The sequence below is a fragment of the Streptomyces sp. NPDC040405 genome (assembly GCF_055595765.1).
This window is the reverse complement of the sequence record NZ_JBVIVI010000010.1, coordinates 1-57,671: the sequence shown is the minus strand read 5'-3', so window position 1 is coordinate 57,671 and position 57,671 is coordinate 1. Positions and strand designations below refer to the sequence as shown.

Sequence of the window (57,671 nt, the reverse complement as noted above, 5' to 3'; positions counted from 1 at the left end):
ACGCCAGGGACACCGCCGGACTGGGAATGTGAGCTAGATCACCGTATGGTTTACGCCATAAGGAGCGGGGCAGGCGCGCTGCCGGAGCGAAGCCATTGCGTAGTTCAACTATTGCGTAGGGCATGCGGTCCGGTGCCGTACTGTTCCACGACCTGCCGGCGGGGGTGGCGGGTCGTTTTTTGGTGCGATCTGAGAGGTATATGTGTCCAAACTGCGAGCCGAGCATCTGTACAAGGTGTTCGGCAGAAGACCCGATGAGGCGGTAGCCGATCTCGAGGGCGGTGCGGACCGCGAGAAATTGCGTGCGGAGGGTACGACGGCCGCGGTCATCGATGCCTCCTTCGCGGTCGAGGCGGGCCAGACATTCGTCGTCATGGGTCTGTCGGGGTCCGGTAAGTCCACGCTGCTGCGCATGCTGAACGGGCTGCTGGAGCCGACCGCCGGACGCGTCCTCTTCGACGACGACGACCTCACCGCGCTCAGCCCGCGCGATCTGCGCCAGGTGCGCTCCCACAAGATCAGCATGGTCTTCCAGCACTTCGCCCTCTTCCCGCACCGCACCGTGCTGGAGAACGCGGGGTACGGCCTGGAGGTCCAGGGCATACCGGCCGAGGAGCGCGTGAAGCGTGCCACCGAGGCCCTGGAGATGGTCGGCCTGGCCGGCTGGGAGAAGTCCTGGCCCGACGAGCTGTCCGGCGGTATGCAGCAGCGCGTGGGCCTCGCCCGCGCCCTGGCCACCGACGCCGATGTGCTCCTGATGGACGAGTCCTTCAGCGCGCTCGACCCGCTGATCCGCCGCGACATGCAGGACCAGCTGGTCCAGCTCCAGAAGCGGCTCAAGAAGACCATCGTCTTCATCACCCACGACCTCAACGAGGCCATGCGGCTCGGCGACCGGATCGCCGTCATGCGCGACGGCCAGATCGTCCAGATCGGCACCGCCGAGGACATCCTGGTCACCCCCGCCAACGACTACGTCGCCTCCTTCACCCAGGACGTCGACCGGTCCCGGGTGCTCACCGCCGGGGCGATCATGTCCGACCCCGCCGAGGTGCTGGGCACCACCACCGACGACGGCACGACGCTGCGCACCGAGCAGGATCTGCTGGACGCCGCCCCCGCCACCGTCGGCACCGGCACCCCGATCGTCGAGCTGTTCACCCCCTGCTCGCGCAGCGGTACCGCGGTCGCGGTGACCAACGGTGACGGTGCCCTCGTCGGCGTCGTCGCCCGCGCCCGGCTGCTCGCCGTCCTCGGCGACGGGGACACCGGAGGTGATGGCGCGACGCCGCCGTCGCCCGGTACCCCGGACGCGCCCGAGTCCGCGAAGAAGGTGATCACTGGTGCCTAGGCTCGAACTCGGCGACTGGATCAATTCCGGCGTCAACTGGCTCCGTGACAACCTGAGCTGGCTCTTCGACTTCATCTCCTCCGTCGTGCAGGGCATGTACGACGGGGTGAACGCGGTGCTCAGTGCGCCCGAGCCGCTGCTGTTCGCGGGCATCCTCGCGGTGCTCGCCTGGTGGCTGCGCGGGCTGCTGCCCGCCGTCCTCGCGTTCCTAGGCTTCGCGCTCATCGATTCGATCGAGCTGTGGGGCGAGGCGATGAACACCCTCGCGCTGGTGCTGGTCGCCGGTGTGATCACCATCGTGTTCGCGGTGCCGCTGGGCATCTGGGCGTCCCGCAACCGCGCGGTGAGCGCGTCGATCCGCCCGGTGCTGGACTTCATGCAGACGATGCCCGCCTTCGTCTACCTGATCCCCGGCATCTTCTTCTTCGGCCTCGGGGTGGTCCCCGGCGTCGTCGCGACCGTCATCTTCTCGATGCCCCCGGGCGTCCGCATGACGGAGCTGGGCATCCGGCAGGTCGACGCCGAGCTGGTCGAGGCGGCCGACGCCTTCGGCACCCACCCGCGCCGCACCCTGCTGCGCGTCCAGCTGCCGCTGGCCCTGCCCACCATCATGGCGGGCATCAACCAGGTGATCATGCTGGCGCTGTCCATGGTCGTCATCGCCGGTATGGTCGGCGCCGAGGGCCTGGGGTCCACGGTCTTCCAGGCGATCAGCTCCGTCGACGTGGCCATGGGCTTCGAAGGCGGTATCGCGGTCGTCATCCTGGCCATGTACCTGGACCGGATGACCAGCGCGCTCAATCAGCGCGTCTCCCCGCTCGCCCGCCGCGCGCTGGCCAAGGAGCGGGCCAAGGCGCTCAGCGGTTCGCGGGTGCTCCACTGGCGGCCCGCGACCTCGGTCGCCATGGTCGGCGTGGTCGTTCTGGCGCTGGTCGCGGGCGGCATGAAGATGTTCGCCAGCGACGACACCGGCCCCACCGTCTCCGCCAACGTCGGCAAGGGCCAGTCGGTCAACCTCGGCTACATCAACTGGGACGAGGGCGTCGCCTCCACCTTCCTGTGGAAGGAACTGCTGGAGGAGCGCGGCTTCAAGCCCAAGGTGCAGTCGTACGACGTCGGCGCCCTGTGGACCGGTATGGCCGCGGGCAACATCGACATGCAGACCGACGCCTGGCTCCCGGCCACCCACGCCTCGTACTGGGCGAAGTACAAGGACAAGCTGGAAGACCTCGGCTCCTGGTACGACAAGACCTCGCTGGAGGTCGCGGTGCCGTCGTACGTCAAGGGCGTGAAGTCCCTCGACGACCTCAAGTCCAAGTCCAGCACCTTCCAGAAGAAGATCATCGGCATCGAGCCCGGCGCCGGTGAGATGAAGCTGATGCAGGACAAGGTCATGCCGGGCTACGGCCTGAACAAGGACTACAGCCTGGTCAAGGGCTCCACCGCGGCGATGCTGTCCCAGCTGGACCGGTCGTACGCCAAGAAGGAGCCGATCGCGGTCACCCTGTGGTCTCCGCACTGGGCGTACGACAAGTACAAGCTCACCAAGCTGAAGGACCCCAAGGGCGCCTTCGGCTCGGGCGACCACATCGACACGATCGCGCGCAAGGGCTTCTCCAAGAAGAACCCGCAGATCGCCAAGTGGATGAAGAACTTCAAGCTGAGCGAGAAGCAGCTCACCAGCCTGGAGTCGGCCATCCAGGACGCGGGCAAGGGCAAGGAGCAGCAGGGCGTGCGCGCCTGGCTGAAGGACAACCCGGGGATCGCCAACAAGCTCGCCCCGGTGCCCGGCGGCGCCGACCAGAAGGGCAAGGACGCGGGCGCCGCGCCGCAGATCGGCTACTTCCCGTGGGACGAGGACATCGCCACCACGTACCTGTGGAAGAACGTCCTGGAGAAGCGCGGCTACAAGCCGGAGATCAAGCAGTACGACGTCGGCTCCATGTTCACCGGGATGAGCACCGGGCAGGTGGACGTCGAGTTCGACGGCTGGCTACCGGTCGCGCAGAAACAGTACTGGGACAGATACAAGAAGAATCTGGTCGACGTCGGCTCCTGGTACGACAAGACCTCTCTTGAGATCGCCGTGCCGTCGTACGTCAAGGACGTGAAGTCCCTGGCCGACCTCAAGGGCAAGGCCGATCTCTTCAAGGGGAAGATCGTCGGCATCGAACCGGGCACCGGTGAGATGAAGCTCCTCAAGGGCAATGTCCTGAAGGATTACGGCCTGGACAAGGAGTACAAGGTCTCCGACGGTTCCTCCCCGGCGATGCTCGCGCAGCTCGAGCGCAGCTACGCCAAGAAGGAGCCGGTGGCCGTCGTGCTGTGGACCCCGCACTGGGCGTACAGCAAGTACAAGCTCACCAAGCTCGCGGACCCGAAGAAGGCTTTCGGGGCCAACAACCAGCTCCACACTCTCGCCAACAAGTCCTTCCCGAAGAAGTTCCCCGAGTTCAACGGGTGGCTGAAGAAGTGGCACATGACGGAGAAGGAGCTTGCGTCGCTGGAGCAGGCCGTGCAGGACGCGGGCAAGGGCAACGAGGCGGAGGGCGTCCAGAAGTGGATCGACGCCAACCCCGGCATCGTCGACAAGATGGCGCCGGTCAACCCCTGACCCCCGCACCCCCGCTGTAACACCCGCCGCCGCGGTCCGGAGCCCCGGACCGCGGCGGCGGCCGTTCGCGCTCCGCCGCGCGAACGTACGGTGGGGCGATGAGCCCTCGTACCCCTGTACGGAGCGTGGTGTCCCTGGTGCCCTCGCTCACCGAGTCCGTCGCCGCCACCGCGCCCGGCCTGCTGACCGGGGTGACCGACTGGTGCAGCCATCCGCCCGGTCTGCGCGCGGAGCGCGTCGGCGGCACCAAGAACCCCGACACCGCCCGGATCGCGGCCCTCGCCCCGGACCTCGTCCTCGCCAACGAGGAGGAGAACCGCGCCCCCGACCTGGCCGCGCTGCGCGCCGCCGGACTGGAGGTGATGGTGACCGAGATCCGGACGCTGGAGCAGGCGTTCGCCGAGCTGGAACGGGTCCTGGTGCGCGGCTGCGGGCTGCCGCGGCCCGGCTGGCTGGCGGAGGCCGAGGACGCCTGGGCGGACGTCCGGGACGGCCGGGCGGCCGGGGCGGAGCGACGGGCCGTGGTGCCCGTATGGCGGCGGCCGTGGATGGTGCTGGGCCGGGACACCTTCGCCGGTGATCTGCTGGCCCGGCTGGGCGTACGGCAGCTGTACGCGGAGCACCCCGAGCGCTACCCCCGGATCCCGCTCGACGAGCTGACCGGGTGCGGCGCGGAGCTGGTGGTGCTGCCGGACGAGCCGTACCGCTTCACGGCCGACGACGGGCCCGAGGCGTTCCCCGGGCTGCCCGCCGCGCTCGTCAGCGGCCGCCATCTGACCTGGTACGGCCCCTCGCTGGCGGAGGCGCCCGCCGTCCTGGGCGCGGCGCTGGCGGCGGCCCGCTGACGACTCCGCTCAGCGACGGGGCTTCTACGGCGCGAGCAGCGTGCCGCGCGCCAGCCCGAGCGCCGTGCGCGCCGCGACCAGCCCCCACGCCGCCGCCAGGGCGCCGTACAGCACCACCGCCAGCCAGCCGAACGCGTGCAGACCGGTGTGCCGGGACAGCGCCGCCGCCCCCGTGACGCAGGTGCCGACCGGAAAGGTGAACCCCCACCACGTCATCGCGAACGGCAGCCCGCGCCGCGCCGCCCGCACCACCAGCGCCCCCGCCGACGCCAGCCACAGCAGCGCGAACCCCATCACCGGCACCCCGTACACCACCGAGGCGAACCGGGCGGCGGCCATCCCGCCCGCGCCCGCCGTGTACGCCGCGGCGTCGGCCATTCCGCCCGCCGCCGTCGTGGACTGCCCGAGCGGGCCCAGCACGAGGAAGAGCGCGGGCGTCAGCACCAGCGGGAGCGGGCCGTGGCGTACCAGCCGGTCGAAGATCAGCGGCAGCATCAGGAACGTCCCCAGCAGGCTCGCCCCGGCCAGCGCCACGCACCCCAGCAGCAGGGCCTCCCGCCCCTGCCCGGGCGGCAGATGCGGCACCAGCGCCGGACCGGTCGCCGCCGATACCATCGGCGCCACGACCGGCAGCAGCCACACCGGGGACGCGTCCCCGGAGCCGATCCGGTGCCGCAGGACCATCAGACCGGGGATCCCGGCCGCCGTCACCAGGGCGGCGAGCGTTCCGGCCGTCCACAGGGCCGCGTCCACGGCCACCGCCGCCCGTACGCCGATCACCTCCGCCCCCACCGACAGCGTCGCCGCGCCGACCGCCGTCAGCGCCATGGGGAAGCAGCCGTGGAAGGGCGCGACCGCCGGGTCGAGGAGATCGGCGCGGGCCCGGTCGCGATGGCGCGCCCAGTGCGCGGCGCGGGCGGCCAGCACGGCGCCGAGCAGCAGCACCGACAGTCCCCACACCACCCGGCAGACGCCGCCCAGCCCCGGGACGCGCACCGGCAGCCCGGCGCCCGCGGTGGCCACGATCGCGGTGCCCATCACGGTGGCGTACCAGTTCGGGCCGAGGCCGCGTACGGACGGCCGGGGGCGGCCCGGGGCGGCGGGGAGGGGCGGGGCGGGGGCGACAGTGACCATGAACGCACCCTCGCCCGCCGCCGCGCCTCCCACCAGGCCCCTTTCTCCTATGGGGGCATAAGCTGGCTTTATGAGCGAGCAGGGCCGGAAGAGCCCCACCCCCGGCGGCGACGGCCCGACGCACACCCCGCTCGCCCATCGGGTCCCCGACCTCGGTGCGCTGGAGCTGCTGATCGCCGTCGCCCGGCTCGGCAGCCTCGGCCGTGCCGCCCGGGAGCTGGGCATCACCCAGCCCGCCGCGAGCAGCCGCATCCGGGCGATGGAGCGGCGGCTGGGCGTCGCGCTCGTGGACCGCTCACCGCGCGGCTCCCGGCTCACCGGCCCCGGGGCACTCGTCACGGACTGGGCGCGGCGCGTGGTGGAGGCGGCCGAGGCGTTCGACGCGGGCGTCCACGCGCTGCGCGACCGCCGCGACTCCCGGCTGCGGGTCGCCGCCAGCATGACGATCGCCGAGTATCTGCTGCCCGGCTGGCTGATCGCCCTGCGCGCCCTGCGCCCCGACACCGCCGTCTCGCTGCTCACCGGCAACACGGCGGCCGTCGCCGGGCAGCTGCTGGAGGGCGAGGCGGACATCGGCTTCGTCGAGGGCCTGGACACCCCGAGCGGGCTGGACGCCACGGTCATCGGCCACGACCGCCTCACCGTGGTCACCGCCCCCGGCCACCCCTGGGCCCGCCGCCGCACCCCACCGGCCGCCGCCGAGCTGGCCGCCACACCGCTCATCCTCCGCGAGCGCGGCTCCGGCACCCGGCAGGTGCTGGACGCCGCCCTCGCGGCCCACGGCGGCCTGGCCGCGCCGCTGCTGGAGCTGGCCTCCACGACCGCCGTCAAGGCGGCGGCGGTGAGCGGGGCGGGCCCCGCGGTGCTCAGCCGCCTGGCCGTCGGCGAGGAACTGGCCGCCCGCCGCCTGGTGGAGATCGCGGTCCCGGACATCCCGCTCCGCCGCGACCTGCGCGCCGTCTGGCGGTCCGGCCCCCAGCCCACCGGCCCGGCCCGCGACCTGCTCGGCCTGACCCGGCCGGGCCCGGCTCCCACCGTCTGAGCCGGACCGCGGCCGGGACCTACCGGAACGCGGGAAGCCGGGTGCGGCCGGGACCTACCGGAACGCGGGAAGCCGGGTGCGGCCGGGGCTCACCGGAACGCGGGAAGCCGGACCGCGGCCCGGGTCACCGGAGCGTAGGGCTTCAGATGTGCAGGTCGCAGCACCCGTCGCGGCGCAACTGCCGTCCCACCTCCAGCCAGTGGTCCGCCGACCGCCCGTGCGCCAGGGCACCGGCGGGCGCCGGGAACGCCTCGACCAGCTGCCGCTGCTCGTACGGCACCCCGCCCCGCAGCACCGAGACCGTCCGTACCATCGCGTCGAAGTCGGTGAAGGGATCGCCGTCCACGACCGTCAGGTCCGCCAGCTTGCCGACCTCCAGGGTGCCCAGATCCCGGTCGGCGCCGAACGCGCGCGCCGGGAGGACGGTCACCGTGCGCAGCGCCTCCGCGGGCGACATCCCGAACCGGTGCAACGCCCGCAGTCCCACGTGCAGATGGAGCCCCACCGGCGCCAGCGGCTGATCCGTCCCCAGGGCGACCACACCGCCACCGGCCAGGATCCGCCGGTATATGTCGATCTCGGTGCGCAGGGTGGCCAGCTGGGCGTCGGTCGGCGGCGTTCCGGCGAGCTGCCGCACCAGGGCGGTGTCCCACGGCGGCATCAGCCGGGTGACCCGCTCGTCCTCGGCCAGCGAGGGATCCGCGCCGACCAGCGGCTGGGCGGCGAACGGCGTGGCGATCAGCCGGAAGTCGGAGGCCGTGTAGATCTCCTCCACGTCCTGCAGAGCCTGTCCGGTCGCCGTCGTCACATGCCCGAACTCCAGCCGCTGGGTGGCCTGGAGATGGGTCGTCAGATCCTGTCCGAGCTGTATGCCGGGCGTGCACAGATGGCTGCCGGAGCGCACCCCGAGCCGCTCGTGCGCGAAGCGGGCCGCCTCCTCCATGATCCAGCCGGGCGCGCGGACGTACGTCTTGACGAAGTCCCAGTCCAGAGCCGCCGCGCGGTCCAGCGAGCGCCGCAGCCCTTCCCGGGTGCGGTGCGCCCGGCCCATGCTGTACGCCACCCGCGGCCCGTCCAGCAGCTCTCCGGTGGCCAGCAGCCGCGGCCCGGCCAGCGCGCCCGCCGCGACGGCCTCCCGCAGCCGCGCCTGCTCGTAGGCGAAGCCGCCGAACGAGACGGCGGTGGTGATGCCGTACGCGAGCTGCAGCGACGTCTGGCGGCCGCCGTACGTGTACTGCCACGGATGGGTGTGGGCGTCCCACAGGCCGGGGACGACGGTCCGGTCCGAGGCGTCGATACGGCGCTTCGCGGGCCGCCCGCCGCGATGCGCCTCGACGGAGGCGATACGCCCGCCGCGCACCACGATGTCGACGTCCTCGCGGACCGTGCCCCCGCCGCCCGTACCGTCCCAGAACTTCCCGGCGTGCACCACGGTGTCGGCCGGGCGCGGCCGCCGGTGGTCGAGCGGGATGCGCACCGTACGGGCGTCGCCGCTCGCGACGTCCAGCAGCCGCAGCCTGCCCGCCGACAGATACAGGATGCTGCCCGAGTCCGCGGACCAGGAGGGATGATCGGCCGCTTCGTCGGTCAGCCGTCGCGGGTCGCCGTCCGGGCTGCCGTCCGGCCGGACCGGCAGCAGCCACAGGGCGGACTCGGTGACGACCGCCATATGGCGGCCGTCCGGGGACCAGACGGGGCCGGAGTCATAGCGGTCGGTCAGGGAGGTGTGTGGCGCGACGGCGTGCAGTTTCGCGGTGCCGCTGGCCGTGTCGACGACCCGGATGAGGTTGTAGCCCTCGCGGAACCTCTGGTTCAGCCGGTTGCGGTCGCACAGGGCGACATACCGGCCGTCCGGCGACCAGGTCGGCCGTCCGGGCAGCCCGCCCGCGCCGAGCGGCGCGGCCAGCACCCGGTCCGTACCGGCGCCGAGGTCCCGCAGGACGAGGTTTCCCGACATGTCGATACTGGCGAGCCGCTTGCCGTCGGGGGAGAGCGCGGGGTGCACCCGGCCGCCGGAGGCGAGCACCGTCTCCTTGCCGGAGGCGAGGTCCCGGCGGCGTACCGCGAGCAGCCCGTCGCGGTCGTCGGCGTACACCAGCGCGCGCCCGTCTCGCGTCCAGGAGGGCGCGAGCAGATACCGGGTGGCGTCCGCCCGTACGACCCGGCGCGGCGCGCGGCCGCCCGAAACGTCCCCGATCCAGAGGGAGTTGAGGGCGGCGAAGGCCACCTTGCGGCCGTCGGGCGACAGCGCGGGCAGATGTACCCCGAGCACCGGACGCGCCCCGCCGCCCTCGAAGTCGTACCGCTTGACGGGGTACCGGGGTCGGTCGACCGGCAGGGTGGCGGCGAACGGGATGTCCTCACCCTTGGCCGGGGCGTCGGGGCGTACCAGCCGGAACCGGCCGTCCACCGTCAGCAGCAGCTCCTCGCGCGAGACCCACCGCGGCGGCACCGGCTGCACATCGCCCTCGACCTCGGCCGCCGCGCCGTCCACGACCAGCGTGCAGGACGCGTCGGGCGCGACGGTGGTGCGCAGATAGGCGAGCGTGCCGCCCGCCGACACGGACGGCGTCATCACCTGGGCGCCCGTGGTCGGGTCGGTGCGCTCGGTGGTCACCGGTCCGGTGCCGTCCGCCCGTACGGAGGCCACCGTACGGGCGTCCAGGGCGATCCCGGCGGGCACGCCGCGGACGAACAGCACGCGCTCGCCGTCCGGGGACCAGGTGGGGTCGAAGTCCTCCCAGGCGCCGTCCTGGAGCGGCCCGTCCTGGTTCGGCAGCCCGGTCAGCCGGGTCAGTTCGCCGCTGGCCACGTCCAGCACCCACACCCGGTACGGGCTGCCCGCCACCGGATCGCCGCCGCGCTCGGAGGCGAAGGCGATCCGGGTGCCGTCGGGCGACCAGGCCGGACCGCGGTCGTCCCACGGCCCGTCGGTGCGCTGCCGCAGACCGGAGCCGTCGGGGCGCAGTGTCCAGATGTGGAAGCCGCCGCCCCGGTACGCGCAGACCGCCAGCAGCTTCCCGTCGGGGGAGTGGACCGGACGGGTGGGCTCCAGATCGGGCGGGGTGAGCGCGACGGCATCGCCACCCTTTCGGGGGACGGACCACAGCACGTTCTGGACCTCGGCGATCAGCCGGTCGCCGGAGGGGGAGAGGGACGCGGCGCCGTTGGTGGCCGCCGTGAAGGAGAGCGAGACCCGCCGCGCCTCCGCCCGGGCGGCGGCCTGGGCGACCGCCTCGGCGGGCAGTGCGGTGCCCGCGGCGACGGCAGCCCCCGCGGCTGCCGCCTGCAGCAGGCGTCTGCGGGAGAGCGGGGACGGGGCGGGATTCTCCGGCGATGCGTCAGGTGCTTCGTAGGTAGCCAACGATCCTCCTGGTACAGGGAGTTGCACGGATCAGGAGTTGCGGGTGGTACGGAAAGCGGTTGATCGTTACACACCGCACGTGCTCCCGGTCAACACCTCGTCAACACCTGTCCGTACCTTCGCCGTACCTGTTCGTACTTGCCGACAACGCCCGTCCCTGGCCTTGGCTTGGCGGCCCGGCGAGGGGAGAGTGGGATTCCGCCCTCGTTCGAGGGCGACGCCATTCCCCCGGCCCAGGAGACGGATACGCATGCCAGCTGGCGGCATCACCCACCGCACGGATCACCTGACCGCCCCGGACGGCGTGCGCGTCGCGACGTACACCTGGCAGCCGGAGGCGGGCACCGCGCGCGCGATCGTCCAGATCGCCCACGGCGCCGCCGAACACGCCCGGCGCTACGACCGGTTCGCCCGCTTCCTGGCCGGACACGGCTATGTGGTCGTCGCCTCGGACCACCGCGGCCACGGGGCGACCGCCGAGTCCACCGGCGGTTTCGGGGCCGTCGGCGAGGCGGGCGACGGCTGGCGGGCGATCGTCGCTGACCTGCGCGCCATCGGCGACCGGGCCCGCGCCGACCACCCCGGACTGCCGCTGGTCCTGCTCGGCCACAGCATGGGCTCCATGCTGGCCCGCGACTGCGCCCAGGAGTACGGCGGGGAACTGGCCGGGCTGATCCTCTCCGGCACCTTCCGCTCACTGCCCGGGGCGGAGATCGAGGGCGCGATGGCGGACATCGAACGGGAGATCGCGGACCGCGGCCGTACCGCCCTGTCCACCTTCACCCCCACGCTCTTCGCCTCGTTCAACGACCCGTACGAGTTCGGTACCGGCTTCGAATGGCTCTCCCGGGACCAGGCCGAGGTCGCCGCCTACGCCGCCGACGAGCGGTGCGGCTTCCCCTTCAGCACCGGACTCTCGCTGGACTGGCTGCGCGCCGTCCGCAAGGTCAACGACCCGCGCCAGCAGGCCCGCGTCCCGGCCGCGCTCCCGGTCCATGTGGCGGTGGGCACCGAGGACCCCTGCCATCAGCGGATGACCCTGGTCTACGAACTCCTGGAGGACTTCCGCTACGGCGGCACCCGGGACCTGAGCTGGAAGGGCTACCACGGCGCCCGGCACGAGATCCTCAACGAGACAAACCGCGACGAGGTGCAGCAGGACCTGATGGAGTGGCTCGACAAGCACCTCTGAGCTACCGCAGGAAAGCGGCGATGCGTTCCCGCAACGACGCCGGATCGAGCCCCTGGCCCGCCAGATGTTCCTCGATCGTCCCGTAGCGCCGCAGCTCGCGCCGGGGGATGCCGAGCCCCAGCACCCGGTGCGGTACGTCGGCGAGGGCGTCGTTCGCGGCCGCCGTCGAGGTGCCCGCGAGATACGGCTCGACGAGCACGACGTCCGCGCCGGTGGTGCCCTTGCCGACAGCGCCCTCGCCGACGGCGGCCCGGAGCGCGCGGCCGTCGAAGGGGCGCACGGTCGTGGCGTACAGCACGGTCACGTCCAGCCCCTCGCCCTCCTCGACGGCCGCGAGCACGCCGTCGAGCATCGGCCCGACCGCGACCACCACCCCGTCGCGCCCCTCCCGCACGGTCAGGAACCGCCCCGGGGCGATGGCCCGCGGCGCCGCGTTGGCGTGCGCCGACAGCCGTACGTACACCGAGTCGTCCCCGGCCGCGGCCGCGTCCCGCAGCAGCGCCTCGGCCTCGTCGGGGTGGCCGGGGACGTGCACCGTCCAGCCGTCGAGCGTGTCCAGCAGGGCGACGTCACCGGGCGCCATGTGGGTGTAGCCGCCCGCGGGCCAGTCGTACGAACCCGCCGCGCTCACGAGCACCCCGCCCACCCCCTGATGCCCGAAGTCCAGCTTGACCTGCTCGAACGGCCGCTCGACCAGAAAGCTGGCGAAGGTGTGCAGGACCGGTCTCATCCCGGTCAGCGCCAGTCCGCCACCGACGCCGACGAGCAGCTGCTCCCGGATACCGACGTTGATCACCCGGTCGGGATGGGCGCGCCGGGCGTCGATGAAGCCGTCCTTGCCGATCTCCGCCAGGACGACGGCCAGCCGCGGGTCGTCGTCGAGGAGACGGGAGACGGTGGAGGCGAAGCGCTCACGCATGGTGTCCACGAGAAAATCCCCTTGATACGTCGATGCCGATGTCACTTCATGCCCTCTTGCCGTCCTGGCCTCCCGGCCTCATGTCCCCTTGGCCTCCACTCGGGCGACGACGGCGCGCGGCCGCCCCGGATGCGAGGCGATGAAGGCGTCGTACAGCGCGTCGTGGTCCTGCCCGTCGACCGTCGTCGCGGACCAGCCCGCGGCCTCGAACCGGGAGGCGATGCCGCCGGGCCAGCCGTGGGTGGCGGAGGCGTTGTCGACGACGAGCGTGTGCAGCCGATCCAGCCCTGCGGCGCCCGCGTACGCGATCGCCTCGTGGTTGCTCCCCTCGTCCAGCTCGGCGTCCCCGATCAGCACCCACACCGCGGGTCCACGGCCCCCGTCCAGCCCCTGAGCCCGCAGCCCCAGCGCCGTCCCCACCCCCAGCGGCAGCCCATGCCCGAGCGAACCGCTGCTGATCTCGGCCCCCGGCACCAGCACCCGGTCCGGATGGTGGCCGAGCGGCGAGTCGTACGAGCCGAACCCCGGCAGCAGCGAGTCGGCGAAGAACCCCTTGGCCGCGAGCACCGCGTAGTACGCCATCGGCCCGTGCCCCTTGGACAGCAGAAACCGGTCCCGCCCCGGATCGTCCGCGGTCTCCGGCGAGACGCGCAGCACACGGTCGTAGAGAACCCAGAGCGCATCGAGTGTCGAGGTGGCGGCGGGCCCGTGCTTCTCGTCGCCGGTCATCAGGCTCATCAGCCGCGGCAGGTCGCGGTAGGTCGAGGTCATACCGAGAGCGTGCAACTTCAAGTCCACTTGAAGTCAAGCGCTAGCATCGCCGTCCATGACCACGTCCTCCGACCGCCTCACCATCGGCGAGCTGGCCGCCCGCAGCGGCCTCGCCACCTCGGCCCTGCGCTACTACGAGGAGCTCGGCCTGATCCACTCCGAACGCACGGTCGGCCGCCAGCGCCGCTACCCCCGCGCCACCCTCCGCCGCGTCGCCTTCATCCGCGCCGCCCAGCACGTCGGCCTCACCCTCGAAGAGGCCGCCGAGGCCCTCTCCCGCCTCCCCACCGACCGCGCCCCCACCGCCCCCCAGTGGAACGCCGTCGCCCGCACCTGGACCCACCGCATCGACCAGCGCATCGCCGACCTGGAACGCCTGAAGCGCAAGCTCACCGGCTGCATCGGCTGCGGCTGCCTCTCCCTGCGCAAATGCGCCCTCTCCAACCCCTCCGACACCGCCGCCACCCACGGCCCCGGCGCCCGCTACCTCCTCGGCGACACCCCGCCACCCCCCGCCACCTCCCGCGAACACCCCGTAACCCCGGGTCGCCCGGAAGCCCCGCCAGGGGTGGAAGCGAGCACCCCCTGAAGTGCGGTATTGTTCTTCATGCGCGCCCGGCAAGGGGGAAACCCCGGGCCGGACAAGCACCGGGACGTGGCGCAGTTTGGTAGCGCACTTGACTGGGGGTCAAGGGGTCGCAGGTTCAAATCCTGTCGTCCCGACGGTGTTATTGCAGGTCGGAGGCCGTTTCCGCCGGAAGGCGGGGGCGGCCTTTTCCGTTGGTGGTCGTTGGGTGGTCGTAGATCGGCTCTGGACCCGCTTCTGGCGCTGATGCTGTTTCATGCCGCTTGCGTGTACTGGTCGCTGTGGGGCTGGCTTCGCGGGGCGGGTGGGCTGGTGGTCGTTGTGTGGTCGTAGCGCCTTTCCTCGCGGTCGAGCTGCTTGGCGATGGCATCGACGGCTTGGCGGGCTGCGGGTTTGGTGAGGTGGCCATAGATGTTGGCCGTGGTGGAGATCGTAGAGTGGCGCAGGGTCTTCGAGACGATGGTCAGCTCGACGCCGTGGGTAAGGGCCAGTGTTGCGGCGAGGTGGCGCAGGTCGTGGACGCTGGTGCGCGGAACGCCTGCCTGGCGGGCTAGGTAGTGGAAGTGGTTCAGGACGTACTCCGGGTGCAGCGGCCGCCCGTCTTCGCGGTGGAAGACGAACCCGCCGCCCGGGTCCCTGGGCGCGTAGCACTGGGTTTTGCGGTGGGTGAGGATGGTGTGGATGCGGGGTGAGAGGGCGACCCAGTCGCTGCTCTTACGGGTCTTTGGGCGGGTCAGGACGAGTTTGTTGTTGTCGATCGCCGAGAGGGTCCAGCGGACGTAGACGGTGTGCGCCTGGAGGTGGACGTCGTCCCAGTGGAGGCCAAGGGCTTCGCCTTTGCGGAGGCCGGTGCCGATGAGGAATTCGATCAGGTCGGCGAAGTCCGGATCGTTGGCGTGGCAGTGGCGCAGGAAGCGGATGGCCTGGGCCGGGGTCCAGATGGTGCGCTCTCCGGAGGCCGGGCGGGGGATCACCGTGGGCCGGACGACGTTCGTGGGGAGTCGGTGCTGGCGGACGGCGTCGCCGATGGCGCTGGAGAGGGTGGCGAGGATGTGCCACACGGTGGGTTGTCCGCGGCCGGCGGTGAGCTGGGCCTGTACGTAGTGGTTGATGTGTTCGTAGGCGAGTTCGTCCAGGCGGATCGGGCCGAGGGCCGGGATCAGGTCGTGGTGGACGTAGTCGCGGTAGCGGACCCAGGTGGTGGGCTTGAGCCGCAGTCGTTTGGCCGCGAGCCACTGGGTCAGGTAGTCGGCGACGGTCTGGTTCGGGTCGGCGCTGATGCCGATCCGGCGGCCTGCGCGGTAGCGGTGCAGGGCGGTGCGGGCGTCGTCCTGGGTGGGGAAGCCGCCGCGGCGCACGGTGCGGTTGTGCCCGCCGGGCTCGGTGGCGGGAAGGTCGACGGCGAAGGTCCAGGTCCCGTGGGCGGGATCGGACATCAGCTGGGGGCAGTGGGCGCCGAGCTGGCGGCGCTGCTCGTCGCGGCAGCCGCAGCGGCGGTAGACGCGCCCCACGGTCTCGTGGGCGCGCATGGTGATCACCTTCTACGGCGACGTGGAATTGTTGCGCATTTTCATTGTGAATCGCGGTTAAGGAGGAATGGAAATTCCTTACGACCACAATCCGACCACCACTGCCCTGCTCCGTTGCTTGACCAGCGGCGATCCCTTTACTTTCCCGTCAAGTGCACCGACAAGTGCGGTATCGGCACTTGTGCGAGATCGACGTGTTTTCAAAAAAGTATGCCAAGTGGGGAGGGAAATCGAACTCTCGGTCGAACCTGCCTCCGTGTAGTGATCAACGAGAGTCGATATACGACCTGACCAGCTGCGATGGATCACCATGACGCCGAGGATCGATCGCAGCCGGACTTGGGTCCGCCAGGGCACTCCGTCGTCGGCACTGATCGACCCGGACCTGCCGAGCAGCGACATCCACATCCTCTACGTCTACTGCGCGAGGCTGGGCTAGTGCTCTGACCGGGAAGGTTCGCCGGGGCGGTCGTCCGGGCGGTTGGATGTACGGTGACCTCCGGTCCGACTGCTGGGGGTGTGGTGGCAGCGCCTGTCCGTGTCCGCAGATGTGCGCCGGGGCAGCACCAGTTCGGTGCGATACCGGCGCGCGATGATGCTGCTGGCCTCGGCCGGCGGGACCCGGGTCCCGGTGATCGCGAAGTTGGTGCAGGCCGACGAGGACACCGTCCGGGATGTGATCCACCGGTTCAACGAGATCGGCCTGGCCTGCCTGGACCTTCGATGGGCGGGAGGCCGCCCCCGCCTGCTCAGCCTTGACGACGAGGACTTCGTCGTCCAGACGGCCACCACCCGCCCCGCCAAGCTCGGCCAGCCCTTCACCCGCTGGTCCATCCGCAAACTCGCAACCTACCTGCGCAAAGTGCCCGGCCGCGTCATCCGGATCGGCCGTGAGACGTTACGGTGCCTGCTCGCCCGCCGTGGCGTCACCTGCCAGCGGACCAAGACGTGGAAGGAATCGCCCGATCCGGAGCGCGACGCCAAGCTAGACCGCATCGAGGAGGTACTGGAGCGTTTCCCGGACCGTGTCTTCGCGTTCGACAAGTTCGGGCCGCTCGGCATCCGGCCCACTGCCGGGTCGTGCTGGGCCGAGCAAGGCCGGCCCGAGCGGCATCCCGCGACCTACCACCGCACCCACGGGGTGCGCTACTTCCACGGTGCTACTCGATCGGCGACGACACCCTCTGGGGCGTCAACCGCCGCAAGAAGAGTGCCGCGAACACCCTGGCCGCGCTGAAGTCGATCCGGGCCGCCCGCCCCGACGGCGCCCCGGTCTACCTCATGCTTGGACAACCTGTCCGCCCACAAAGGCGTCGACATCCGTCGCTGGGCGAAGAAGAACAAGGTCAACCTGTGCTTCACCCCGATCTACGCGTCCCGGGCCAACCCGATCCAGGCCCACTTCGGACGCGGGCCCTTTACGCCTACCTGCGCTGGCGCAACGCCAACGCCCGCCACTCAGACGTCCTCGCAGCTCAACGCCGTGAACGTGCCCGGATCCGCAGAGAGAAGGGCATCCGCTGGGGCGGCAGGCCCCCCCAAGTCGCAGCCTGACCCAGCCCGGCGAAACCCATGCGGTCACAGCACTGGCTTCAGCTGCGCATCATCGACATCAGCAGCCCGTGAGTCTCGTCGTCGGCGGCGACCACAAGCCCACGACCTGCCTCACCTATCGGGGCACCGTCGATGCCGGTGACCACGCAGCCAGCAGCCCGGCACACAGCTATGCCAGCCGCGAAATGCACGCTCCCGGAGAGGTCGCCGCCATCGGTGACATACGCGGCGCGCTTGCCGGCAGCCACCCAGGCCAGCGCCAGCGTCGTGGATACGACGCGCGGCCGGAAACGTTCGATGAACCCAGGGTGGGCCAGCAGATCCACGGACCGGAATCCCGGCGTACTCGGGAACGGCGGATCCAGGTTGACGTCCACCAATCGGGTAGCGGGCGTGGGCGTCAGCAGTGCCTCGTCGGCCCCGTCATGCCGCACCCAGGCGTCTCCCCGTCGGTGAAGAAAACCTGGCCGCTGAACGGGTCGGCCACCGCCGCCGCCCCATCGCGCAGCGCCACGTTGACAGCCACCAGCGTGGTGCCGACGGCGTAGTTCAGCGTGCCGCACAGGGGATCCACCAACCACTGGCGCACAGCGTCGGCGGCGCCCTGCTGCCCGCCTTCCTCGCCGAGCACCGCGTCATCGGGCCGTGCGGCACCGATGACGCCGAGGATCGTCTTCTCGGCCTCCACATCGGCGGCGGTGGCAAAGTCCCCGGCACCCTTGTCGATGCGGTTGAGCCGCTGGCCGTACATGGTGCGGACCACGTCCGCGCCAGCCCGCGCCCCGGCTATCGCGACTGCAGCATCGTCAGAACTCGCGTATGAGTCGATCACGTCGTGCAGACTATCGAGGCCAAGCTACCGCCCCGGCGAACCTTCCCGGTCACAGTACCTAGCGACCCGCCCGTTGACACCTAGGGAAGCTGACCTTCACGATGCCAGGCCCAGGCCCTGCAGCGCTCAGAAGACGACGGTCGGCAAGATCGATCTCAGTACCAACCACGGTTCCGCTAATCCTCGGGGGCGAGGTACAACACCACAGCCGCTTCAGAGGCGCAGCAAACAGGTATAAACGTCCTTGGAGCTTACAGGTAGGCGCAGCCGAGCGAGGAGTGGGTAGTTGAGCAGGGCTAGTTCCTCAATCGGCACAGGTGGGGGTGGCACGGTCTATGAGTATCGAGTCGCAACCCTAGATCTAGTGGCCCTCCTGTGCCGCGTCAGCGTGCCTGGGCTCGATGTGGTGCCGGACTCAATCTGTCTCCAGCACGGCAAGGATTTCCCCCTGGATGATGTAGTTGCCCGAAGCATCAGGGGCCCCTACGAGTTGGTCATAGAACGGCAGGTCAAACGCACCATGGAGATCTCGCCAAGTAGCGATCCATGGCGCAAGACGATGCGACAATGTTTGCAGAGTCTAAATTTCTTCGGTGCCGAGATCGACGCCGATCGGCATCGCCTCGGCATTACCGCCTCCAGCCCGCTGCACGGCTTGGAGGTGCTGCGGAGCTTGGCAGAATATTGCGAGGCCCAGAAGAGCGTTGATGACTTCCTGAAACGAATTTCGAACCTGGGGCAAGACCATCGGCGAATTTGGAGACACCTAACAGACACTATCCATGCTCTTATCGCAGAGAGCGATAACGTTTCCCCTGCTCGGGAATTAGTGGATTTGACTTCTTTCCGCATCGCGCGACGCCTCATCATTCAGGTAGAGCCCACTGAACAGATCAGTCCGCGGTATCCCTATCTATGCTCCCTCCTTGAGGACCGCGTAATCCATCCAAGTTCTCAGCATGATTCCGCTGTCGTGTATCGGATGGTTGAGGAAATGGCTCAGGAGTGGGGGCCAAGGGCTGGCGCAATTGACACTGCAATGCTACGAAACCGACTGCAGGCGCAAGGTGTCGTGCTGCGCGGTAAACCTCCGGCTCAGTCAGATCAGACTGCCGCTCCACACCGAGTGAGGCTGGTTGAGGAACTGCAGCCCGTCGATGCATTGCATCTGGAGGTACACCCAACCTCCGAAAGCAGCATCGAATCTGGTGCGCTGGATGTGCTCCCTCCTTATATCGCCCGGCCGGATGGCATTGATGACGAACTGCGCCACCACGTGGCTCAGGCGGCGAAGGGCAGCCAACTCGTGATGGTGGTTGGCAGCTCGTCAACCGGCAAGACTCGGGCGTGCTGGGAAGCAGTGTTGGCTGAACTCCCCACCTGGCGCGTAGTGCATCCGCTAGCCCCTGACCGGCCGGCAGCACTCCTGCTTGCCTTACAGGAAGCTGCGCTAGAGCCACGAACCGTGCTGTGGCTGAACGAAGCGAATCTGTACTTGTTGGTGAAGGACTACGCTGCCCAGGTCGCAGCCAGCCTGCAGGCCCTATTGACAGATGATCGACGCGGGCCGGTCCTTGTCCTGGGCACTATGTGGCCTGAGTTCTGGCACAAACTGACAGAACGCACCGGAGACGACTCCCTAGAGGCCGGGGTGGACGCAGTCCATCAGCTTGCCGACCTAGCGGTCGTAATCAGGATGCCTCCTGTCTTCACCTCGCGGGAACTGGCTCACGCTACAGCTCTCATTGAATCCGATCCGCGCCTGAAACTTGCCCGAAGTCGGGCTGCCGGTGGACGTATCACTCAGTTCCTGGCCGGTTCTCCACACCTATGGCGTCGATATGAACAGGCCGATGGAGCAGCCCGCGCCATCCTTCATGCCGCCATGGACGCACGCCGTTGCGGACACGGTCCGCTGCTCTCTGAGAATTTTCTGCGAATGGCTGCAGAAGGCTACGTGGACGAGGCCACTTGGCACACCTTGGACGAGGACTGGTTCGAATTCAACCTAGCGGAACTCCTCAAGCCTCACCGTCGCCTGCCTGGGCCGCTGACGCGGTACCGACCACGTTCTGACCAGCCACCTCCTGCCAGCCCGTTGTACCAGCTGGCCGACTTCCTCCATGAGAAGAGCCGGATAACCAGAGAAAAGGTGCTCCCCTCCTCCTCACTGTGGGCGGCAGCAGTAGCTCATTCCCGCACGGATACAGATATGCGGGAACTCGCGCAAGCTGCGCGCCGTCTGGGTACGGTGGAATGTGAGCAGCTCTATATGAGAGCAGGGGCATGCGGCGATATAAGCGTGTTGCGGTGGTTCGCCCGTCGCCTGATCGCCCTCAACCACTTGGAACGGGCCGAAAATATCATCGAGAACCACTGCCTCGACGGCTATCTTCTGGGCGAGCTCTCCGCAGCGTTCGGACGTGCAGGAAACCTTAGGGGTTCTGAGCGCCTGGCCCGACGGGCGTACGCGGTCAGCGGCGACCGTCACGGTGCTCGCAGTCTGGCCCACCATCTGCTGACGCTCGACATGCGCCGCCCAGCCGAACGCATCTACACGTGGGCTGCCGAGACCGGAGATGCGGTGGCGGCACAGTGGCTCACTGCACACCACGAAGCCCGCGGCAACCGGACTACAGCAGAGCAGCTAGCACTCAGGTTCCTCACACAGCATGGGAATCCGTCCGTCGCCCTCGTACTGGCTCAATTGCTTGCCACGGCCGGGGAATCCGACAATGCGGAACAGCTGTGTCGTCTTATTGCCGGTCACGGCCACGTCAACCTGCTTGTCAGCTTTGCGCGCGAGCGATCAGACCGCCGCGATCACCTCACCGCGTTGTGCTGCTTCCGCGCAGCGGCTGCCGCGCAGCATCCACAGGCGTTGGAATGGATGTCGTGGCAAAGCGAGGGACAGGGCGATCACACACGCGCCGAGGACCTGGCACACAGTGCGGCCGCGGCCGGCAATAGCCACGCCTTGCACAGCCTCGCCCATCTCAGACTCTTTAAAGGCCGCCTCCACGACGCCGAGCGTTTGAACCGCGCCGCCGCAGAGGCAGGGTCTCAGTTGGCTCGTGAGTGGCTGGTACGTGGAGGCTTCCTCACCTGATTCGCGTAAGCGGAACTGGGGCCCCACGGCCTCATACGCCCGGTAGCTCGCCTACTGTTCGGAGCGGCGCGCGCGGGACGCAGCGAGCTAGTTCTGTGACCGGATTGCTTCTCCGGGCTGAGGGTTGGAGCAGTTGGATGGGCGGCGACGTCCGTTCCGACGGCTGGAGGTGTGATGGCCGAGCCTGTGCGGGTTCCACGAGCAGGTCGATCCAGGCTTGCGTCTGCTCGGTGGTGACGCCTGAGGAAGGTGAGCGGCTTGGCTGCTTATGGAGGTCATGAGGCCCTTGGGGGCGGGTTGCCCTGTGTACGCATGGGCCGGAAGGACCGCGAGCGGGATGGCACGTTGAGCCCGAGGCATGGCGAGGCAGGTGACAGCTGGCGGAAACGCTGCTGCTGGTTAGTTCTCGCTGGTCAGCGCCCCTACTCGAGCCGGGTGCTTTGCGTGTGGCTCGCAAGCGAACGACATCTGAACCTGTCATCTTCGTCTCGAATGAGGTTCGGGCACCGATCGGACCTGCATGGATGACGTTTGTGCTGGTCAGAGGTTTGGCCCTGACGGGTGTGCCGTGGTGACGCGGGGCCTCCGGGAGCGGGTCGGCTCCCAGGTACCTCAGGTCAGTACACGCATGGCTAGCACAGACCCATCAGAGTCCATCGACACGGGACCTTGCCACTTGTCGTCCCACCCGTCGACGGGCCAACTGGTTCGTCGGGCATGGACCTCACGGCGGTAGTGCTCCACCCGGCCTTCTTCGAGGTGGCGAAAGAGGTCCTCCGCGACCCCGGAGAACGCCTCCACACGTGTTCTGTTCAAGCGGAAGACGTGGTCTGTGCCGACGAATCGGACACCCAGGAGCTTCTGACGTGCGTCTTGGACACTGCCTGTGGCCGCGTGGGCGAAGCCGGTGAAGTGACGCACACCCTGCCGCTTGGTCAGGTATTGGACGGTGGCCTCGCCGTCGCCGGCGAAGGCGGTCAGCCCAGCGGCGGCTGTGCGGGCAAGAACGTGCCGGAACCACTCGTAGCGTTCTGGCGTGATGTGGAAGCCAGGCTCAGGTTGAGGTTGCCTGTCTCCCTCGGCTGGCGGCTGGATACCCGGATAGAAGTTCTCGTCCTCGATGAAGTGGTCCAGATTCCTGGTGGCGGGGCCTGCAGAGCTGCTTAACCAGCCGTCACTTCCATCGAAATGCAGGGCGTGGATGGTGAGAGGACCCTCCACGGGCAGCTCGGTACTGAATACCAGGCTCGGCGTCTCGTTCCACGATCCGATGTGCACCGCCTCTACATGAGCTGAGGCAGACGCGAGCTGATCGTGCGAGGCCGCGGCGTTGCTGTGGTTGCCCTTGGACTCGATCGTGAAGACCCGCGACGGCTCTCCAGGCTTCCAGACCTCGGCGAAGAACCTCGGACGGTACCGGTAGCCCGATCGAGGTCCCTTGTCTCTGCTGGTCAGGGCCCAGCCCGCCCGTAGGGCCGTGTCGGCCGGGACGATTGAAACGACGTGACGCGGGTAGCGGCGACTCAGGACCTGCTTGGCGAGGGCCAGAGAAAAGCCGATCCCGAGTTCCCCTGACTGGAGTGCCTTGTAGTAGTCCGCCGTTTCGCGGCCCTCGGCCGAGAGCTTCATGTAGGTGTCCGAGCTACCGGTCAGGGCTTGGCTGTATTTCAGGCTTCCCCAGTGCTCGGCGAGTCCGCGACCTGCACCTCGCCGAGCGAGAGCGATTGCCCGACCGAGCGTGTGAAGCACATCCCAGGGAGCCAGACGAAGTGAGCCGACTTCCGCGGCGGGTATGACCTGGAGCTTCGGCTTGCGCCGCAGGGCGTCGAGCTCCTTCTCCTTCCTTTTCTCGTCATCCTCGGCGCCTGCCGCGTCCACACTGCCGACCAGTGCCATGGTTGAGTGGGTTGCGACGTTCGATGGCTGCGAAAGCTCTGTCAGTACATCTGCTGCGGGCTTCAACTTGCTTCCCCCTTACGAATCGCACGAGTGGTACAGGTCGACGCGGTGCTTCAGCGGGAATGAGTTGCTAGGTCTGGGAGTCAGCGAGGTCGTTCAGGACCGCATTGACTACCGGCCAGCACATGTCCAGCGTGTCGCGGTCCGGAGTATGGGCTTGGCGTATTTCTGCGCGCGGGTGGACGAAGTTGCGGTATTTGCGAAGCTCGTGGCAAAACCGCTGGACGTCGGCACCGATCCAGCCGGCGTCATGACAGGTTTTGATCAAGGTGTCGAGGTTCACGTTGTCCGGGGAGGTCCTGCCGAGCAGCGACGCGTTGCGCTCCTGGACCACGTGGACCAGGACGCCTTCGAGGAGGCTGCCGAGCATGATGATGGCGGCCACGTGAGCGCCGTTCGCGTAGCAGGTGCGCGCCTCGTCCAGTCGGTGCTGAAGGAGGTCGGCCATCTTCCGATCTCCGATGAGGTCGGTCATGGCTGCTTTGAGCTCGACGGGGCCTTGGCTGCCTGGGTGGGCAAGAGACGGATCGCAGGCGACGATGCGGGGGCGGCCGCCGGGGTTCTCCAGACGTGCGCCCTCGTGGACGAGGAAGGCGTTGACCGCAGAGATGACAGCCGGAAGCTGGTCGGGTTCGTCGAAGTATTCTCGTGGGTCGGCGAGCCGGAGCAGTACCTTTTCCAGCTCAGTGGGCTCCTCTCGGCGCTCGGTCAGCCGGGCAAGCGTCCACTCCCTGCGATACCCACCGTCGTATTCCGGCACCTGCTGCCAGCCGGCATGTTCCAGGAATCGCGCGATCTCGAACCCCTTGCGGTAGTAGAGGTGCTCATCGCCGCAGATGACGCGGGCCAACTCCTCCAGGGTGTTGGCGTCCAAAATGCCGAGTGGGGACTGCAGGGTCATACCGGTCCTTTCGTCCTGTCGTCTTCGGTGTCGTCGTCTGCCATGCCGAGGGCAGCGAGCGGATCGGTCGTGTCCGGGCCATCGGGGGATTCCGTTGGGTCCTCGGCCAGCTCCTCGTCGGCGGAGAGGTCGAGCGGAGTCCACTGCATGCGGGAGGATGTGGAGTTCGAGTGCGACGGGCCGTCAGCGTCGGCGAACGTTGCTGGACGGATGCCCAGCCGGTTCAGCTCATCCCACAGCCCATCCAGTGCTTCGTCAGGGTCGAATCGGAACTCGCTCTCGCGGACACGCCAGAAGGTCCAGCCCACCCTCTGGAGTTCGCGCTCACGCCGCTGGTCATGCTGGATCTGTTCGGGTGTCGAGTGATACCGGTCGCCGTCGCACTCCACGGCCAGGCGCCCGCGTGCGCCTACGACGACGAGGTCAATGCGTTTGTTCCCTGCGGGGTACTGCGGGATGACGTGATATCCGCGATCCTTCAGACGCAGGTATACGTGCTGCTCGAAGAGTGATTCGAACGGCTTCTGCGGGACGTCAGTCGATACTTCCCCGATGTCGTCGGCCTCGGCCAGCGCGGCAGGGGGGTTTTCCATGTAGGCAAGGAGGTTGAGACGCAGGTCTTCCTTCTTGAGGCGGCCCGGCGGAACCGAGTAGAAGAGTCGCATCTGGTCCTGGGCTCGGGAGGCAGCGACGTTGTACGCCTGCCGTTCGCTGCGTGCGCCCCCCGCGATGCGCGGTGGGTCGGCGGCGACCATCGACAGCAGGATGACGTGCCGTTCGTCTCCCTGGAACGACGCGGGGTTCCCCACACGGATCTGGTGGCGCTCGCGCAGCGGAGCCGGAATACGTTCGTTGATCAGATGTTCCAGGAGTTTGACCTGGCCGACTGGTCCTTGGAGGGTGATGACCCCCATGGTCTTGTCCCGGTAGGCGGGATCGTCCACGAGCTGGGCCAGGCAGTCGACGATTGCCTCGGCTTCCTTCGGGTTGCGGAGTCGGCTGTCGCGTCCCTGGGTGACGGCTCCCTCGACGAAGTGCGTCACGAGGGGATCGAGGCGCTCACCGCCGTACTGGCGCAGCGGCTGTAGCTTGTTGTTGTAGAAGGTCTGGGAGGACCAGCCGATGATCTCGGGCATGCACCGGAAGTGTTCCTCCAGCCGGATCACCTTCGGGAAGAAGGTGGACAACAGCTCGTAGAGGTTGGTGGCTGGGGTATAGAGCTGGCGCAGCATGGGTGGCATGTCCGGCAGATGGGAGATGAGCTGGTCCTGGATGGCCTGCAGACGGCCCATGCCGCTGACCGGGGGTGCGCACTGCTTGTCGTCCCCGACGACAATCACACGGGGAGCGAGCCACAGCAGGAACAGCGCGTCCATGCCTGCCTGGCTGGCTTCGTCCACGATGACCACGTCGAATGCGTCTCGCTTGGGCAGCACCGTCTCGGCGACCTGCGAGATGGGCATGACCCATGCAGGTACCGCTCCTTGCGCCACCCTCATGGAGTCGTTGGCCGCGGAACGGAAGCGGCCTGCATTGCGGCCTTTGCCCTTACCGTACGAGGCCATGTGGTTGCGGTACGCCTGGAGTGCGGAACGCTGCTCCTGCGTCATGCGCTGCAGACAGTGCAGTCGGCCCCAGGTGGCGGCGAGCTCACCTGTCAAACTCTCCAGATTCCGTTCGCACTGGGCTAGTTCGCCTTCAAGCTGACGCTCGCGTCCCGGTGTGCGCTGGCGACGCACGAACGCGGAAGCCCGTGCCCAGGCCCACGCCTCGGCCAGCGAACCGAGCCGCACCTCCCATGCGGGATCGTCGGGGTCCTCCGTCAGCCGGTCGGCGAGCAAGGGGTGCGCCCTGTGCACGCTGTCCAGAAGTACGCCGCACCGGCGTCGGCGGTGCTCACGCCGATGAGCCTCCCGCAATGCCTCGAGTTCCTTGGCGTAGCGGTCGATGTCCTGCTCCCGGACGGCCTGGGCAGCCGCCAGCGCTTCGGCCGCGGGATGGGAACTCTCCACCGGCGCGCGGAGTTGCTCCTCCCATGCCGCCAGCCGAGCCGTGGCCTCGTCCGCCGCCCGCCGACCGGAGAGAGCAGTCAGCGCGCTGGTGAAGTCTTGCCACGCGGACCGAGAGGTGAGAGCGATGTGCAGGCCGTGGCGTACGAGCAGTTCATCGATGCGTTCGCGTACGGCTCCAAACGCATTGATGTGCTCCAGGCGCGCGTATGCCTCGCTCAGGGAAGCCAGACGGAGGTCCACCGGACCTTCGGCTATTGGGACTCCCGCCTGTGCCCATCGCTCCGCGAGCGTGGCAACCACCGAGTGAGCGCGCAGGTGGACGAGGACAGTGTCGAGATCCTCCAACGTTTGCGGAGGATGACCGTTCACGGTGCACGCGTCGAGGATCTCCTGAGCGGCCTTCTGTACCTTCGGGGCACGGAAGCTGCCGCGGAAACGCAACTTGCCACCGGAGGCGAGATGATCGCGCAGCGCAGAGCCCGTCGTGAGCATCGCATCGGCCCGCTCGGCGGAGAGCTGCTCGGGCATGATGACACGGTTCATCTCCTGCTCGTCCACCTGCTGAGAGACGGCAGCGAGCTGACCGGCGAGCCCGGAAACGCGACGCCACAGGGTGAGGTTGTCGCGGGAGAGCCGGTCTGTAAGGGCCTTGGTGGTCCACTTGTCGGCGTCCCACTGCCTGGCCGACGGTGGCAGACCCAGGTGGTGCAGAGTCGTCCGGCACTCACCTGCGAGCACGGACAGCTCATCAGTTACGGAAGCGTCGAGTCGGGCAAGGCCGTCGCGTATGGCAGCCGCTTCGCGAGACAGGCCGTCATCGGCGACGCGGCCGACTGCGAGCGCCTCGGCCAGCTCCTCGGGGGAGGGGAGGGTGTCCGGATTCGGCAGAGTGCCACCTGCGCGTGGCTCAGCCGCGCCGTCGCGTAGCAGGCTCAACAGCTCCGCCGCCTGTGCGGGGGACAGCGGGGGAACGGAGGAGTCCGGCCCATCTGGAATCAGGCCGATCCAGGAATGACGCCCGGCGTGTTCTCGGACGCGCTGCACTATGGCCGCGAGGACACCGCCATATCCGGGGGCGATCTCCCGGTGCTGGCGGACCTCCGCTTCTCGTAGCGCGATGACCTGCTCAGTGAGCGTGGCGATCCTCCCCCGCACCTCTTCCCGGCGTGCGGAAAGCCGACGGATATCGTCCGTCAGCTGCTCGGGGTCACTAGTGGCGACCTGATCGGTCAAAGCGTTGATCGTGCGTTCCCGTTCGTCCGCCCCGTCCTGCCGCGCGGAGCTGAGAAGGAGAACGCACAGGTCCCGCACTGCAGGCGGAAGCTTGTCTCGCAGGACCGTCAGGGCTTGGTCGCGGGCGCTGGTCACCAGGACCCTCTGCCCCTGGGCGAGTAGCGCGGAGACCAGGTTGGCGATGGTGTGTGTCTTGCCGGTACCGGGCGGACCTTGCACCACCACGCCCGTGTCATGCTCCAGCCGCCGCAGCACACTCCGCTGCCGCTCGTTGGTCTTCCCCGGGAAGAGCGGATCGTCTCCGAACAGGGGCGGGATATCGTGACCGTCCCAATTCGTGCGCTCCTCAGGATTCAGAGGTAGCACGAGTTGTGCGAGCCCCAGCGGCGCGTGCGCCTCGGAGGCCACGCTGTCCGCGATTCGGTCGTAGAAGCTCAGCAAGGCGTTGCGGTCCCGTGGGCGCAACACCAGGGCCGGGGCGTAGGTGAGCCGCGTGCCTACCTCCGGCTCGCGCGGCGGCTGCCACTCGGCGCTGAACGCCACCGGACGCTGCAGTACCCGCTCCTGCCACTGGGCCAACTGCTCCAGGGCTTCCGAGCCGAGCAGGTGGAGCGACTGGGCCGCGATCTCCTCCGCGAGCGCGGCCGAGCGCTCGGGAGCCCAGCCATCGTCGGTATCGAGGAACGCCTGGTCCTCCAGCCGTACTGCTCCGCCGGCCACGAGCCGGACCGTGACCCGGGCGGTCTTGCGGTCCACCGAGGTCTCTACCCGGTGAGTGAGCAGATGACGGTGGATGGTGTCACCGCGCGGATCGCCCCACGTCAAGAGACCAGTCGCCAGGACGAGTTCAAGCTGGTCATCCTGCTGCGCCAGCTTCTGGTGCCAGTGATAGACCTGTTCGTACAGCTCCCGAAGCGCTCGCTCTGCGCGCTCCCGCTCCGCCCAGCGACGCCAGCGATCGAGCCATGGGCCGTAGGCCCGGAGCACTTCGGCCGCGTCTTCTCGGCGGACAGTGTGGTCCTCCGCCTCCTCCCACCACTGACGCTCGTCCGCGGCCCGCACCAGCTCTCGCCCTGGTCCCTCGACCGCGAGTGGCGGATCACCACTATCCGCATCCTGGCAATCCTCCGCGGCCACCCATCCATCGAGCACGTCCGGTAGGGGCGGCGGTGCTGCTTGCGGCACATGGTCGAGCGCGAGCAGCAGACCACCCTCGTCCTGGTCCGACGGGCGGCGTACGGAGGCAGGCAAGTTAGCCAGCCACAGACGCTCCCGTGATCGTCGGTCGTCGCGCAGGCGGTTGTGGCTACTTTGGACGACCTCTTTGAGAAAGCTGATCAGACCTGTGGTTTGCCCAATGACGTCAGAGTCGCTCGCAGCACGTCGCGGCACCTTCACCCGTCTCCCCTCGGCTGGTGGCGAACTTTTCAGAATGGAGCGCGAGAGAAGCAGGGACAATGCATCTCAGAAGAGTGGCCTGATACATGCGCTGTGTCGGCCGAATCAACACGGCTCGTCTCGCCCATCGCCTTGGGACCGCATGTGTGGATCGTCCCGCGTTTGGCGATGACTGTCGGTCGTCGGCGCTAAGCTCGGCGAAGCGGAGGATTGGGGGAGATTTGTGCATGACCACCTGCTGATGGTCGAGGTCCCGCTGGGGCCGTTCGAAGGCGCGCCGGTCATGGTCTACTCGGCCAAGGGGAAGAACGCCAGGTTGCACGTTGCCAGAACCTGTAGCCAGCTTCGTACGTCCGACGTGAGGACTGTTCAGGTCAGGTTGGACTCGGCGGCGATGGGGCGGTTGTGCTCTCGCTGTATGGAGTGGGGATCGTGGGCGCGGCCGACAACCGCGCTGGGCATGTTCCTGGAGGCCCTTGGTGGGGTGGGCCTGCTCCATCAGATGCAGTCCTATGCCGAACCGGACGAGGACGAGTGCTGGACGCAGGAAGAGGTACAGGCTGCCGCTGAAATCCTGCGCTCGGAGTCGGACGCCGCCAATGAAGGGGATGAGGAGGAGGACGAGCAGGAGGCGCGCGAGGACGCGGAGCGCTTGCGGAACCTGGTGTTCTCCTATTGGCATGGTGCAGCGGAGAGCCTGCACAGGGCTCAGGCCACTCTTGCCCACTTCTCCTGGCTCGAGGACTGGGCGAAGCCGCGGCTGGCGACGAAGGCGCAGTACCTGGAGACGTTGCGCGCGCAGGCGGCCCTGTTCGTCGAGCCGGCGGGACTGCTCGTAGCTGCTGCCGCAGCAACCCTAGAGAAGCCCCGGCTCCCTGATGCGGAGCCGGCCTTCGCGGTGCTGGGCAGCAGCGACAAGGCAGCCGCAGGGCTGAACGCGCTGTGGCGCCGGTGGCAGCGCGCGGCCGAGAGCGGCTGGGCGGGACCTCGGGCGCGTTCGTACATCTCCTACCACCTCGTGCAGGACATCCGCAGCAATCGGAAGGGGTATGACGCGGCCCTGACCGGAGCTGAACGTCTCATCGAGTCTTGGGAGACCCAGGCCCGTGCGCTGGCCGCATCGGCTGAGGGCAGGCCGACACGGCGGGTGACGGCACGCCTTCCTGAGGCCACTGACGAGGTGGCACGAGGAACGCAGCGAGGGATCCTCGAAGGGCTGGATCTGTGGACGCAGGGCGTCGTGGCCATGTGGGCCGTCGGCGCGGACTGGGGACGCCGTACGCTCACCCTCGATGTTCCCGCTCTCGTCGCCGAAAGACTGCTCACTCCGTCGAGCTGCATGACATGCGAACCGTCCGATGCAGGAGCCGATCCGACCGAACCGAGTTGCGCCCCGGCCAGTCGGCAGAGCTCAATCCGCCCCGGGGTCTTCGACGACGTCCCGGTGTTCGACCGGCAACCTGTCACCGCCGAACACATCCGGGCGCTGCGGACCTTCACCCACGGCGCTGATCAGCTCTACATCGTCATCTCGGCGAGCGGCGGAGCTGAGGTGCTACCCCTTGACGTCATCGAGAGGAGGCTCGCACAAGGGTGGAGTGGAGCCCTCATCGCAGGGGCCTCCGACCTCCCGGAAAGCCTGATCGGGTCGTGGGCCCGGACTGTCGGCTCCGAACACGAGACGAGCGAATTCCACTGGACGGATCATGTTCGGGGCGTTCACGATCCAGGATTCGGCAAAGAGTTCGGGGGCGAGGACGGCGCGCGCTGGACTGTCCGCCACACCTACCGGGACGAAAAACGGGAACCCAACCTGCGGCTGCTCGCCTTGGCACGAGGGGTGCACGATCTGCGAAGCCTCGACGCAGGCCACGACCGGATGCTGCCCTTGGCGGTCTGGCAGGGTCTGCTCGCCCACGACCGACTGGACCTCGCGCCCTTCAGACAGCCCAGCACCGACAGGTGGCACAGCGGCATTGGCATTCCGCTGGGGCCTTTGGCCGTGGCCCAGATCTACACCACGAACGCTGACCCGCGGATCGAAGGAAAGGGCCACTCGCCTTTGTGCAGACATGCTCGGGAACGCGGGATCGCAGCCAGCGACGATCTTCTGACGGTAGCTGGCCTGCTCGCCCGGGACGACTTCGACTGGTGCAGTAAGTGTGGCGGCTACGCCGTGCGCAGGCTGACCGACACCCAGGTCTCCTACTATCGTGCCGCGCACCGACTGCACGACATCACACGTCAACTCGACGGCGACAGCAGGCACCACGACACCATCGACACCGATACGGTGATCTCACAGCTGGAGGAACTGGGGGACTGGCAGCCGATCGATGAAGAAGGCTGGTACACCAGCGATTCCTGGCGATGGCTCGAGGCCATCAGGGACCTCAGACATAAGGCAGAGCGGACCCGTCGGCACGACGCTTCCTGAGCCATCGGCCTTCCGGATCGGGAATCCTCCCCAACAGGCCGACACCCCTCGTCGGTGCCGCTGCCATGCGCGTTCCCGTTGCAGGAACGGCCTGGCTTATCCGCCACCACCGGACACCGCTGCATCTGCTAGGAGTCCCCAGAGGAACTCATCGGGCTGGCTGGCCTGCGCGTCACCGAGTGGTCGCTCCCTCCGGACGTGTCATCGATATAGCTGGTCGTGCAGTGCAGCAAAGGACCTCGGCCGAGGAGAGGGGACTGGCAAGGCGCCGGGGAAAGGTGGGTATCGACTCCGGACTTCGGATGGTGCTTGGCGCCCGGTCGGTGAGGGCGTGTTGCGGCCGCGCGGCAGGCACTCCCGGATGGTTCCCGGGTATTCCCGCTGCTGGCGTCTCTCTGGCGGGTCCTTGTCGGATATTGCCAAGAGGTGCATGATGGGAGTAAGAGCGAAGCTGGCTTGTGGAGGCAATATCGTGGGGACCATTTGGGGACCACACGGTGTGCGCAACCCGGCACAACTCAGGCGTTACCGCACGTATTTCACCTGCGGAAAGCGCCGTAATTCCGAGGAATTCGGCGTTCGCACTTGACTGGGGGTCAAGGGGTCGCAGGTTCAAATCCTGTCGTCCCGACGGTGCAGAAACAGCCCGTTGATCAGGAAGAAGTTCCTGGTCAACGGGCTGCTTTGCGTCAGCGAGGTAAGGTCATCTGACGATGCGTAGGTGGGGCTTCTGGGCGGGCTCTGGGACCAGTTTGGGACCAACTGCCTGTTGGCCGGTGCTCAGGTAGCTGCTCAGTGCCGCTCCGGCGAGGTGGATGGAACGCCTGCTCGGGTGCAGGTAGCGCTGGGTGGTGGACAGCGAGCCGTGTCCAGCGATTCTCTGCAGAACATGGACGGGAACACCGGCGTCTGCCATCCAGGTCAGGCCGGTGTGGCGAAGGTCGTGGCGGCGCAGGTGCTCGTACCCGAGCCTGAGGACGACCTCGTTCCAGTGGGTGGCGTCCCGCAGGATCGCTGTGGTGATCCGGCCCCCGCGGGGCCCGGTGAACAACCGCGCTGTGGGGTCATAGCCGACTGCGTCCAGGCGGGCCGCCACCAGCTCCCTGATCTCGGGGATGAGGGGGACGGTGCGGCGGCGTTTGCCCTTGGTGCCTTTGTCGATCAGTCCGCCGGGTCCGGGTGTGGTCTGGCGGCACACGTCCCAGGTCCAGGCATGGCGGTCGATGTCGCCGGCCCGGACGCCGGAGACATCGCCGATCCGGGCGGCGGTGCCTGCGGCGAAGCGAATGACGTTTCCCCAACCGCGGAACTGGTCGGCGGATCGGGCTACGAGAGCGTCGGCGAGGGTCTCCAGGGCCTCCCAGGTGGGCAGCGCGAGCGAGCGGGGGTCGTCCAGCTCGTCCTCGGCCTGCTGGTAGGTCTTCTGCCAGCCGGTGACCTTGGCGGGGTTGACATCGATGATGCCGTCGCGGACGGCTTGCTGCATGATCCGGGCGAGCGGGGCGATGGTGTTCTTGACGCTGGAGCGGCCGTGACCGTCGGCGATCCATCCGTACAAGGCCCGGTCGACGACGCCGTTGCTGACGGTGGGAACCTGCAAATGGCCCAGGGCCGGCACGACGCGCAGGCGCCATCCGGAGCCGTAAGGGTCCATGGTCTTGGCTTCGAGACCTCGCATCGCCAGGTCCCAGGCACTGTCCCCGTAATCGGACAGCGACATGGTCACGGTGGCCGGGGTCACGCCCCGGCTGGCCGCCCGCTCCATCCGCTGGACCCACTCCTGTGCTGCTACATCGGTGGGCAGCATTTCCGAGCGGGAGAGACGTTTCTTCGACTGGGGGTCGAACCAGCGCACCCTGGCCCGGTGCGGGTTGGGGAAACCGGCGCGGTACTCCACGTCGGTGGACAACTTCACGCCCATGGGCGGCTGCTGCTGCATCAGGCCGCCCGCAGGGGCTCGACGCGCAGTTCGGCCAGCCAGTTGTGCACATCGACCACGCTGTAGAGGGTGTGTCGGTCCGACATGGGTATGAAGGGAGGGCCTTGCGGGGGCTGTGCTGTCCGCCAGCGGCGGATGGTGGAGGGATCGACGTTGAGTAGTTGGGCGAGTTCCTTCGTGGTGTAGGTGCCGTGATCCAGCAAATCGGAGGATGCGCTGGAATCCGTCGGCTCCGAGGTGGGCGTTGACGGTTGTGCAGGGTGGGGCATGTTGTCCTGTGCGCGGTACGGGTGGTTGAACTATCGGCGACCGCCGGACGGTGCGTCCACAGCGGCTTTCCGCCCGTGCGCTGGCCTCGTACTACGCAAGACCGCACTGGTGGTTTGCTGGGGCTGCCGTCGGTTGTGATGTGGATTGGCGGTGGACATCCATGCTGCGGAAAATCGCCGGTTTGGGAAACCGGCGATCTGGGTGTATAAAGCCCTCGACTTCATCGGCGTAGCCGACGGTCTTACCGTGGCCCCATCCTTGCCTGTGGTCTGCGGCGAAGATTTCTGGTGCACCATGCTTGGGGCAGCGTTGAGGAGGGGCCGATCGCGTAGCAGTCAATATCACTGCGTGAGGTGCACCAGCTGCGCTGGCACGAGTCAACGCGTGGATTTCTCGGCTATGTAGCCGTGTTGCGATCCTCGGCCGCCCTTGCAGGGTGACCGTCACGGTGTGCGTGATGGTGGTGATGTACGCCTGGAAGTTGTTGTGATCCTCGGCCGTCCGGGAGCGTGACGGCCACATCGTGGCCCTCGGTGAGACCACCGGGCAGATTCTGTTGCGATCTTCGGCCGCCCCGGAGGGCGACTGCCACTTCACCGACCCGGTAGTTGAGCTGACCTTCATCTGGCTGCGATCCTCGGCCGCCCGGAGGGGCGACCGCCACAGAGCGCCTGCTCCGGCCACCCGGTCCGGCAGGCAGTTGCGATCCTGGGCCGCCTCGGAGGGCGACCGCCACCACGCGGTGGTGGAGCGGCGTCGTGGTCGTGGTGGCGTTGCGATCTTCGGGAGGGCGACCGCCACGCCACGCTCAACCGTCCGCCCGGGATGCCGTTAGAGGAGTTGCGATCCTCGGCCGCCCCGGAGGGCGACCGCCACGAGCGCGCGTACCGCGAGTTGGTTCACGAGGCGAAGTTGCGATCCTCGGCCGCCAAGGAGGGCGACCGCCACCCGGGAACGGCGGCTACCAGCGCGGCGAGCGGCAGTGAGTTGCGATCCTCGGCCGCCCCGGAGGGCGACCGCCACGTGTCGCTGTTCGGCGATCCGCGCTCCGAGGTACGTGTTGCGATCCTCGGCCGCCCCGGAGGGCGACCGCCACGCTGGTTGGTCAGCTCACACAGCCTATCTGTGCTTTCAAGGAAGCGGCGCGAGGGGAGACATGGGTCCATGAGTCGGGCATTTTCCTTCGGAGCGACCCGTGTGTCGCACGTGTACTGGAAGTTCCGAAGCACTGCCTTCGGCGTCGACAGTGACAGCGTAACCACCGTCGGTGCGGTGAGTCGTCCTGCGCTGCTGTCGGCGCGCCTTGTCGGTGGTGCTGTGTAGGTTCCGATCCAGGTTGGTTTGACTACAGATCAGTGGATCCCGAGGGAGTTCGCTCGTGGCCTTTGCGCCCCTATTCGCGCACAGTCGTAGTGCTGTTTCAGGACGTCGGCATTCCCTTGAAGATCACTTGCGGGGTTCGGCGGCGTTGGCGCGGCGGTTTGGGGAGATCTTCGGCGCGGGGGAGCTGGCCGCGTATCTGGCGCTGATTCATGATGTGGGTAAGGGGTCCTGTCCGTGGCAGACCGGGCTTTTGGACGCGGAGCGCCGGGGTGGTGGCCGGGTCGGGGTACCGCACAAGCATGCTGGCAGTGTGCTGGCGGAGCGGTATACGCATTTGGAGTTCGGTGCGGTGGTCTTCGGGCATCACGGTGGGATGCCGGACATGGAGCGGTTGAGGAGGGAGCTGAAGAAGGCTCGGGTCGGCGGGTCGGAAGCTTCGGTGGAGGAGGCGATCCGTGCTGTGGAGCGGATCGTTCCTGAGATTCATCCTGATCCTCGGCCCGTTCCGCCGTCTTGGTTGCGGGATCTGCCGCGGTCGGAGCGGCGTCTCGGCTTGGATCTGCTGCTCAGAATGGTGTTCAGCTGTGTCGTGGACGCGGATTACCTCGATACCGCCGCGCATTTCGAGGCCACGGAGGTGCAGGTCCGCGGTCCGGTCGGGATGGCGCAGTTGTTGGAACGGTACGAGGGGCGGCGGGCGAAGTTGCTGGCCGGGCGAGAGCCGTCTCGGGTGGATGCGTTGCGGCAGTCGGTCTACGAGCAGGCAGGTGCCGCTGCGGCGAGCAAGCCGGGAGTCTATGTCCTGCACGTTCCCACGGGCGGCGCCAAGACGCTGGCATTGGGGGGCTTCGCGCTACGGCATGCGGCTGCACACGGGATGCGGCGGGTTGTTGTTGCTGTTCGGCGGGGGCGGCGCGGTCGACCAGGACGGTCAGGGTGGGCATCGTGATGCCGCTGCCGATCCCGGTGAGCACCGGCACGAGCAGCAGCATGGCCCAGTGTCCGGCGACGGCGAAGACCAGCAGCGCCGCCGCTCACGCTCCGGCCGCGATCCGCATCAACGCGGCATAGCCGAGGCGGGCGGTGAGCTTGGCGTAGGTGAGGCCGACCAGGCTCGCGGCGCCGGAGGTGAGCACGGTGCCGTACAGAGCGACCACGAAGGTGTCGTGGATGCCGAGCTGGTCCAGGCGGCGGGGCAGTGAGACGGCCAGGACCGTCATCAGGCCGGTGGTCGCCACCCATAGCCCGCACAGGGCCAAAACCATCTGGTGTTCACGCAGCAACCGCATCGCACCGCGACGCGAGCCCTTCGCGGACGAGCTGCTCGCGGGGGAACCGGCCGCGAAGGGCTCCTGATCTGCGGTTTTGTTGGTGCGCATTATGTGCGGTGGGGGCGTTACGGGCGATGTCTTGATGTTGGAATGACGCTCACTTGACGCTCGTTCCGATGGAGAGTCAGGTGAACTGTTGGGCGGGTCAGGCCCCGTGGGGCAGCGCGGCGGGGTCGGGGCTGTGTGCTGGAGGTCGGCCTTGTTCCTCCGCGGCAATGGGCGGCTCACCTCCGCTCGCGCGGAGAGTACGTCTGCTGGCCTACCTGGGTGTGCCGGTTCAGCTTCGCCGTGCCGCGTCCGCTTTCCGCACCATCTTCGCCGCGTGGTCAGCCGAGTCGGCCAAGTTCCGGAGTGCGCGGGAGACCCGGCTGAGGGACTCCACAATGTGGTCGGCGAGGGTGTTCTGCTTGGTGCTGGTGCGGAAGGTGGTGCTCTGGGTCACGGTCGGCTCCTCGGAAAGGGGTGCTGGGTGTGCTGCGCCCACTGTGGCGCCGGGGGGTGACATATCGGGCGGGAACGCGACATCCGCCACCCGAACCGGGCAGGGGGCTCTGGCACCAGGTGACGCAGCCAGGGGCGGTCAGCGGTGGCCGATGGATCACGCCTCATGCTTCCTGCGGCACGAGAAGTGCTCGGGCAGTCCTTCGGGTCCTGGAAGGCTTGCGGGCTGACCGCAGCCGTAGCGGCAGAGTGGGATCGCTTGACCCGACGCGTCGACTGGAAGCCTGGCGGCCTCGGTTTCCCGGGGGCGGGACTCGAGGACGATCGCGCGGCTGCCACGTCTCTGCTTCGTTTCAGCCCGCACCTCCGAGGTCGGACGGTCCTCGGTGCACCTGTCGCGCCGGTCTCCCTGTCGTACGGATGGCTGGCGCTCCTTGTTGTCCAGGGCGGGCCCGTTCGCCTCGAGGTACTGCTGCCACTGCTGTGCGGGGAGCCAACCGTGGTGGCCGCCCCGCTGGAACGGGATCCGCTCACCGGCCGCAGCTTCTACGATGAACCGGGTGAGGGTCAGGCCGCCTTCCCCTGTGAAGGTGCTCGACTGATGGGCGGGCATGAGGACGCGGTGCCACCCCCCGCAGTACCCGGAGTCGGTGGGATTCTCCGGGTCGTAGGGCTTCTCCGGGCACCGGGTGAGCGCGCCGTTTTGGCTGCACTGGCCCTCCTCCAGGACGAAGTTGCCGTCCTGGACTGCGATGGGGTTCTTCTGCACGCGAATGACGGAGGCCGGCAGGTTGGGCGTGCGGACGTATGGGACGGTGCCGATGCCTGCGTGGTCGGGGTCGGCGAAGTCCCAGACCGATTGAATACCGCCGCGGCGCCGGAACCCCTCCCGTGCACGCATTCCGCGGGTTGTCTGGGTGCTCAGCTGAGGCTCGTAGCCCAGGACGATGCCGTTGGCGCCGTTGATGCGTACATCGAGGCGCGCGTGCCCGTCGGCGATCTGCGACTCGATGTCGGCGTGGAAGCCGTGATCTTCGGAGTCCTTCGCGACGCGTTCCTTGCGGGCGAGGTGCTCGTCGGACTCGTGGCTGATGGGCTTCTCCCCGGGGTTCCGGTAGTGGGAGGCAAGCCATACGCCGTGACGCTGGACGAGGTACATGGGGACGCGCCGACCGCGGAGGTCCCGGCAGTCGGGGCAGATGAGCCCGCGCTCTTCGACGGGGACACGTCCTCGCATGCGCAGGAGCACGTTCAGGAGGTCTTGGCCTTGCGGGACGCCGAGGTCGGCGCGGTCCAGGTCGAGGTTGTGGCCGGCCGGTTCGTAGTAGACGGGGTTACGGAAGAGGTCTTCGTCGCTGTCGATCTGAAGGTCGTCATCCATTGGTGCTCCCCGCAGCCGCCACGAGTAGGACTTACAACGCTACGGTGAGGGTCTGACAATCGGGGCTGAACTGCGGAAACAGGGCGCACTGAGAGATATGGGGGCAGCGGGCCTACAGCGGGTCAGGTCCGCACAGCTCGCAGCGCTTCGCCGCGATGAACCGGCTGTTCGCCGGCAGACAGAAATGCGTACAGGTCAGCGACGATGAACCAGTGGGGACGGGCGTCGTCAGTTCGCGAGGGATCAAAACTAGACGGAGCCCAGGCGATGACCGCGACCTAGGGCGTGTATCGAGAGTGATCTTGGTTCGTGGCGCGTGGAGATCTAACGGACGAGCAATGGGCAGTGCTGGCACCCCTGTTGCCGAATGGCAAGAAGTCCGGCCGACCGCCGATATGGACCAGGCGGCGGCTGATCGACGGCATGCGCTTCCGGGTCCGCACTGGCATCCCGTGGCGGGACGTGCCGACGGAGCACGGGCCGTGGGGCCGGGTCTACGACCTGTTCCGTCGATGGCAGCGGGACGGCGCCTGGCCCTCTTTGGGCCTCACCGTCTCCACGTCCGAGCGATGCGGTGCTGCGCATCCTCGCCCGTCTGGATACCTGCCGGGCAGCCAGCGGGGGCCGGTCGGTGTAGAGCGCGGCGATCACCGCGCGCCTGGTTGCGGCTTGGTCCGCGTCCGGGGGAACCGTGCGGCCCGCAGTGCGAGTAGTAGCGGCTTAATCGCCGCGAGCTTGAGTTGTGCCCACGCTGGCGCATCATGCCAGGCGGCGAGCTGCCGCGCGGCGATGCCAAGCAGGCGATGCTCTGCGTTCGGCCACAGATCGCGACCGGCCGACAGGTCCTCAACGAGCTCCGGCGAGACAGGCATCGCCCCTGGGTGAAAAGTGTGACACACGTCTCAAAGCTGTGAGTCTCGTGCGGTGACGCACTTTTCCCCGAAATCTCTAAAGCGAGGTCCGGTCGTGATCATGGAAATAGTGACTCTTAAGACTCTACAAGGGGTTTCCGCATGCGGAAACCGGCTCACCACCCATTGTTTCGAAGCTTCTGGAGGGGATCGTCTGGCATCCTGCTTGCCGGACGTGATGCGCGCTCACGCTTCCGCTCCGCTGTCCGTGGCCGTACGGCTCACTACTGGTGAAGGAAGCACACACTTTGAAGGCGAACAGCGACAAGCAGCAGAAGCAGGACGGTAGGGCCTTGATGGTGAGGTTGAGCCTTCCCGCTATGCGATGGAACGCAGTCAGCTCGGCCGGTATCGCAGCACTGATCGCCCATGACGGTGTGCAGGGGCCTGTCGAAGTGTGCGCATTGGCCTCGCTGGCAGGCATCGGGATGTGCTGTGAGGCGGCGGTCAAGATCGCCCAAGCGCATGCACAGGACACCCGAGCATCGTGACAGGCGCCCGCTCGCGTGGTCAGGCTGTGGCTCTGCCCGACGAGTAGTACCCGGCGACAACCGGCCCCGAACGCCGCGGCGTATCTACGCAGTTGCGGGGCAGGGTTGCCTCATTCTCAGTTGTTGGACTGGGGTGGGTCAGGCAGGGAGGCGGTTGGTAGCGGCTCGGCGGGCACATCGTTGCCGAAGTCCTGGCGGATGCGCTCGACTTCGGCCTGCACGTGGTCGCCGTCCCAACCGGCGTGCAGGATGCGCACGCGGGTGTCGATGCTTGCTGCCTTGGCCTGCGTCAGCATAGAGAGCGTCTGTGCGGTGGTCTGCGGGTTCTCGCTGGTGAAGTCGCCGAACTCGATTGCCGGTCCTTGTCGGTGGCGGCCCGGGTGAATCCGAGCAGCCGGTCGAGCCGCAGCATGTCGGCGATCGCCAGCGCCCAATACCACGCCTTCACGTCTCGCGTGATCATCGAGCGGCGTTCGCGGGCTGTGACCCCAGTAGCGGTACAGTCGGCGCATCGCCGAGGCCGAAGGCCGCGCGGAATACCCGGCGGACTCTGTCGCCTGCAGCACGATCGCCTCGGCGCTGCTGCTGTGCTCCTGCACGCGGATGGCCGCGGGAGCCGAAGTTGCGATTCTCGGCCGCCCCGGAGGGCGACCGCCACTCACGGTGCACGATCTCGATCGGGACCAGGAGAACGTTGCGATGCCCGGCCGCCCCGGAGGGCGACCGCCACCCGATCCGCGGGCACTACCGGCACGCCGCGCACGATGTTGCGATCCCCGGCCGCCCCTGAAGGCGACCGCCACCCGAGTCCGTCGCGGACCCGATCGGCTACTACGAGGCGTTGCGATTCTCGGCCGCTCCGGAGGGCGACCGCCAGTGCAAAGAGGGCGTGGCCCAAGTCTTCCGCTTGTGTGCCGTTGCGATCCTCGACTTTCCTGGAAGGTGTTCAGTCGGTGAGCCGGGTCAGGGTCACCCCGGCGGGCACGCTGTCTTCGTCGATGGTGATGCGGTCGGCGTAGTCGTCCCAGGAGCGTGCCTCGCTGTGGCCGAGCGGCTTGATGCGGATCAGGTCGAAGAGTTTGTGGGCGGGGGCTCGTCCGTAGGCGTCGTCGTGGGAGAAGACGTACAGGCCGCGGATGGCCATTTCGCCGCGGGAGGATGCCCGGTCGTGGTCGAACATCATGGTCAGGGCCTGCCAGTAGGCGGCGAGGTCTTCGGGGGTGACTTTGGCCGTGGTACCGAGGGCTCCGGAGTAGAAGCCGTGGCCGCGGTAGAGGCCGTAGGGGACGTAGTGCTTGTTGCCCATCTCGGTGACCTTGCCCTTGGCCAGGTCTTCGGGCTTGTTCGGGGCGACACGGGTGATGCCGGCCTCGAGCGGGGTGATGGGGTCGATGGAGCGGGAGAAGGTGAGCTGCATGGGTCCGCGGGCCCTTCCCGCGTGCTTTTTCTGGTCGCCTACGGACATGACGGCTCCGAACAGGCGCACGTCCCAGAAGTTGCGGATCATCCACTCCTGCGCGGTGGCGGTCTCGCCTGCCTTGGCGCCCCCTTCGGTGTAGGCGCGCTGGATCTGCGGGTTGAGGGCGACGCCTTCTTCGACGTACATCTCGAAGCCGGGCTGTCCCTGGTGGGCGAGAGTGATGGTGTTGCGGATCTTGCGCTTGAGGGCGACGTCGGTGATGAGGCCCTGGCCGGTGATGGGGTCGGTGCGGGGCATGCCGCCAGCGTCGGGGTCGCCGTTGGGGTTGCCGTCCTTGACGTCGATGAGGAAGACGTAGTCGTGCTTGCGGGTGGGGTCCAAGTGCGCGTCGGTCATGGTTCGCTCGGAGTCCTTCCGGGGCTGTGGCGTCGTGGTGAACGGGTGGCGGCAGGCGTTACCAGAGGGTGTTGTCCGAGGAATCGGCGTTCTCGGCGGAGGCTTCGGGGAGAGCGTCCGCTTCCTGTTCTGCGGCGAGTTTCTTTCCGGCTTCCCGTGCCTTGATGGCTTCTGCCGCAGCGCGTGCGGAGTGAGCTCGCTGGTGGTCGTAGCCGAGGATGAACAGGGCCTGCTGTTCGGTGCTCAGGTGGGCGGGGATGGTGTCGAGCAGGTCGAAGGCGTCCCGCAGCCTGCTGTCCATGGCTTTGGCCGCGGGTCCACTGGTGCGGGCGATGGTGCGCAGGTGCGGTCGCGCTCCGATACGGAGGCGGGTGAGGACGGCTCGGGGGGAGACGACCGCGGTGCTCAGGTACTTGTCGGTGATGGTGGTGTTGACCTTGGGCATGGCCTTGCGCTGGATCGCTTCGAGCATGGCCATGATCCGTCCGCATACGTAGCCGGGCTCGGTCGACCGGGGGTTCAGCTGGGGCACACAGAGCTCCTTGTGGCGGGTGGTCGTACGGATCAGGGCGAGGCGCAGCAGAGCGATACGGGGCCGGTCGAGGTGGTGGTCGGCGCGGATGCGCTGCAGAAGGACCGGCAGGAGATGGGCTGGTGGCGCGGCGCCGTGGAGTGCGGCTTTGGTGAGGTCGGCCTGGAGGTGCTTGGGGACGGTGGTGTCGATGTACTTGTTCTTGCGCTTGTCCCAGCGGGCGCAGGAGAGGGCGAGTCGCCAGACCGACCAGTAGGTGTAGGTGTTGTTCCAGCCGTCCCAGGTCTGCTGGTCGTCGAACCAGGCCCCGAGTCTCCGTTTCAGTTCGGGGACGGGGATGGTGATCCAGTCGGCGACGATGACCCTGTTGGTGTTCACCCGCAGGGTGAGGGCGTGGAAGGCGTCCTCGTCGAGGACTGCCAGTGCGTCTCGTCCCCGCCGGGGGTGGCGGACTCCGGCGATGAGCTGGGCCACCTCCTCGGGCTGTGGGTCGTGCAGGGTCCACATGGCTGTGTCGGTGTCGGGGTCACGGGTCCACCAGACGATGGCGGAGTCGTCGGCAAAGGCGCGGTGTTCGGGGTCGGCGAGCAGCGTGTTCAGAGCGGTGGCGGACTTGGTGCCGCAGTCGACGCAGATGGGGGTGGCCCCGAGCTGCTTGGTGCCGGCCCGGAAGTGGGCGGGCTGGTTGAGGCAGACCAGCTGGGTGTTCATTCCGGAGTTGGGGATGCCCTTGATGGGAACCGGGAGGGTCGACAGCAACGGCATGACGTGTCCGCACACGAGGCAGAGCCCCTGGTCCGCCTTGCCTGCCTTCCCGCTCTTCGTTTTCTTGACCTTGTCGGCCCACCAGCTCTTGACTTCCGCCAGGTCGTGGATCCACTCGCCGTCCACGCTGATGGCGACGAGGTGGTCCTTGTCCATCTCCAATGGCCATGCGGTCGGCGCGTGGCTGTTCAGCCATGCGGCCACTGCCTGTGCCTGGGGAAGGCGGGGGTGGTCGTTGCACCAGGAAGTGACCAGGTCACGGTAGGCGGCGTGCCGGTTCCTCGCCTTGGTGACGTCGGCAGAGTTGGTCGAAAGGACCTTCTCCCCGTCCGGCCCTTTGACCAGGCCGGGATGGGCGAGCGCGAACTGCGCGGTGTCGGCGAACAGGATCGGTGCCGGCTTGGACCCGGAGCGTCCGGTGTACGGGGCGGTGATCTTCCGCTGTTCCTGGCGGAGGTCGATGACCAGCGGTTCGGCATCTCCCGTGCCGGGGAGATCGATCTGCCACATGACCCGGCGCGTGAGGTAGTACTCGGGGGTGTCGCCCTGGCGGCTGTCGGCTTGCTGGACGAGGCTCTGCAGCAGCACGTCAGGCCACCTCCTCCGCGGAGGCGCGTCCCTCGGCGCCGGGCATGCCACTGACCTCGGCGGGGGCGAGGGGACGGTCGGGCACGTGGAGAACGCCGTGCTCGAGGCTGGCCCGGAACCAGTGGTAGCGCTCCTTGCCCTTCGGGAGGTACTCGATGTGGTGGAGCATCAGTCCGAGCTCGTCGATGGGCGGAATGCCTGCCTGGTCGGCGGCGGTGACCGCACCGGCTTCCTCTGCCGATCCGCGAGGCCCGAAGAAGGCTGCGAACTCGCGGCAGCCGAAATGGGGCTGCTCGTAGCAGGCACCACGTGCGAGTCGGCGGTCGAACTGGTCGCGGTACTTCGGCAGGGGCGCGGTGCACCGGTCGCCGGCGTGAATGGTCGCGTGGATGCGGTAGGCGACGTCGCTCAGAGCGACGGTGACCCGCTGGCCCCGGTCTTCGGCGACGTCGTAGCGGTAGCCGTTGTTGGCTTTCAGGCTCTGGTAGGCGTTCTTGGTGACGATCGAGTTGTTGACCTCGTTGCGCCGGAAGCGGGTCCACCTCACCGGCTTGAGCTGTTCGATCCGTTCAACCTGGTAGGTCATCTCCGGCTTCCAGAAGATGGCCTCCAGCAGTCCCCTCGCCGCGGAGGGGGTCATGGTCGGATACGAGACCCGCTCGACCTTGAGCTCCGGACGCGTGAAGCAGGCCAACGGCCCCCACGCCTCCACCTCTACGTGGAGCGGCCGGTCCGCGCGCTCACCGCGCCGCCGAGTCTGCTCTCTGGTCATACAAACGTCCCCCTCCATGTGCGGCTCGGCCGGTTGTCAGTGCTGCCCGTTACCGTCACGACACTGGCGATCGACCCGGACCCTCTGCAGCCACCCAAACGTCGCTGTGGTCCCGGGTCGGCAGCTGGCCGATCCGCGACTCACGTGCCCCAGGGGGACCGGTAACGAAATGTGGTGGTCTGGTGGATTCTCGACGGATAAATGATGGAATGTCAACCGCTCTTGCGTACAAGGCAGTTGATCCGGTAGGCGGGTCGTTACCGGTTCCGGAAGGCAGACTCGTGGCCCACTCGCTGGGCCACCAAGGCACCTGGCACTGGTACGAAGACCACGCCCGCGGTACGGGCGAGCTGGCCCGTCGGTTCGCCGAGCCATGGGGAGGCGGTGACCTTGCCTACCAGCTCGGACGCGACCACGACACGGGCAAAGGAGCCTGTGCGTGGCAGGAGGGGCTGATCGAGGAGGCCACCACCGGCCGCAAGATCAGACGGCCCCCGCACAACGACGCAGGAGCCCTCTTGTTCGCCCGGTCGGCCGAACCTTCCCCCGCTCTGATGCCCTGTGCCAGTGTGATCGAGGGACACCACACCGGTCTGTCCGCGTGGTCAGAAGTCAGGCTCCGGCTGAAGGCCCTGATGGCCGACTCCAGCGAAGTAGACGAAGCCATCCACCGAGTCGCCGCAGTCATGCCGGAAATCCTGGACGGCTCAAGCCCGGCCGCCCCAGCCTGGCTCGACCCACGTGACAAGATCGCCGTGGAGATGCTGGTCCGCATGACCTACTCGGCCGTGGTCGACGCCGACCGGCTCGACACCGCCGCCCACTTCAGGCCCGGCACGCACATTTTGCCGCACGTCGGGATGCCGGAGCTGTGGGAGCGATATGAGGCCCGCCGCCAGAAGGCCCTCGCCGAACGCCAGCGCTCCAAGGGCGCCTCCTGGCTGGACATGCTCCGCGAGAACGTCTACCAGGAGGCACTCGAAGCCGCCGCCGGCAAGCCGGGCGTGTACCGGCTGCACCTTCCGACCGGCGCCGGAAAGACGTTCACCGGCGGAGGCTTCGCCCTCCGCCACGCCTCCCTGCACGGACTGCGGCGCGTCATCGTCGCGGTCCCGTTCATCTCGATCACCGAGCAGAACGCAGCGGAGTACCGAAGCCTCCTGGACCCGAAGCAAGGACCGCCGGTGGTGTTGGAACACCACTCAGCCGTGAACATCGAAACTCCGCAGCAATGCGCGCCGCAGTCCGCCGGCACCTCGACGAACGTGCGCCGCGACCAGCAACGTGGCCGCCCCAATCGGTGGGCGAAACTGGCCACCGAGAACTGGGACGCCCCTTTCATCGTCACCACCACCGTTCGCCTGATCGAAACGATCTTCGGAAGCGCTCCCTGGGTCACCCGTCGACTCCACCGGCTCGCCAACTCTGTGATCGTTCTCGATGAGGTTCAGGCTCTTCCCGACAGGCTCCTGACTCCGATCCTCTCGGGCCTGCGGGAACTCGTGGAGCACTACGGCGTGACCCTCGTGTTGTCATCGGCGACCCAGCCGGAACTCGCCGCGCTGAACCCCTGGCGCTCCGGTCTCCCGCAACGTGACGTCGTCGCCGACCCCGCGCCGCTCTTCAAGCAACTGCGCCGGGTCAGGTACGAGTGGCGGACCGGCCCGGAGGTGACCCTCGCAAGCATCGCCGCCGAGGCGGCCGAGCACGACCACGCCCTCGTCGTGGTCAACGGGACCAAGGATGCCAATCAGGTCCATCGCATCTGGCTCAGCACGAACCGCGACGAGGACCCAGGCGTCCTGCACCTGTCGACCCGCATGACCGGCGGCCACCGCCGAGAAACCATCCAAGCGACGAAGCAACGCCTGGAGAAGGGCCTGAACACCCTCCTCGTGTCCACCTCGCTCATCGAAGCCGGCGTCAACCTCGACTTCCCCCGCGGATACCGGGCCAGATCAACACCAGAGTCCGAACAGCAGGCCGCCGGACGGGTCAACCGCGAGGGCAAGCGCCCCGCGAAGGACAGCGTCATGACCATCTTCGATCCCCAGGACGGCCTCAACCCGCAGGTGGTCTACAACACGTGCGCCATCGCAGCAGCGTCCCGCCGCTTCGGCGACGGGCTGGCCGACCCCGACGATCTGGATGTCCTCCGCTCGTACTACCAGCACCGCTACCGCCTCCAAGCAGGACAACACTCCAAGGACCCCAACGGAGCCACCGGAGAAGCCATCGAAGCGCTACGAGCAAAGCTGCACTACCCGGAGGTCGCGCACAGAATGCGAATCGTCGACAACGAACACTCCGTGGCCGTGGTCGTCATCCGCCCCCAGCTCGAAGAAGAAACCCGACGGGCCGCCCAGAAGGCAGTCGACCAACTCCGCCGCGGCCTGCCGACGCCAACGACCTACCGCACCCTGCAGGAACACATGGCATCCATCCCCGAGCGGGAACTGGAGCTGGCGATCAACGCCGGCCACGCCATCGAAGTCACCGGTGACCTGCACCAGTGGGTCGGCCCCTACCACCCCCAACGAGGTATCGAACCCCCTGCATGACCAATCAGACCACCCAGCAACGCCTCACCAGTACGCTTGAGGAACTGGAACCGCCAGCCGGCAGCCGAAGTGTGGTGATCAGCTTGCGGCAGTGAAGATTCGAGTGTATGGATAACCGAGCCTGGCGCGGTGGTCGTCCTACGTGTGACCGAGGATCGCAACAACACCAGACGCGGGAGCCTACCGTTTCTCCGTAGACGTGGCGGTCGCCCTCCGGGGCGACCGAGGATCGCAACCACACCTGCGAGTGGGCCGCGGCCTGGCAGAGGATGTGGCGGTCGCCCTCCGCGGTGACCAGGATCGCAACGTCATCAGCCCGGCGTCCAGCACCGCGTCACCGTTCGTGGCGGTCACTCTCCGGGGTGACCGAGGATCGCAACCGCAGCACCGACGTCACACAGAACTTCGCGACCGGCAGTGGCGGTTGCCTTCCGGGGCGATCGAGGATCGCAACAAGGGATCCTGGGACTTCCGCAATCCCGCTCCGGAGTGGCGGTCGTCCTTCGGGACGACTGAGGATCGCAACAGCGGCGCCGAGCGGATGTGGCCAGCGGGCGCCCGGGTGGCGGTCACCCACCCTTCGGGGCGACCGAGGATCGCAACCGCCACACCGAGGTCACCCCCGGCATGCTGCACGCCGGTGTGGCGGTCACCGTTCGGGGTGACCGAGGATCGCAACGCCCAGCACACGTCTCGGCAGGACGACCCGCAGCTGGTGGCGGTATCCTTCGAGGCGACCGAGGATCGCAACCGGAAGGCCATCGACGACGTCAAGGCGGGCTACCGTGTGGCGGCCACCCTTCGGGGGAACCGAGGATCGCAACGTCGCATTGCGCGGACGTACCGCGCCGGCGGCCGAGTGGCGGTCACCCTTCGGGGCGACCGAGGATCGCAACCTTATACGCGAGGGATCTCTCACCAACCGGCGAACGTGGCGGTCACCCTTCGGGGTGACCGAGGATCGCAACACCGGAGACATCACGGGGTCGGACATCACCGGCACGGTGTGGCGGTCACCCTTCGGGATGACCGAGGATCGCAACTTCGACCACACAAGGGATAGGACGCACAGCTTGGTGTGGTGGTCGCTTTGTGGGGCTCGAATTGATGGTTGTGGCTGCCTGTTCGATCACCGCGAGTACGTACATCCGCGCGCCGGGCAGGGTGACCGTCTCAAAGAAGTCACAGGCCAGGAGGGCCTCTATGAAGGCGCCTGTAGCCCCAGCTTGGATTCTCTCTCGCCAGACGCAGCACCAGAATCCGGACGGAGCGCACGGTAGGTGGGCGACCGGGTCGCTTGGGACGCGATAAGACGGCATGGCGGCGCCTGGCAAGGTCGCGATGCCAGCGCAGCACCGTGTCAGGACGCACGAGCAACCGCACCTGCCGCAGAACCGGCAACGGCAGCCGGTGCAGGAGCGCTGCCAGGAACGCCCGATTGCCCGGAGGGAACCGCACTCGGTTACCGCCGTGTTGGCGTTCGAGCACCGTGATCTGATGGCGGAGGGCCAGGATCTCCGCGTCCTTGTCCCGGTCGCTCATCGGCAGCAGACGCAGCAGCGCGAACGCGTCGGTCACGCCCAGGTAGGCTAGCCGCAGCAGCACGGTCGATCATCATGACGCGTGGACTACCCTGAAGGGTGTCTTTATTGCCGTACGGTGGTTGACCTGGGGCTTTGCGGTCGCCCGAGTATGGGCATGATCAGTGATCGTGGGTCTGCGACTGCTCTACCTGATCTTCTGCCGACTACTGGGCTGCCTGTGCCGTTCAGAAATCTGTCGCGGCAGGTCAGGCCGCGTGTCTGTACTCGTTGATCAGGCCGCCGAGGACGCGAGTCTGGAGTAGTCGCCGCGGAGTGCTCGAGTCGGTCAATGGTGCGGTCCGGCTGTCGGTAAGGGGCGGACGTTGCTCTCGAGCCTGATGAGGGCGATGGCCGTTGTAGTGCCGGGCGTAGACATCGAGGACGTGGCGAGCGTGGGTGTCGTTCCAGATCAGCACGTGATCGAGGAGTTCACGTCGCAGTGTCCCGATGACTCTCTCGCAGTGCGCGTTCATCCGCGGGGCCCGCGGGGCGGTCCTGACGGTCTCGATGCCCTCAGCTTCGAAGACCGCGTCGAAGGATTCTGTGTACTTGCTGTCCCGGTCGCGGATCAAGAAGCGCAAGACTCGAGGCGCATGTCCACCTCAAGAGCGAGGTTGCGGGCCTGCTGGGCCGTCCACTGCGCGGTCGGATGAGCGGTGACGTCGGCGATGTGGAGGCGGCGCGTGCCGTGCTCGAGGAAGACCAGCGCATAGACCCGGCGAAGGCTTGCCAGGTCGATGTGCAGGAAGTCGCAGGCGATGATGGCCTCGGCTTGGGATGTCAGGAACTCGCGCCATGTCGGCCCGCCGCGGCGGGGAGCCGGGTCGACACCGGCTGCCGTCAAGATCTTCCAGACGGTAGAGGCGCCGATCCTGCGGCCCAGCCGGGCGAGTTCCCCCTGAATCCTGCGGCAGCCCCAGCGCGGGTTCTCCCGCGCCAGCCGCAGCACCAACTCCTTCACAACTTCCGCTGTCGCTGGCCGGCCCTGCCTGGTCCGGCACTCGCTGTAGTCCCACCTGCGTGTAACGAGACGCCGATGCCAGCGGAGCAACGTCCCTGGCGTGACAGGGAACACTTGCGCCCAGCGACGCCGGGGTATCAGCGAGGACAATGCCGCGAACAACAACCGTTCCGCCCACTGGTACCGCACCGGACTCGCAAGTTGCCTGCGCAGTACCGAGTTCTCGTGCCGGAGCACGAGCAATTCAGCTTCTCTGGCCGTCCGTCGACGCAGCAACACTGCTGGAACCGAGAGCAGCTTCCGTTGTGACCTGGTACACCAGTGAGACGATCACCTGGACATGGTCCCAGCACGCCCGCTGATCCCGCCAGACCGGCTACGACCTGCAACGACGCATTCCTGAACGGCACAGGCTCTCGCGGCGCCGGCCAAGCGGCAGCTTGTCGAAGTTGTCCAGGTGGATGCCCAGACGGACGCCCCGGGACTCATCGATGGTGGTCGTGGCTTGGCCGGGCAGGTTCTCGACCGAGGCCAGGAAGTCCGCCGGGTGGCGGCCGACGAACGGGTCAAAGGCGGCCAGGTGCTGGGCCAGCGGCGTCTGACCGTCGGGGGTCCAGCGGTTGTGCGGACGGACCAGCTCGATCACCGTGGCCGGGCCGTCGCCGGGGCCGCTGCGCAGCGCCGTGGCCTGGTCTGGTGTCAGCGGCCGCCAGCGTCCCGGCAGGGGCATGACGGCGTCCTCGTCGAGGTCGCCCTCGCCGAAGCTGACGTCGATGTCGGTGATCTCGCAGCGCTCGATCAGCGCGTCGGGGTCGGTGAAGGCGATGCGGATGGTTAGGGGTGGGGGGGGGGGGGGGGGGGGGGGGGGGGGGGGGGGGGGGGGGGGGGGGGGGGGGGGGGGGGGGGGGGGGGGGGAAAAACCCCCCCCCCCCCCCCCCCCCCCCCGCGGAGAATGTCAGTCGTCGGGAAGGCTCAGTTCCAGGTCGCCGACCAGGGCGCGGCCCAGCTGCATCGTCTGGGCCGGCTCGATGACGGCGTGCTTGAGCGAGGTCAGGCCGCGGATCGCGGACAGGTCGTTGCCGCGCAGGTCCAGGCCGCGGGCGGCGGTGCGATCGAAGCTGGTCAGGTCCATGCGGCAGTCGTCGAACACGGCCTTGGACAGATCGCAGCGGGCGAACGTGGCCTCGTCCAGGGAGCACTCCCTGAAGATCACCTCCGCCAGAGCAATCGACGCTGCGGCGCAGGCCATGCAGCCAGATCGGCGGCAGAGCCGCCCCGCGCACCACCGCCCGGAACTGGCGGCTCACCAGATCCACGTGGATCCCGGCGCCGTCAGCGGTGGTGAACATCAGACCGAGGTCGTACCACGCCTCGCCAGGCGGCGTCCCGGGCAGTGTTCTGACGGGCGCGGTGGGTGCGGGCGTCATGCCACCTCTATCGAGTCCGTGGTGGATCAATCCGGCGGAGGGGCACCACAAGCGCTGCCCCTGCTGAACCGAACGTCTCGGATATCAGACGCCTCTCAGTTCCCGCCTCCCAGGTATCGCCTCGAACTAGCTTCGCCGCTGGAAGATCTGGACGAGCCGATCGAGGACCTGACGTGCATCGGCCCGACGCCGAGGGTCCGGGTGGGCAGCCGCGATGAGCGAGACAGCCAAGACGAGGATGGAGTAGCCGACAGCAATCGCCACTACTTGGGTGCTGGCCACTAACATGATCATTACTGACTCCTTGAATAGAGGCCGCCCAGGTTGGCCCGATCGCACGGCAGAGCAGCCTGATACCAGACGGACAGGCGTGGAGAGTCAGGACCATCCACCCCTAGAGCGCCACAAGAACTGCGCCGCCTCGAAACAGACCCCGTAGGACGACCCGACCTCCGAGAGCTCCCGATGTCTCCAATCAAACCGTGTTCAAGCGTGCTGAACCACGGCAGAATAGAGGCATGCAGGATGCATCCACGCTGCTGATCGGGGGCTGACCTCGACCTTCGCGGTCTTGGCAGATCTCAGAGCGTAGAGGAGGACACGCATGGCGAGCAGGAGACTCCGCCTCATCGACCGGCGCAAGGCGATCGGGCACACGCAGGAGTCGCTATGTGCCTCGTTCGTGATCAGGATGTGGTCGAGGGCCTCGCGCCGGATGCTGCCGATCACCCGTTCACAGTGGGCGTTCATCCGCGGCGTTCGTGGCGCGCTCTTGATCACCTCCATGCCATCGGCTACGGCGTCGAAGGACTGTCCGTACTTGCCATCGCGGTCACGGAGCAGGAATCGCAGGGACTCCATACGCGTGTTCAGGTCGGCGGCTACGTTCCGGGCCTGCTGCACGGCCCATTCCCGGGAGGGATGTGCCGTGACGTTGGAGATATGGAGGCGCCGGGTGCCGTGTTCGAGGGAGGCGAGCGCGTACAGTCTGCGTCCGAACACGGTGTCGAGATGGAAGAAGTCTGCCGCGATGATGCCCTCGGCCTGGTTCGTGAGGAACTCGCGCCAGGTTGGGCCGGTACGGCGTGGGGCTGGATCGATGCCCGCGGCTGTCAGGATGTTCCATACGGTGGATGCGGCGATCGGGTGCCCCAGGCGAGCCAGCTCGCCCTGGATCCGCCTGTGGCCCCACCTCGTATTTTCCCGGGCCAGTCGCAGTATGAGCTTCCTGAGCGCCGCCCTGGTCGGTGGTCTCCCGGCCGGGGCGCGTCGCGCGCTGTAGTCCCATTTCGCCGCGATGAACCTGCGATGCCACGCCAGCAGGGTGCCGGGCGTGATCGGGAAGATCCCACGCCACCGGCAGCGGGGTATCAGCCCGGACAGCGCAGCCAGCCAGAATCGATCAAAGGGCTCATACCGGACTCGGCCGTGGATCTGACGCCTCAACACCGCGTTCTCGTGCCGCAACACGAGCAACTCCGCGTCCTTCGTGGCTTGGCTGCGCAGCAGTACCCGGGGGATGGACAGTAGCTTGCGCACGACCTTGTACACCAGTGAGACGGTCACGCGGACATGCTCTCAGCCGAGGCCGAATGCTTGACGTCACCTGCAGCGACGACTTTTCGAGCCCCACACGCTCGCCAACCCGCCGTGCCCGTACTGGCCGGGCTGCGGTGCGGTCGGAATGCTGGCGTGCGGCTGCTTATGGCCGCCATGCCTCCTTGTACGCCGGATGCTTGTCGTACAGGGCGGCGAAGCCCTGGGTGGCGGGACAATCGTCGCCGTCGAGGCGGCAGACAACCATAGGCGTTGTCTGGCACCCGTCGTCGGCGGCGACGAGCACGGGTTCATGTTCAGCCAGAACGACGGAGCGCAGGAACGCCGTGCGCGCCAGCACACGGGCCGGGTCGTGCCGGACGATGTGCTCGGCGAGGTCGGCATCCAGCTCCGTCGTCACCTTGGACTCTCCGCCGTCGTCGCGCTGCAGGAGGAGGTGCTTGGTTCCCCACAGATACTCGACGGCTTCGATGCGGTCATAGCCGACGCGGCGGGCTGCGGCGTCCTCGTCGTCCAACCGCGCCATGCAGAACGCCCACACCTCATCGAGTCGTACCGGACTGCCGCCTACGGTCACTTTCCGATCCTCCGTCCGTACGCCTGGGCTGCGCCGCCCGCCGGCCCGCCGCGCCAGAACTGGCCGACGGCGGTGCGGTCGACGGCGGGGCCTGGCCGATGGCGCCCTGCTTAACCTGCGGGCTGCTCAGCCACATGAGCAGGCTCCCGGTTTCTAATGGACCCCGGGAGCCTTCCGCACGCCCGCCTCATTCTCCGGTGGACGGAGGCCTGCCAGCCAACTCAATCCCCCGAACTCGCTGGAGCCAACGAACCAGAGCGAACATCGCCGCGCCACAGCCACCAATCCAGCCCCACCCCTCCGTCAGGAGAGTGTGAAGTCCGTCGCGTTCCACGATATAAACCACGAGAAACGCTGGCGGAACTCCGATGAACGCCTCCTGGCGGTTCCGCGTCGCGAGCATCCAGTCGACGGGACGCCACAAGCGGCCAAGTCCATCTCGAAGACGGCATCGGACGGCTGCACCGAGAACCCCCAACGCGTACCGACGCTGCTGCCAGACCGTGAGGGAGACGCCGCCCTCAGGGTCGCCATCGAGGTCGGCCAGCCATGCAGTGCGCATGTCGCGTCGGTCCCCTGCGATTCTTGCGGCAAGGGAGGCCCATCGTTCTGCCCGCGGCTCTCGTCGAAGTCGCTGGCGACCATGCGTCAGGCCCACGTAGCCGTCACCAAATTCCGCTTCGAAGAGGGTTATGAGGCGCGCACGACGCTCCGAGCCCCACTCCGGAGGTAGTAGCCCAGAGATCCCCTTGTGGCGCCTCTGCTTGTCAGCTTCGGTCTTGCACTTCGCACACGTCGCGAGGTGCGCGAGTACGCGCTTACGGGCGTCAGGGCCGAGCTCTCGGTCCACCAGCGCAACGAGGCGGGAGCCTAGATTCTCAGCGTCCCAGTCGCGCGGCCCCTCATCGTGAGTCTGGCTCATGCCGCACCGCCCGCAGGACGGAGGCTGAAACGGGCACGGCGTGCACTGCGGGCCGCCAGAGCTTCCAGGGCTTGGGCGCGGCCAGCCCCCGTGAACTCGTAGAAGCGTCTGGCCGGACGCCCCGGATGAGCTTCTACCTCATCCCAACTCCTGAGCCAGCCCCGCTCAAGGAGGCGGTCGAGAATCGGATACACCGTGCCGGGGCCGAGATCGGCGTGACGGCAGATACTCAACCCCCACGCAGGAGCATCGGCCTTCGCGTTGAGGAGTACCTCCAAGACCGCCATCGTCGGCTTGGTGAGTCTGATGTTGGGCATGCCTCAAGTAAACCATGTATCGAGTACGAGCAAGGGATTCTGTCGAGTACGAGCCATGCGTGATGACCCGATCCCCCATACGCAGGCGATGCGACGCCGCCCGGCGGCTCGCCCCGCCCGACCTGTGCCCCGGTACTCCGCCACGACCCACTCACAGTTCAACGAGTCACCCAGGCACCGAGCCACGGCCAACCGTGCATGAACTCGTTAGCCAGGGAGCGAGATCTTCTCGTTGAGGAAAGCCTCAACCCATCTGCCCATCTTCCGCCCGTATGCCGATACCGCATCGCTCGTCGGCCCGTCGCGCCCGAACTGGCCGAGCCGGGTCAGAACAGCGGCAGCGTGTCGATGCCGTCGGCGCCTTCCGCCGCCCCAATGGCGACAAGTATGCGAGGAGCGCCGTCTCGGGCTCGGGAGTTCAACGAGATCGATCAAGGCCGCGCCCCCTGTAGCCATGGTCCTGCGTTGAGGTGCGGAGCATCATAAGGCAATTCGACCATCCCTACCGAGGCCGAAACCGCAGGTCAGTCTCATGATTTAGATCATGAGGGCATAGGGTCGGCGGCCGACTGCAGGTTCGCTGGGCGTTTACACCCCCGTGGCGGGGCTTGAAGCGGCGCCTAATAGTCCCTCAACGAGTGGTGGACAGACTGCCACAGCCCAAGCTGCAAGACCTTGCGATGCAGCTTACGGTGAACATATGAACGTCCGAGCAGAAGAACTGATCCGGGCAACACGCGAGGGTCGTTCACTTGTGTGCAGCAGGCGGAATCCTGCATCACTCACTACCTCTTTGCGCTATCGGGTCAAGGCGGAGGATATCCGCGACATTTTGCTTGGAAGGACCTTGCCAGATCCCGATCCTCGCGGCCTTCAGATAATGGGTGCACGCATTATTGGTCAGCTCGACCTGGAGGGCATAGAAAGCTCCGTGAGGCTCGCACTGCAAGGCTGCTCATTCGACCGGTCTATGGTTGCACGAGACGCGCACCTGCCCAGTTTGAGTCTAGATGGATCCAAACTTTCAAAATTGGACGCCGAGGGACTACGGATTGATGGGGACGCTTCCCTTGGCGTGTATCGGTCGTTCAGTTTCGAGGCAGAGGCTGTGCAACTTCGCGGTGCCCGCATAGAAGGGGAGTTGCGCTGCCGGGGCGCTAAACTTCACAACAGATTCGGTCACCCTGCACTTCAGCTCGACGGTATAAGCGTCAGAAGTGTTTTCCTCAATGGAAATTTCAAGGCCAGCACTCCCACGGGTCAGGCCGCAGTTCTCCTCGACGGAGCTTCTATCATCGGTCTCCTGGATCTCAGCACAGCAAAACTGAAGAACGATCAAGGCGGCGCTGCACTCAAGGCAGACGGGATACATGTGAATAGCGCCTTTCTGAGGAATGGGTTCGAGGCCGAAGCCGACACCGAGAATTGGGGGGCAGTGCAGATATCAGCTGCGCTCATCGACGGTGGCCTATTGCAGTTCGATGGAGCAACCCTGACCAACAAGAGCGGGACCGGACTACAGGCAGCCGGACTAAAAATACCCAACGGGTGCATCTTCCTTAACGACAAGTTCAACGTCATCGCACACAGGAAACCGGCCGTTGACCTGAGCGGAGCTGAGGTTGGCATCGCTGTTCTCTTTGGCGACGACGATAAGCCGGTAGTGGACGCTGCCAAGCTAGTGAGCACGGACGGTCCCGTCCTACGTGCCGACCATCTGCAAGTAGGCGAACGCCTTTCCCTGAAAGGAACCTTCAAATGCAAGACCCCTTCCGGCCAAGAAGAGTGGGACGCTTCCGTCCATGAAAAACACGTTGCCATCTCACTCTGCGGAGCCAATCTGGGTCTTGAAGTGGATTTCTCCCACTGCAAGATCAAGAATGCATCGAGAGGGCCAATCTTTGACCTCCAATCTGCTCGTGCTGAAAATCTAGCACTACCCTCGACGGTTGTGTGCACTTCGAGGAAAGGCGACAGAGGCTGCACTAAAGCAAAAATTGAACTGAATGGATTCTCCTATGACCGCATCCGTGACGGCAATCCGGCTTCATTCGAGCAATGGCGTCACTGGCTTCGGGAGCACACAAGCGATTATACGCCACAACCCTATCGGCAATTGGCCCAGGCTTTCAGTGCCGCCGGAGACGAAAAGGCGGCCCGCAAGATACTCATTGCTCAGCAGCGTCACCTGAGAAGCAGAAAAGATTTGCTGAGGAAGCCCGGTTACGTCCTATTTGATCTGTGCGTAGGCTTCGGGTTCCAGGTCATGAACGCCATATGGATCATTATTATTCTGGTGGGGGCCGCCCTCACTTTTGGACACCTCGCCGCTTGGTTCGACGCCACCGTTTGCGGTTGCTCACTTATCGAACAGTTTAGACTTGGCCTGGATCAAGTTCTGCCCTTCCCCGGCGTCGAAACTCAAAACAAGTGCATGCTGGATACCCGAAGTGGAGTCGGGCAGATACTCTGGGGCGCCTTCGTGATGCTGCGCGTCTTCTCTTGGACGCTATTTATTATGGTCATTGCCGGAATGAGGAATCTTATGCGCAAGCCGTAAGAGGTCGGTGCTAATTTCCGCCTCTCCACTTTCGCAGAGAGGAGTGAAACCTCTCGTCGTGAGCAGCCACAACCTATTTCCCGATCCTCCGCCCGTATGCCGACGCCGCGCCGCTCGCCGACCCTGTGGGTGCCGAATATTACATCCGCCCTGGTCAGGTGTCGGGTGCTGGTAGCGGTCTCATAGGTTCGAAACCTGGGTAGTTGCGTTGTTCGGTGGGGCGCGATGCATCGCGTCGAAGCCGCTCCATGTGCCACTTGACCGCTTCTGTGTACGGCATCGTACGGAGCTTGACGGCGCGGCAAGTCTGCGAGACTCTTAAAATAGAGCATAGAGGGAGAATTGCCGCGCGGCTGGGGGTCAAGGGGTCGCAGGTTCAAATCCTGTCGTCCCGACCAGCGTTTTCGCAGGTCGGAGGCCGTTTCCACGGGTAGCGGAAGCGGCCTTTGTCGTGTCTGGGCAGGGAGCGATGGGGAGCCCTCCGGGAGCCCTCGTGCTCCCAACTCGCGGACGTGTCAACGGTGTCCGATTCGTCCGTCACCCGATCCGGTAGATCTGCTGCGCCGTACCGAGCCCCTGTGTGCCGTCGTCAACCGTAGGCCCCTGAGGTCACCCCGTCGATCCGGATGCTCTCTGCATCGAGAGGCATAAGAACCCCTTGTCGGCTCCCGACCCTCTTTCGGGGTGGGAGCACGGCATCGTGCTCCCCATGCGACAGGGGTGGGGTGGACCACTGGTGATCCCTCCGGGCCGGTTTCCGCAGGCAGCTCGCGCGCGGGTGTCCTGGTCGCCGTGGACGGTCTGCGTCAAAGCACGGCAAAGCCCCTTGGCGTCCGTCGGCAGATAGGGCACTCCCAGAGTGTGAGCGCCGTATCCGGCTCTGGAGCGCCGCAGGGAGACTGTTCGCGGAGGCATGGACGGAAGAAAAAGTGTGCCAAGCGAGTGAGAATAATGTCCCCACTGTGTATGCGCTCGGCGTAGTGGTCGACGAGCACTGCTCACCTTGTAGGTGCCAAGAACTGCGTCCGTGCTGGTCACGCGGCGTGCCGGTACTCGTGCAGGAGGCCGCCGAAGTGATCGCGTCGATGTACGTGGAGATGGGTGAGCTGGTCGGGTTCCGTGATCGGTTCGGGTAGTGGGTGGAGTGGTGCGGCGCTTGCGAGAGTGCGGTGGGGTCTGTGCTCGTTGTAGAACGTCTCGTATTCCCGTAGCGCGTGGAGGAGATGGGTCTGGTTCCAGATGAGGGTGCGGTCGAGGAGTTCGGTTCGGCATGAGCGCACCCAGCGTTCCATGATCGCGTTCATGCGCGGTATGCGGACGCCGGTCTGGACGACTTTGACGCCCTCGGCTTGCAGGACGGTGTCGAAGGATGCCGGGTACCGTCCGTCTCGGTCCCGGATCAGGAACTTCGCATTGATGCCTGCGTCTTGGAGGTCCATGACCATGTTGCGGGCGAGCTGGGTGACCCAGGCGGCGGTGGGGTGTGCCGTCGCGCCGAGGATCCGCACGCGGCGGGTGGCGTGCTCGATCACCGCGAGGACGTACAGCGTCGCTCCGCTCAGGGTCTTGGTCTCGAAGAAGTCTGCGGCGAGGATGGCCTGGGCCTGGGAGTGCAGGAAGGCGGCCCAGGTGGTGTGGTCGCGTTCGGGTGCTGGGTCTATGCCGTGCTCCTTGAGGATGTTCCATACGGTGGCGGCGGCCACCTTGATCCCGAGGGAGGCGAGTTCGCCATGGATTCGCCGATAGCCCCAGCTGGGATTCTCCCGCGTGAGCCGTAGCACAAGAGCACGGATGGATCGTACGGTGCGGGGCCGTCCCGGCCGTTTGGGGCGGGAAGCCTTTGCGTGGCGGCGGCGCAGCAGCT

At 67.3% G+C, this 57,671-nt stretch carries 37 protein-coding genes, 1 tRNA gene and 5 pseudogenes; 16 read left to right on the top strand and 27 right to left on the bottom strand.

Going from position 1 to position 57,671, the window contains the following annotated elements:
- The first annotated feature begins 202 nt into the window (after positions 1-202).
- From ACZ59A_RS33595 to ACZ59A_RS33585, 3 genes are all read left to right on the top strand, one after another.
- The gene (locus ACZ59A_RS33595) at positions 203-1,351 is read left to right on the top strand and encodes a quaternary amine ABC transporter ATP-binding protein (protein ID WP_470966658.1); all 1,149 of its coding nucleotides are present in this window, start codon (positions 203-205) and stop codon (positions 1,349-1,351) included.
- Positions 1,344-3,965 (top strand): ABC transporter permease/substrate binding protein, encoded by a 2,622-nt coding sequence (locus ACZ59A_RS33590; protein WP_470966656.1) that lies wholly within the window; start codon positions 1,344-1,346, stop codon positions 3,963-3,965. The genes ACZ59A_RS33595 and ACZ59A_RS33590 overlap by 8 nt, the downstream gene beginning before the upstream one ends.
- 98 nt (positions 3,966-4,063) lie before the next feature.
- Entirely contained in the window at positions 4,064-4,810 is a 747-nt protein-coding gene (locus tag ACZ59A_RS33585; protein WP_470966653.1) for a helical backbone metal receptor, read from the top strand.
- Between the two features lie 24 nt (positions 4,811-4,834).
- Here the strand turns inward: ACZ59A_RS33585 and ACZ59A_RS33580 are convergent, their stop codons facing one another.
- On the bottom strand, positions 4,835-5,944 hold the full coding sequence (locus ACZ59A_RS33580; protein WP_470966651.1) for a TDT family transporter: 1,110 nt from the start codon (positions 5,942-5,944) through the stop codon (positions 4,835-4,837).
- Positions 5,945-6,014: 70 nt separating this feature from the next.
- On the opposite strand from ACZ59A_RS33580, the gene ACZ59A_RS33575 reads away from it, so the two are divergent.
- Positions 6,015-6,986 (top strand): LysR family transcriptional regulator, encoded by a 972-nt coding sequence (locus ACZ59A_RS33575; RefSeq protein ID WP_470966648.1) that lies wholly within the window; start codon positions 6,015-6,017, stop codon positions 6,984-6,986.
- Between the two features lie 142 nt (positions 6,987-7,128).
- On the opposite strand, the gene ACZ59A_RS33570 is transcribed toward ACZ59A_RS33575, so the two are convergent.
- Positions 7,129-10,350, bottom strand: a complete 3,222-nt coding sequence (locus ACZ59A_RS33570) for an amidohydrolase family protein (RefSeq protein WP_470966646.1) — start codon at positions 10,348-10,350, stop codon at positions 7,129-7,131.
- A gap of 250 nt (positions 10,351-10,600) precedes the next feature.
- Here ACZ59A_RS33570 and ACZ59A_RS33565 point away from each other — a divergent pair, with 250 nt between their 5' ends.
- Positions 10,601-11,542 carry an alpha/beta fold hydrolase gene (locus ACZ59A_RS33565; RefSeq protein WP_470966643.1) on the top strand — a complete coding sequence of 314 codons (942 nt, stop codon included), beginning with the start codon at positions 10,601-10,603 and terminating at the stop codon, positions 11,540-11,542.
- 1 nt (position 11,543) lies between these two features.
- Here ACZ59A_RS33565 and ACZ59A_RS33560 read toward each other — a convergent pair whose 3' ends face one another.
- The gene (locus ACZ59A_RS33560; RefSeq protein WP_470966640.1) at positions 11,544-12,470 is read right to left on the bottom strand and encodes a transketolase family protein; all 927 of its coding nucleotides are present in this window, start codon (positions 12,468-12,470) and stop codon (positions 11,544-11,546) included.
- A 69-nt stretch (positions 12,471-12,539) separates the two neighbouring features.
- A complete protein-coding gene (locus tag ACZ59A_RS33555) occupies positions 12,540-13,232 on the bottom strand; it encodes a transketolase (protein ID WP_470966638.1) in 693 nt (230 codons plus the stop codon).
- 55 nt (positions 13,233-13,287) lie between these two features.
- On the opposite strand from ACZ59A_RS33555, the gene soxR reads away from it, so the two are divergent.
- Together soxR and ACZ59A_RS33545 are read left to right on the top strand one after the other, a co-directional pair.
- A complete protein-coding gene (soxR, locus tag ACZ59A_RS33550) occupies positions 13,288-13,821 on the top strand; it encodes a redox-sensitive transcriptional activator SoxR (RefSeq protein WP_470966635.1) in 534 nt (177 codons plus the stop codon).
- A 60-nt stretch (positions 13,822-13,881) separates the two neighbouring features.
- Positions 13,882-13,955: transfer RNA gene (locus tag ACZ59A_RS33545), tRNA-Pro, on the top strand.
- A 117-nt stretch (positions 13,956-14,072) separates the two neighbouring features.
- On the opposite strand, the gene ACZ59A_RS33540 is transcribed toward ACZ59A_RS33545, so the two are convergent.
- Positions 14,073-15,347, bottom strand: a complete 1,275-nt coding sequence (locus ACZ59A_RS33540) for a tyrosine-type recombinase/integrase (RefSeq protein ID WP_470966633.1) — start codon at positions 15,345-15,347, stop codon at positions 14,073-14,075.
- 310 nt (positions 15,348-15,657) lie between these two features.
- Between ACZ59A_RS33540 and ACZ59A_RS33535 the strand changes: the two genes are divergently transcribed.
- Together ACZ59A_RS33535 and ACZ59A_RS33530 are read left to right on the top strand one after the other, a co-directional pair.
- Positions 15,658-15,786, top strand: a complete 129-nt coding sequence (locus tag ACZ59A_RS33535; RefSeq protein WP_470966630.1) for a hypothetical protein — start codon at positions 15,658-15,660, stop codon at positions 15,784-15,786.
- Positions 15,787-15,855: 69 nt separating this feature from the next.
- Positions 15,856-16,901, top strand: a pseudogene (locus ACZ59A_RS33530) (IS630 family transposase).
- Positions 16,902-16,939: 38 nt separating this feature from the next.
- Here the strand turns inward: ACZ59A_RS33530 and ACZ59A_RS33525 are convergent.
- Positions 16,940-17,733: pseudogene (locus tag ACZ59A_RS33525) on the bottom strand (inositol monophosphatase family protein).
- A 364-nt stretch (positions 17,734-18,097) separates the two neighbouring features.
- Between ACZ59A_RS33525 and ACZ59A_RS33520 the strand changes: the two are divergent.
- Entirely contained in the window at positions 18,098-20,842 is a 2,745-nt protein-coding gene (locus tag ACZ59A_RS33520; RefSeq protein WP_470966627.1) for a hypothetical protein, read from the top strand.
- 612 nt (positions 20,843-21,454) lie between these two features.
- Here ACZ59A_RS33520 and ACZ59A_RS33515 read toward each other — a convergent pair.
- The 3 genes from ACZ59A_RS33515 to ACZ59A_RS33505 form a co-directional block, all read right to left on the bottom strand.
- Positions 21,455-22,738 (bottom strand): hypothetical protein, encoded by a 1,284-nt coding sequence (locus ACZ59A_RS33515; RefSeq protein WP_470966625.1) that lies wholly within the window; start codon positions 22,736-22,738, stop codon positions 21,455-21,457.
- 133 nt (positions 22,739-22,871) lie between these two features.
- A complete protein-coding gene (locus ACZ59A_RS33510; protein WP_466069149.1) occupies positions 22,872-23,702 on the bottom strand; it encodes a hypothetical protein in 831 nt (276 codons plus the stop codon).
- On the bottom strand, positions 23,699-28,345 hold the full coding sequence (locus tag ACZ59A_RS33505; RefSeq protein ID WP_470966622.1) for an AAA domain-containing protein: 4,647 nt from the start codon (positions 28,343-28,345) through the stop codon (positions 23,699-23,701). Before ACZ59A_RS33505 ends, ACZ59A_RS33510 begins: the two co-directional genes overlap by 4 nt.
- Positions 28,346-28,568: 223 nt before the next feature.
- On the opposite strand from ACZ59A_RS33505, the gene ACZ59A_RS33500 reads away from it, so the two are divergent.
- Complete coding sequence (locus ACZ59A_RS33500) at positions 28,569-30,782, top strand: hypothetical protein (protein WP_470966619.1); 2,214 nt, start codon at positions 28,569-28,571, stop codon at positions 30,780-30,782.
- Positions 30,783-31,485: 703 nt separating this feature from the next.
- Here ACZ59A_RS33500 and ACZ59A_RS33495 read toward each other — a convergent pair.
- Both ACZ59A_RS33495 and ACZ59A_RS33490 read right to left on the bottom strand, forming a co-directional pair.
- The gene (locus tag ACZ59A_RS33495; protein WP_470966616.1) at positions 31,486-32,721 is read right to left on the bottom strand and encodes a tyrosine-type recombinase/integrase; all 1,236 of its coding nucleotides are present in this window, start codon (positions 32,719-32,721) and stop codon (positions 31,486-31,488) included.
- A complete protein-coding gene (locus ACZ59A_RS33490) occupies positions 32,721-32,924 on the bottom strand; it encodes a helix-turn-helix transcriptional regulator (RefSeq protein WP_470966613.1) in 204 nt (67 codons plus the stop codon). The genes ACZ59A_RS33495 and ACZ59A_RS33490 overlap by 1 nt, the downstream gene beginning before the upstream one ends.
- 1,445 nt (positions 32,925-34,369) lie before the next feature.
- Here ACZ59A_RS33490 and ACZ59A_RS33485 point away from each other — a divergent pair.
- Positions 34,370-35,263, top strand: coding sequence for a CRISPR-associated endonuclease Cas3'' (locus tag ACZ59A_RS33485; RefSeq protein WP_470966610.1), 894 nt, complete (start codon positions 34,370-34,372; stop codon positions 35,261-35,263).
- A gap of 85 nt (positions 35,264-35,348) precedes the next feature.
- On the opposite strand, the gene ACZ59A_RS33480 is transcribed toward ACZ59A_RS33485, so the two are convergent.
- From ACZ59A_RS33480 to ACZ59A_RS33470, 3 genes are all read right to left on the bottom strand, one after another.
- Entirely contained in the window at positions 35,349-35,693 is a 345-nt protein-coding gene (locus tag ACZ59A_RS33480) for a hypothetical protein (protein ID WP_470966608.1), read from the bottom strand.
- A 229-nt stretch (positions 35,694-35,922) separates the two neighbouring features.
- The gene (locus tag ACZ59A_RS33475) at positions 35,923-36,087 is read right to left on the bottom strand and encodes a hypothetical protein (protein WP_470966605.1); all 165 of its coding nucleotides are present in this window, start codon (positions 36,085-36,087) and stop codon (positions 35,923-35,925) included.
- Between the two features lie 156 nt (positions 36,088-36,243).
- Complete coding sequence (locus ACZ59A_RS33470) at positions 36,244-37,467, bottom strand: hypothetical protein (protein ID WP_470966603.1); 1,224 nt, start codon at positions 37,465-37,467, stop codon at positions 36,244-36,246.
- Positions 37,468-37,776: 309 nt separating this feature from the next.
- Here ACZ59A_RS33470 and ACZ59A_RS33465 point away from each other — a divergent pair.
- Positions 37,777-38,010, top strand: a pseudogene (locus ACZ59A_RS33465) (transposase); the annotation flags it as partial.
- A 616-nt stretch (positions 38,011-38,626) separates the two neighbouring features.
- On the top strand, positions 38,627-38,869 hold the full coding sequence (locus ACZ59A_RS33460; RefSeq protein WP_470966601.1) for a hypothetical protein: 243 nt from the start codon (positions 38,627-38,629) through the stop codon (positions 38,867-38,869).
- A 116-nt stretch (positions 38,870-38,985) separates the two neighbouring features.
- Here the strand turns inward: ACZ59A_RS33460 and ACZ59A_RS33455 are convergent, their stop codons facing one another.
- From ACZ59A_RS33455 to cas5c, 4 genes are all read right to left on the bottom strand, one after another.
- On the bottom strand, positions 38,986-39,468 hold the full coding sequence (locus ACZ59A_RS33455; protein WP_470966598.1) for a hypothetical protein: 483 nt from the start codon (positions 39,466-39,468) through the stop codon (positions 38,986-38,988).
- Between the two features lie 347 nt (positions 39,469-39,815).
- Positions 39,816-40,685, bottom strand: a complete 870-nt coding sequence (gene cas7c / locus ACZ59A_RS33450) for a type I-C CRISPR-associated protein Cas7/Csd2 (RefSeq protein WP_470966595.1) — start codon at positions 40,683-40,685, stop codon at positions 39,816-39,818.
- 58 nt (positions 40,686-40,743) lie between these two features.
- Positions 40,744-42,570, bottom strand: coding sequence for a type I-C CRISPR-associated protein Cas8c/Csd1 (cas8c, locus tag ACZ59A_RS33445; protein WP_470966593.1), 1,827 nt, complete (start codon positions 42,568-42,570; stop codon positions 40,744-40,746).
- A gap of 1 nt (position 42,571) precedes the next feature.
- Positions 42,572-43,342: a type I-C CRISPR-associated protein Cas5c gene (gene cas5c, locus ACZ59A_RS33440; protein ID WP_470966591.1), complete on the bottom strand. Its 771-nt coding sequence runs from the start codon at positions 43,340-43,342 to the stop codon at positions 42,572-42,574.
- Positions 43,343-43,623: 281 nt separating this feature from the next.
- Between cas5c and ACZ59A_RS33435 the strand changes: the two genes are divergently transcribed.
- The gene (locus ACZ59A_RS33435) at positions 43,624-45,903 is read left to right on the top strand and encodes a CRISPR-associated endonuclease Cas3'' (protein ID WP_470966589.1); all 2,280 of its coding nucleotides are present in this window, start codon (positions 43,624-43,626) and stop codon (positions 45,901-45,903) included.
- 1,106 nt (positions 45,904-47,009) lie between these two features.
- Here the strand turns inward: ACZ59A_RS33435 and ACZ59A_RS33430 are convergent.
- From ACZ59A_RS33430 to ACZ59A_RS33395, 8 genes and pseudogenes are all read right to left on the bottom strand, one after another.
- Positions 47,010-47,508: pseudogene (locus tag ACZ59A_RS33430) on the bottom strand (helix-turn-helix domain-containing protein); the annotation flags it as partial.
- Positions 47,509-47,692: 184 nt separating this feature from the next.
- A pseudogene (locus tag ACZ59A_RS33425) lies at positions 47,693-48,781 on the bottom strand (integrase core domain-containing protein).
- Between the two features lie 42 nt (positions 48,782-48,823).
- Positions 48,824-49,177, bottom strand: a complete 354-nt coding sequence (locus ACZ59A_RS33420; protein ID WP_470966586.1) for a hypothetical protein — start codon at positions 49,175-49,177, stop codon at positions 48,824-48,826.
- A 225-nt stretch (positions 49,178-49,402) separates the two neighbouring features.
- Positions 49,403-49,660 carry a pentapeptide repeat-containing protein gene (locus tag ACZ59A_RS33415; RefSeq protein ID WP_470966583.1) on the bottom strand — a complete coding sequence of 86 codons (258 nt, stop codon included), beginning with the start codon at positions 49,658-49,660 and terminating at the stop codon, positions 49,403-49,405.
- 700 nt (positions 49,661-50,360) lie between these two features.
- A complete protein-coding gene (locus ACZ59A_RS33410) occupies positions 50,361-51,440 on the bottom strand; it encodes a transposase family protein (protein WP_470966580.1) in 1,080 nt (359 codons plus the stop codon).
- Between the two features lie 136 nt (positions 51,441-51,576).
- Positions 51,577-52,008: a DUF6221 family protein gene (locus tag ACZ59A_RS33405; RefSeq protein ID WP_470966577.1), complete on the bottom strand. Its 432-nt coding sequence runs from the start codon at positions 52,006-52,008 to the stop codon at positions 51,577-51,579.
- Positions 52,009-52,195: 187 nt separating this feature from the next.
- Positions 52,196-52,930 (bottom strand): zf-HC2 domain-containing protein, encoded by a 735-nt coding sequence (locus ACZ59A_RS33400; RefSeq protein WP_470966575.1) that lies wholly within the window; start codon positions 52,928-52,930, stop codon positions 52,196-52,198.
- On the bottom strand, positions 52,927-53,247 hold the full coding sequence (locus ACZ59A_RS33395) for a PadR family transcriptional regulator (protein ID WP_470966573.1): 321 nt from the start codon (positions 53,245-53,247) through the stop codon (positions 52,927-52,929). Before ACZ59A_RS33395 ends, ACZ59A_RS33400 begins: the two co-directional genes overlap by 4 nt.
- A 700-nt stretch (positions 53,248-53,947) precedes the next feature.
- Here ACZ59A_RS33395 and ACZ59A_RS33390 point away from each other — a divergent pair.
- Entirely contained in the window at positions 53,948-55,807 is a 1,860-nt protein-coding gene (locus ACZ59A_RS33390) for a hypothetical protein (protein ID WP_470966571.1), read from the top strand.
- Positions 55,808-56,841: 1,034 nt separating this feature from the next.
- Here ACZ59A_RS33390 and ACZ59A_RS33385 read toward each other — a convergent pair.
- On the bottom strand, positions 56,842-57,671 hold an 830-nt coding region (locus ACZ59A_RS33385), incomplete at its 5' end, for an integrase core domain-containing protein (protein ID WP_470966568.1).

Bases quoted from the DNA above. Each gene is read 5' to 3' on its own strand.
- soxR (WP_470966635.1), top strand. From the start codon at position 13,288: ATGACCACGTCCTCCGACCGCCTCACCATCGGCGAGCTGGCCGCCCGC.
- ACZ59A_RS33395 (WP_470966573.1), bottom strand. From the start codon at position 53,247: ATGCCCAACATCAGACTCACCAAGCCGACGATGGCGGTCTTGGAGGTA.
- ACZ59A_RS33535 (WP_470966630.1), top strand. From the start codon at position 15,658: ATGACGCCGAGGATCGATCGCAGCCGGACTTGGGTCCGCCAGGGCACT.
- ACZ59A_RS33515 (WP_470966625.1), bottom strand. From the start codon at position 22,738: ATGGCACTGGTCGGCAGTGTGGACGCGGCAGGCGCCGAGGATGACGAG.
- cas7c (WP_470966595.1), bottom strand. From the start codon at position 40,685: ATGACCGACGCGCACTTGGACCCCACCCGCAAGCACGACTACGTCTTC.
- ACZ59A_RS33495 (WP_470966616.1), bottom strand. From the start codon at position 32,721: ATGCAGCAGCAGCCGCCCATGGGCGTGAAGTTGTCCACCGACGTGGAG.
- ACZ59A_RS33420 (WP_470966586.1), bottom strand. From the start codon at position 49,177: ATGCCCCTGCCGGGACGCTGGCGGCCGCTGACACCAGACCAGGCCACG.
- ACZ59A_RS33390 (WP_470966571.1), top strand. From the start codon at position 53,948: ATGAACGTCCGAGCAGAAGAACTGATCCGGGCAACACGCGAGGGTCGT.
- ACZ59A_RS33510 (WP_466069149.1), bottom strand. From the start codon at position 23,702: ATGACCCTGCAGTCCCCACTCGGCATTTTGGACGCCAACACCCTGGAG.
- ACZ59A_RS33575 (WP_470966648.1), top strand. From the start codon at position 6,015: ATGAGCGAGCAGGGCCGGAAGAGCCCCACCCCCGGCGGCGACGGCCCG.
- ACZ59A_RS33585 (WP_470966653.1), top strand. From the start codon at position 4,064: ATGAGCCCTCGTACCCCTGTACGGAGCGTGGTGTCCCTGGTGCCCTCG.
- ACZ59A_RS33480 (WP_470966608.1), bottom strand. From the start codon at position 35,693: ATGCGCACCAACAAAACCGCAGATCAGGAGCCCTTCGCGGCCGGTTCC.
- cas5c (WP_470966591.1), bottom strand. From the start codon at position 43,342: ATGACCAGAGAGCAGACTCGGCGGCGCGGTGAGCGCGCGGACCGGCCG.
- ACZ59A_RS33580 (WP_470966651.1), bottom strand. From the start codon at position 5,944: ATGGTCACTGTCGCCCCCGCCCCGCCCCTCCCCGCCGCCCCGGGCCGC.
- ACZ59A_RS33555 (WP_470966638.1), bottom strand. From the start codon at position 13,232: ATGACCTCGACCTACCGCGACCTGCCGCGGCTGATGAGCCTGATGACC.
- ACZ59A_RS33400 (WP_470966575.1), bottom strand. From the start codon at position 52,930: ATGAGCCAGACTCACGATGAGGGGCCGCGCGACTGGGACGCTGAGAAT.
- ACZ59A_RS33565 (WP_470966643.1), top strand. From the start codon at position 10,601: ATGCCAGCTGGCGGCATCACCCACCGCACGGATCACCTGACCGCCCCG.
- ACZ59A_RS33470 (WP_470966603.1), bottom strand. From the start codon at position 37,467: ATGGATGACGACCTTCAGATCGACAGCGACGAAGACCTCTTCCGTAAC.
- ACZ59A_RS33540 (WP_470966633.1), bottom strand. From the start codon at position 15,347: ATGCGCGCCCACGAGACCGTGGGGCGCGTCTACCGCCGCTGCGGCTGC.